This window comes from Nonomuraea mesophila (genome assembly GCF_004352805.1).
GTDB classification, from domain to species: domain Bacteria; phylum Actinomycetota; class Actinomycetes; order Streptosporangiales; family Streptosporangiaceae; genus Nonomuraea; species Nonomuraea longispora.
Window position 1 is genome coordinate 1 of the sequence record NZ_SMLD01000041.1, and the last position, 55,513, is coordinate 55,513.

General features: G+C 71.4%; 56 protein-coding genes (1 of these 56 cut by a window edge). 26 read left to right on the plus strand and 30 right to left on the minus strand.

What is annotated here, in order from left to right; all coding sequences use genetic code 11:
* Positions 1-310: 310 nt before the first annotated feature.
* On the minus strand, positions 311-1,054 hold the full coding sequence (locus E1295_RS17765; RefSeq protein WP_132631427.1) for an SDR family oxidoreductase: 744 nt from the start codon (positions 1,052-1,054) through the stop codon (positions 311-313).
* Positions 1,055-1,177: 123 nt separating this feature from the next.
* On the opposite strand from E1295_RS17765, the gene E1295_RS17770 reads away from it, so the two are divergent.
* Positions 1,178-2,101: an RNA polymerase sigma-70 factor gene (locus E1295_RS17770; RefSeq protein WP_132631428.1), complete on the plus strand. Its 924-nt coding sequence runs from the start codon at positions 1,178-1,180 to the stop codon at positions 2,099-2,101.
* Positions 2,102-2,124: 23 nt separating this feature from the next.
* Here the strand turns inward: E1295_RS17770 and E1295_RS17775 are convergent, their stop codons facing one another.
* The 4 genes from E1295_RS17775 to E1295_RS17790 form a co-directional block, all read right to left on the minus strand.
* A complete protein-coding gene (locus E1295_RS17775) occupies positions 2,125-4,911 on the minus strand; it encodes a heparinase II/III family protein (RefSeq protein ID WP_132631429.1) in 2,787 nt (928 codons plus the stop codon).
* A 58-nt stretch (positions 4,912-4,969) separates the two neighbouring features.
* A complete protein-coding gene (locus E1295_RS17780) occupies positions 4,970-5,779 on the minus strand; it encodes an SAM-dependent methyltransferase (protein WP_132631430.1) in 810 nt (269 codons plus the stop codon).
* A 91-nt stretch (positions 5,780-5,870) separates the two neighbouring features.
* On the minus strand, positions 5,871-6,725 hold the full coding sequence (locus tag E1295_RS17785) for an alpha/beta hydrolase (protein WP_132631431.1): 855 nt from the start codon (positions 6,723-6,725) through the stop codon (positions 5,871-5,873).
* Between the two features lie 97 nt (positions 6,726-6,822).
* The gene (locus E1295_RS17790) at positions 6,823-7,416 is read right to left on the minus strand and encodes a TetR/AcrR family transcriptional regulator (RefSeq protein ID WP_132631432.1); all 594 of its coding nucleotides are present in this window, start codon (positions 7,414-7,416) and stop codon (positions 6,823-6,825) included.
* Between the two features lie 77 nt (positions 7,417-7,493).
* Between E1295_RS17790 and E1295_RS17795 the strand changes: the two genes are divergently transcribed.
* From E1295_RS17795 to E1295_RS17805, 3 genes are all read left to right on the plus strand, one after another.
* Entirely contained in the window at positions 7,494-9,071 is a 1,578-nt protein-coding gene (locus E1295_RS17795) for an MFS transporter (RefSeq protein WP_132631433.1), read from the plus strand.
* A gap of 33 nt (positions 9,072-9,104) precedes the next feature.
* A complete protein-coding gene (locus E1295_RS17800; RefSeq protein WP_132631434.1) occupies positions 9,105-10,286 on the plus strand; it encodes an FAD-dependent monooxygenase in 1,182 nt (393 codons plus the stop codon).
* Between the two features lie 70 nt (positions 10,287-10,356).
* Positions 10,357-10,962: a flavodoxin family protein gene (locus E1295_RS17805; RefSeq protein WP_132631435.1), complete on the plus strand. Its 606-nt coding sequence runs from the start codon at positions 10,357-10,359 to the stop codon at positions 10,960-10,962.
* Positions 10,963-10,974: 12 nt separating this feature from the next.
* On the opposite strand, the gene E1295_RS17810 is transcribed toward E1295_RS17805, so the two are convergent.
* Positions 10,975-11,217, minus strand: a complete 243-nt coding sequence (locus tag E1295_RS17810) for a DUF2188 domain-containing protein (RefSeq protein ID WP_132631436.1) — start codon at positions 11,215-11,217, stop codon at positions 10,975-10,977.
* 45 nt (positions 11,218-11,262) lie between these two features.
* Positions 11,263-11,736, minus strand: coding sequence for a hemerythrin domain-containing protein (locus E1295_RS17815; RefSeq protein ID WP_132631437.1), 474 nt, complete (start codon positions 11,734-11,736; stop codon positions 11,263-11,265).
* Between the two features lie 178 nt (positions 11,737-11,914).
* On the opposite strand from E1295_RS17815, the gene E1295_RS17820 reads away from it, so the two are divergent.
* Entirely contained in the window at positions 11,915-12,661 is a 747-nt protein-coding gene (locus tag E1295_RS17820; RefSeq protein ID WP_132631438.1) for an alpha/beta fold hydrolase, read from the plus strand.
* Positions 12,658-14,100 carry a hypothetical protein gene (locus E1295_RS17825; RefSeq protein ID WP_220448769.1) on the plus strand — a complete coding sequence of 481 codons (1,443 nt, stop codon included), beginning with the start codon at positions 12,658-12,660 and terminating at the stop codon, positions 14,098-14,100. Before E1295_RS17820 ends, E1295_RS17825 begins: the two co-directional genes overlap by 4 nt.
* A 96-nt stretch (positions 14,101-14,196) precedes the next feature.
* On the opposite strand, the gene E1295_RS17830 is transcribed toward E1295_RS17825, so the two are convergent.
* Complete coding sequence (locus E1295_RS17830; RefSeq protein ID WP_132631439.1) at positions 14,197-14,808, minus strand: TetR/AcrR family transcriptional regulator; 612 nt, start codon at positions 14,806-14,808, stop codon at positions 14,197-14,199.
* A 126-nt stretch (positions 14,809-14,934) separates the two neighbouring features.
* Between E1295_RS17830 and E1295_RS17835 the strand changes: the two genes are divergently transcribed.
* A complete protein-coding gene (locus E1295_RS17835) occupies positions 14,935-15,798 on the plus strand; it encodes an SDR family oxidoreductase (protein WP_132631440.1) in 864 nt (287 codons plus the stop codon).
* Positions 15,799-15,858: 60 nt separating this feature from the next.
* Complete coding sequence (locus E1295_RS17840; protein ID WP_132631441.1) at positions 15,859-16,677, plus strand: alpha/beta fold hydrolase; 819 nt, start codon at positions 15,859-15,861, stop codon at positions 16,675-16,677.
* Positions 16,678-16,687: 10 nt separating this feature from the next.
* Here the strand turns inward: E1295_RS17840 and E1295_RS17845 are convergent, their stop codons facing one another.
* From E1295_RS17845 to E1295_RS17855, 3 genes are all read right to left on the minus strand, one after another.
* A complete protein-coding gene (locus E1295_RS17845; protein ID WP_132631442.1) occupies positions 16,688-17,914 on the minus strand; it encodes an MFS transporter in 1,227 nt (408 codons plus the stop codon).
* Positions 17,915-18,161: 247 nt separating this feature from the next.
* Positions 18,162-18,821 carry a response regulator gene (locus E1295_RS17850; RefSeq protein ID WP_132631443.1) on the minus strand — a complete coding sequence of 220 codons (660 nt, stop codon included), beginning with the start codon at positions 18,819-18,821 and terminating at the stop codon, positions 18,162-18,164.
* Positions 18,818-19,972, minus strand: a complete 1,155-nt coding sequence (locus tag E1295_RS17855; protein WP_132631444.1) for a sensor histidine kinase — start codon at positions 19,970-19,972, stop codon at positions 18,818-18,820. The genes E1295_RS17850 and E1295_RS17855 overlap by 4 nt, the downstream gene beginning before the upstream one ends.
* 379 nt (positions 19,973-20,351) lie before the next feature.
* Between E1295_RS17855 and E1295_RS17860 the strand changes: the two genes are divergently transcribed.
* Both E1295_RS17860 and E1295_RS17865 read left to right on the plus strand, forming a co-directional pair.
* Positions 20,352-21,272, plus strand: a complete 921-nt coding sequence (locus tag E1295_RS17860) for an alpha/beta fold hydrolase (protein ID WP_132631445.1) — start codon at positions 20,352-20,354, stop codon at positions 21,270-21,272.
* Between the two features lie 132 nt (positions 21,273-21,404).
* Positions 21,405-22,043: a hypothetical protein gene (locus E1295_RS17865; RefSeq protein ID WP_132631446.1), complete on the plus strand. Its 639-nt coding sequence runs from the start codon at positions 21,405-21,407 to the stop codon at positions 22,041-22,043.
* A 93-nt stretch (positions 22,044-22,136) separates the two neighbouring features.
* Here E1295_RS17865 and E1295_RS17870 read toward each other — a convergent pair whose 3' ends face one another.
* Both E1295_RS17870 and E1295_RS17875 read right to left on the minus strand, forming a co-directional pair.
* Positions 22,137-22,832 carry a response regulator transcription factor gene (locus E1295_RS17870; protein ID WP_132631447.1) on the minus strand — a complete coding sequence of 232 codons (696 nt, stop codon included), beginning with the start codon at positions 22,830-22,832 and terminating at the stop codon, positions 22,137-22,139.
* A gap of 22 nt (positions 22,833-22,854) precedes the next feature.
* Entirely contained in the window at positions 22,855-23,952 is a 1,098-nt protein-coding gene (locus E1295_RS17875) for a sensor histidine kinase (RefSeq protein ID WP_166427275.1), read from the minus strand.
* A gap of 286 nt (positions 23,953-24,238) precedes the next feature.
* Between E1295_RS17875 and E1295_RS17880 the strand changes: the two genes are divergently transcribed.
* Positions 24,239-25,759, plus strand: a complete 1,521-nt coding sequence (locus E1295_RS17880; protein WP_220448770.1) for an alpha/beta hydrolase — start codon at positions 24,239-24,241, stop codon at positions 25,757-25,759.
* A 48-nt stretch (positions 25,760-25,807) separates the two neighbouring features.
* Positions 25,808-26,413: a cysteine hydrolase family protein gene (locus E1295_RS17885; RefSeq protein WP_132631450.1), complete on the plus strand. Its 606-nt coding sequence runs from the start codon at positions 25,808-25,810 to the stop codon at positions 26,411-26,413.
* Positions 26,414-26,445: 32 nt separating this feature from the next.
* On the opposite strand, the gene E1295_RS17890 is transcribed toward E1295_RS17885, so the two are convergent.
* The 5 genes from E1295_RS17890 to E1295_RS17910 form a co-directional block, all read right to left on the minus strand.
* A complete protein-coding gene (locus E1295_RS17890) occupies positions 26,446-27,870 on the minus strand; it encodes a S41 family peptidase (protein ID WP_132631451.1) in 1,425 nt (474 codons plus the stop codon).
* A 130-nt stretch (positions 27,871-28,000) separates the two neighbouring features.
* Entirely contained in the window at positions 28,001-28,918 is a 918-nt protein-coding gene (locus tag E1295_RS17895; protein ID WP_132631452.1) for an SDR family NAD(P)-dependent oxidoreductase, read from the minus strand.
* 98 nt (positions 28,919-29,016) lie between these two features.
* A complete protein-coding gene (locus tag E1295_RS17900) occupies positions 29,017-30,189 on the minus strand; it encodes a PQQ-dependent sugar dehydrogenase (RefSeq protein WP_132631453.1) in 1,173 nt (390 codons plus the stop codon).
* A gap of 70 nt (positions 30,190-30,259) precedes the next feature.
* Positions 30,260-30,769 (minus strand): DUF1097 domain-containing protein, encoded by a 510-nt coding sequence (locus E1295_RS17905; RefSeq protein WP_132631454.1) that lies wholly within the window; start codon positions 30,767-30,769, stop codon positions 30,260-30,262.
* A gap of 36 nt (positions 30,770-30,805) precedes the next feature.
* Positions 30,806-31,540: an SDR family oxidoreductase gene (locus E1295_RS17910; RefSeq protein WP_132631455.1), complete on the minus strand. Its 735-nt coding sequence runs from the start codon at positions 31,538-31,540 to the stop codon at positions 30,806-30,808.
* A gap of 119 nt (positions 31,541-31,659) precedes the next feature.
* Between E1295_RS17910 and E1295_RS17915 the strand changes: the two genes are divergently transcribed.
* Positions 31,660-32,397, plus strand: a complete 738-nt coding sequence (locus E1295_RS17915; RefSeq protein WP_132631456.1) for a TetR/AcrR family transcriptional regulator — start codon at positions 31,660-31,662, stop codon at positions 32,395-32,397.
* Between the two features lie 48 nt (positions 32,398-32,445).
* Here the strand turns inward: E1295_RS17915 and E1295_RS17920 are convergent, their stop codons facing one another.
* On the minus strand, positions 32,446-32,853 hold the full coding sequence (locus tag E1295_RS17920) for a Clp protease N-terminal domain-containing protein (protein ID WP_166427276.1): 408 nt from the start codon (positions 32,851-32,853) through the stop codon (positions 32,446-32,448).
* A 361-nt stretch (positions 32,854-33,214) separates the two neighbouring features.
* Positions 33,215-34,624, minus strand: coding sequence for an MFS transporter (locus tag E1295_RS17925; protein ID WP_132631458.1), 1,410 nt, complete (start codon positions 34,622-34,624; stop codon positions 33,215-33,217).
* Between the two features lie 131 nt (positions 34,625-34,755).
* Here E1295_RS17925 and E1295_RS17930 point away from each other — a divergent pair, with 131 nt between their 5' ends.
* Positions 34,756-35,532 (plus strand): MerR family transcriptional regulator, encoded by a 777-nt coding sequence (locus E1295_RS17930; protein WP_132631459.1) that lies wholly within the window; start codon positions 34,756-34,758, stop codon positions 35,530-35,532.
* Positions 35,533-35,581: 49 nt separating this feature from the next.
* The gene (locus tag E1295_RS17935) at positions 35,582-36,043 is read left to right on the plus strand and encodes a GyrI-like domain-containing protein (protein ID WP_132631460.1); all 462 of its coding nucleotides are present in this window, start codon (positions 35,582-35,584) and stop codon (positions 36,041-36,043) included.
* Between the two features lie 28 nt (positions 36,044-36,071).
* On the opposite strand, the gene E1295_RS17940 is transcribed toward E1295_RS17935, so the two are convergent.
* The gene (locus E1295_RS17940; RefSeq protein ID WP_132631461.1) at positions 36,072-36,965 is read right to left on the minus strand and encodes an NADP-dependent oxidoreductase; all 894 of its coding nucleotides are present in this window, start codon (positions 36,963-36,965) and stop codon (positions 36,072-36,074) included.
* Between the two features lie 70 nt (positions 36,966-37,035).
* On the opposite strand from E1295_RS17940, the gene E1295_RS17945 reads away from it, so the two are divergent.
* Positions 37,036-37,671, plus strand: a complete 636-nt coding sequence (locus tag E1295_RS17945) for a TetR/AcrR family transcriptional regulator (RefSeq protein ID WP_132631462.1) — start codon at positions 37,036-37,038, stop codon at positions 37,669-37,671.
* A 40-nt stretch (positions 37,672-37,711) separates the two neighbouring features.
* On the opposite strand, the gene E1295_RS17950 is transcribed toward E1295_RS17945, so the two are convergent.
* Positions 37,712-38,425, minus strand: a complete 714-nt coding sequence (locus E1295_RS17950) for a DJ-1/PfpI family protein (RefSeq protein ID WP_132631463.1) — start codon at positions 38,423-38,425, stop codon at positions 37,712-37,714.
* A 379-nt stretch (positions 38,426-38,804) separates the two neighbouring features.
* Between E1295_RS17950 and E1295_RS17955 the strand changes: the two genes are divergently transcribed.
* Positions 38,805-40,028, plus strand: coding sequence for a cytochrome P450 family protein (locus E1295_RS17955; protein ID WP_132631464.1), 1,224 nt, complete (start codon positions 38,805-38,807; stop codon positions 40,026-40,028).
* Between the two features lie 61 nt (positions 40,029-40,089).
* Positions 40,090-40,935 (plus strand): alpha/beta fold hydrolase, encoded by an 846-nt coding sequence (locus tag E1295_RS17960; RefSeq protein WP_132631465.1) that lies wholly within the window; start codon positions 40,090-40,092, stop codon positions 40,933-40,935.
* A 54-nt stretch (positions 40,936-40,989) separates the two neighbouring features.
* Here the strand turns inward: E1295_RS17960 and E1295_RS17965 are convergent, their stop codons facing one another.
* The 7 genes from E1295_RS17965 to thyX form a co-directional block, all read right to left on the minus strand.
* Positions 40,990-41,505, minus strand: coding sequence for a hypothetical protein (locus E1295_RS17965; RefSeq protein WP_132631466.1), 516 nt, complete (start codon positions 41,503-41,505; stop codon positions 40,990-40,992).
* A gap of 4 nt (positions 41,506-41,509) precedes the next feature.
* Entirely contained in the window at positions 41,510-42,634 is a 1,125-nt protein-coding gene (locus E1295_RS17970; protein ID WP_220448771.1) for a hypothetical protein, read from the minus strand.
* 11 nt (positions 42,635-42,645) lie between these two features.
* Positions 42,646-43,062: a FixH family protein gene (locus tag E1295_RS17975; RefSeq protein ID WP_220448772.1), complete on the minus strand. Its 417-nt coding sequence runs from the start codon at positions 43,060-43,062 to the stop codon at positions 42,646-42,648.
* The gene (locus E1295_RS17980; RefSeq protein WP_220448773.1) at positions 43,059-44,411 is read right to left on the minus strand and encodes a hypothetical protein; all 1,353 of its coding nucleotides are present in this window, start codon (positions 44,409-44,411) and stop codon (positions 43,059-43,061) included. The genes E1295_RS17975 and E1295_RS17980 overlap by 4 nt, the downstream gene beginning before the upstream one ends.
* A gap of 93 nt (positions 44,412-44,504) precedes the next feature.
* Entirely contained in the window at positions 44,505-45,647 is a 1,143-nt protein-coding gene (locus E1295_RS17985) for a sensor histidine kinase (protein WP_220448774.1), read from the minus strand.
* A 26-nt stretch (positions 45,648-45,673) separates the two neighbouring features.
* A complete protein-coding gene (locus tag E1295_RS17990; protein WP_181958007.1) occupies positions 45,674-46,378 on the minus strand; it encodes a response regulator transcription factor in 705 nt (234 codons plus the stop codon).
* 153 nt (positions 46,379-46,531) lie between these two features.
* Complete coding sequence (gene thyX, locus E1295_RS17995) at positions 46,532-47,314, minus strand: FAD-dependent thymidylate synthase (protein WP_132631467.1); 783 nt, start codon at positions 47,312-47,314, stop codon at positions 46,532-46,534.
* Positions 47,315-47,420: 106 nt separating this feature from the next.
* Between thyX and E1295_RS18000 the strand changes: the two genes are divergently transcribed.
* The 7 genes from E1295_RS18000 (at position 47,421) to E1295_RS18030 (ending at position 54,059) form a co-directional block, all read left to right on the plus strand.
* Entirely contained in the window at positions 47,421-48,644 is a 1,224-nt protein-coding gene (locus tag E1295_RS18000; RefSeq protein ID WP_132631468.1) for a sensor histidine kinase, read from the plus strand.
* A complete protein-coding gene (locus tag E1295_RS18005) occupies positions 48,641-49,324 on the plus strand; it encodes a response regulator (RefSeq protein WP_132631469.1) in 684 nt (227 codons plus the stop codon). The genes E1295_RS18000 and E1295_RS18005 overlap by 4 nt, the downstream gene beginning before the upstream one ends.
* A gap of 176 nt (positions 49,325-49,500) precedes the next feature.
* Positions 49,501-50,196: a hypothetical protein gene (locus E1295_RS18010; protein WP_132631470.1), complete on the plus strand. Its 696-nt coding sequence runs from the start codon at positions 49,501-49,503 to the stop codon at positions 50,194-50,196.
* Positions 50,193-50,873 carry a DUF4166 domain-containing protein gene (locus E1295_RS18015; RefSeq protein ID WP_132631471.1) on the plus strand — a complete coding sequence of 227 codons (681 nt, stop codon included), beginning with the start codon at positions 50,193-50,195 and terminating at the stop codon, positions 50,871-50,873. Before E1295_RS18010 ends, E1295_RS18015 begins: the two co-directional genes overlap by 4 nt.
* Positions 50,870-51,481 (plus strand): TetR/AcrR family transcriptional regulator, encoded by a 612-nt coding sequence (locus E1295_RS18020; protein ID WP_132631472.1) that lies wholly within the window; start codon positions 50,870-50,872, stop codon positions 51,479-51,481. Before E1295_RS18015 ends, E1295_RS18020 begins: the two co-directional genes overlap by 4 nt.
* Before the next feature lie 292 nt (positions 51,482-51,773).
* Positions 51,774-52,442 (plus strand): TetR/AcrR family transcriptional regulator, encoded by a 669-nt coding sequence (locus E1295_RS18025; RefSeq protein WP_132631473.1) that lies wholly within the window; start codon positions 51,774-51,776, stop codon positions 52,440-52,442.
* A gap of 231 nt (positions 52,443-52,673) precedes the next feature.
* A complete protein-coding gene (locus E1295_RS18030; protein WP_132631474.1) occupies positions 52,674-54,059 on the plus strand; it encodes a tannase/feruloyl esterase family alpha/beta hydrolase in 1,386 nt (461 codons plus the stop codon).
* Here E1295_RS18030 and E1295_RS18035 read toward each other — a convergent pair.
* Positions 54,052-54,954, minus strand: coding sequence for a LysR family transcriptional regulator (locus E1295_RS18035; RefSeq protein ID WP_166427277.1), 903 nt, complete (start codon positions 54,952-54,954; stop codon positions 54,052-54,054). The two genes, E1295_RS18030 and E1295_RS18035, sit on opposite strands and share 8 nt — an antisense overlap.
* Positions 54,955-55,087: 133 nt before the next feature.
* On the opposite strand from E1295_RS18035, the gene E1295_RS18040 reads away from it, so the two are divergent.
* Positions 55,088-55,513: the 5' portion of a CaiB/BaiF CoA transferase family protein gene (locus E1295_RS18040; protein WP_132631476.1), read on the plus strand. 762 nt of this gene lie beyond the right edge of the window; only the first 426 of its 1,188 coding nucleotides appear in the window; it begins with the start codon at positions 55,088-55,090; its stop codon lies beyond the right edge, outside the window.

The window sequence follows — 55,513 nt, forward strand, 5'->3', positions numbered from 1 at the left end:
CGCACCGGGGGAAGGCGCACCTGACGAGTCACACGATCATTATCACAGTGCCACACATCTAATACGCGACGAACGGAGATTCCTGATGCGCAGACCGGGAAGGTCACTGCACGCTCGGGCCTTGGCGGCCCTCCCGCTCCCGGTTCCCCCATCGCCTAAAGGCGACGGTCCCCTCGGGAGAGCTTGATGGACGATGACCGCTTCGCCCGCGGTCTTCACCCGTCCCGCCCCACCCGTACGCGCGGGCCCTCGTGGCCTCGGGGCCCCGGATGGTGCCCCTCTGCAGGGATGGTGCCGGCGGACGCGCGGTTCACCAGGTGATGGGGCCGAGGCGGTCGCTGAAGGTGCCGGTGGGGCCGTCGGGGCCGATCGTGGCCAGCCTGACGTACGAGTCGGTGCCCTCGGTGACCGTCAGCTTGCCCGTGTGGTGGTTCATGTCGGTGGCGGCGAACGTGTGGTTGGCGACCTCCCCTGGCGTGACGGCGTTGAACTTGATCTCCGGGAGCGCCTGGGCGTACCTGACGGTGATCATGTTGAGCGCGGCCTTCGACGAGCTGTAGGCGAGTTCGTGAATCTTCGAGGAGGGCTGCTCGGGATCGGTCACGACCTCGAAGGAACCGACGGCGCTCGACACCATCACCACCCGCGGATGGTCGGACGCCCGTAGCAGGGGAAGGAACGCGTGCGTGACCCTGATCGGCCCGTACACGTTGGTGTCGTAGACCGAGTGGATCTCGTCGGCGGTCGCGTCCGCCGGCGCGACCGCCCTGCCCGACGCGCCGGCATTGTTGATCAGCACGTCCAGCCGGTCGGTGTGTTCCCGGACGAGCCGTACGGCGCCGGCCACCGAGGCGTCGGAGGTCACGTCCAGCGGGACCATGACCACGTTCGTCCCCTCGCGGGAGAGTTCGGCGGCGGCGGCCAGCCCTCGGCCCTCGTCGCGTGAGCCGAGAAAGATCCGCCATCCCCGCTGCCCGAGCCGCCGGGCCGCTTCCAGACCGAGTCCCTTGTTGCCTCCGGTGACCAGCACCGAGGTCGTGTCCGTGTTCGTCATGCTCTCTGGGACGAGGTGGCGCACCCGGTTGTGACATGGGCGGTGCGATGATGCGATGTCACAGAACGGCCGGCTCTCTCGTCACATGTACGGAGCCCGACGCCGAACACGAACTGGACTGGCATGACGCGAGAGCAGGAATTCGAGGAGCTGCGACCGCTGCTGTTCTCGATCTCTTACCGGATCCTGGGCAGCGTGACGGAGGCGGAGGACGCCGTCCAGGAGACGTGGCTGCGCTACGCGACCGCCTCGGCGCAGCCGCGATCCACCAGGGCCTACCTGTCGGCGACGGTCACCAGGCTCTCGATCGACGTGCTGCGCTCCGCCAGGGTCCGCCGGGAGGAGTACATCGGGCCGTGGTTCCCCGAACCGCTGCTCGCCGATCCGTACGAGGACCCGGAACGCTCCGCGGAGCTGGCCGACTCGGTGTCGATGGCGGCGCTGCTCCTGCTGGAGCGGCTCACCCCGCTCGAACGCGCGGTCTTCGTGCTCAGGGACGTGTTCCGGTTCGAGTTCGCGGAGGTCGCCTCGGCGGTGGGCCGCTCGGAGTCGGCCTGCCGGCAGCTCGTGTCGCGGGCCCGCCGTCACATGGAGGAGGGCCGGCCCCGCTTCGACGCCGACCGGCGCAAGCGTGAGGAGCTCGCCGGGCGGTTCTTCGACGCGCTCAAGGAAGGCGACGTCGACGGCCTGCGCGAGTTGCTCGCCGCCGACGTGCAGCTCGTCAACGACGGCGGGGGCAAGGTCGGCGGTCCGCGCCGCGTCACCGGCGTGGAGAAGGTCATCAGGGTGCTGGCCGCCAACGTGCCGCCGTTCATGGCCATGACCGGCGCGGTGGTGGAGCCGCGCGAGGTGAACGGCCAGCCGGGCGCGATCCTGCGCGACGGCGACGGCAATGTCCTCACCGCCTGGGGGCTGGACATCCTCGACGAACGGGTCCAGGCCATCCGCTCACTGGTCAACCCGGACAAGCTGCGGCACCTGGGCCCGGTCGCGGACGTCGGCGCGATCGTGCGCGAGGCGCAGCGGGACCGCCGGCGACCGGGCTGAGGTGACTCGCGGCACTCGGCCCGTCAGCGGGCCGCCGCCGCGTGGATGAGCGAGCCGTCCCGGTGGAAGGGCACCTGCGTGCCGTTGAGGACGACCCTGGTGGCGTCGGGCGCGGCGATCGCGATGGCGCGCGCCGGGTCGGTGCTCGCCTCCAGCTCGGCGCCGTCGATGCGTACGGTGCCGTCCGCGCCGATCGTCACGGCCAGGTCCTTCACCGGCTTCGGCGACGTGACGAGGGCCGCGCCGTCCCGCTTGACCGATGTGCCGTCCACCAGCATGATCGTCTGTCCGGTCGCGCCGGTCTCGGCGTAGAGCAGCTTGCCGTCGCACGTGTACGCCCCGAAGGAGCGGGACGCCCGGGTCGTCCACGACTTGTAGTAGACCGCTTCGCCCCGCTCGCCGAGCTTCAGGTCCAGCGCGGTCGCCTGGTGCGCCGGGGTGGAGCCGACGGGGATACGCTCCACCGCCACCGTGCGGTCCGCCGCCCCCGTGGACGGCAGCAGGAGGGTGTCGAAGGTGGTCCGGCCCGCGGTCGTCTTCACGTAGGACGCGTACTTGGCGTTCTCCACCCGGTACATGGCCGGGGCGTAGTACCCGTCGCGCAGCGAGGCGGACATCTTGCCCGGGTCGGCGGGCACGACGGTGATGTTGGCGCCGTCGCCGAAGGCCGTCGTCGCTGCCTTCTGCCCTGACCTGAGCGAGAGGTTCGCTTCCGGGACGAAGTGCCAGTTCTGCTCGTAGCGGTGCTGGGCGTCGTCCGAGGGCTTCAGCCGGTCGGAGACCAGCCACAGGCCCGAGGACAGCGACAGGACCGACCGTTCGTGCAGCGCGCCCTTGGAGGCTTGGGTGTGCGCGCCGATCAGGTCGAAGGCCGAGTTGGAGATCAGGTGGGTGATCGCTCCGGGGGCCGTCGACATCTGTGCCTGGTTGTCGATCTCGATGGTGTTGTGCGACTCCGTGCTCTGCCGCAGCCACGTCGCGCGCGGGTCGTCGGCGTAGGTGAACGTCCCCATGTCGGGCAGCAGCGGCCTGCCGTAGGCGTAGGCGGTGATCGCCAGTTCGTCCGTGTGGCTGTGGTTGCCGCGATCGGCGTTGAGCCGCAGATAGGAGTCCTCGGGGCTCCAGCCTGACCTGGACACCGCCACGCGGGTGTCGGGGTAGAGCGCCGAGGTGTGCGCGGGCTCCTGCCCGGAGGCGCCGGAGGTGCCGACATGGATGAGCTCCTCGTCGTCGAGCAGCTCTCCCAGCCTCCTGAGGGTCGAGCGGAAATCCCTCGGCTCGCCGTCGCCGTACACGGGGCCGTAGCCGTTGGGGTAGGTCTGGTCCATGAGGAACCGGCCCAGCCTGCCGAGACCGGCCCTGGTCTCCTCGCTGAAGTCGAGGCCGTGCTCGCGCATGAAGAGGGCGAGGTCCACGTACTGGGAGGCGTAGGAGCGGGCGTACCCGTCCGTCGCCTCCCAGTAGCCCCCGTCGTCGTGGGTGGATTCGTCGAGCAGCCTCTCCAGGGAGGTGACCGCGTCGGCCTTCCACTGCGGCATCCTGGAGAACTCGGGGAAGTACACGGCGGTGTGCAGCAGCGCGGCCTTCTGGGTCTGCCGCCAGTTGTGCGCGCCCTGTTCGCTGGTCTCGAGGTGCGCGGCGGACCTGCTCAGCGCCTTGAGGATCTCGGCGTTCGCCTCGGGTGTCAGCGACGGGCTCGTACGCAGGATCTCGTACGCCGCGATCCAGTTCTGCACGCGCCGCGCCACGGCCAGGCTGTTCGGGTACGCCCCCGCCCCGTCGCTCACATAGGTGTCGGCGTCCTTGACGAAGTCGGTCATCAGGCCGATGAGCGTGGCGGCGTGCTTCTCCTCGTCCGTCTGCCGGTAGGCCTCGGCCAGGGGACCGGCGAAGTAGAAGCGGGGCAGCTGGACCAGGAATTCCTTGTCGGCGCCCGCCGGCCGCTTCCAGTCGAACCCGCCCGGGTCGCCCTGCCAGGAGTAGGTGTACTGCACGGTGTTGGACCAGGTGCGGGCGGCCTCGGTGAAGGTTTCGCCGTTGCCGTACAGCATGACGTCCTTCTTCGCGTCGGCCGAGCCGGTCAGCGAGAGCTCCGCCTTCGTCACCTCGGGCAGCCCGGTGAGGTCGAACCGCAGGTACGCCTTGCGCGTCTCCGCGCTGAACGGGCCCTTGCCCTGGTCGCTGACCTGCATCAGGTACTTGTCGCCGTACGCGGTGTCAGGGTGGCCGGCCCAGATGTAGGTGTCGTGCGACGGGCGCAGGGTCTTCACCGAGCCGTCGGCCAGCGTCAGGCGGAGCGTGGGATTGCCCGAGCTCTTCTCCCTGGTGTTGAAGCGCGCGATGACCGGATCCTTGTACCGGCTCATCAGGAAGAACCCGGTCCTGCCCTCCTTGACGCTGCTGGTCACGTCGGCCTTGACCGTCGTCTCCTGCGGGCCGACCGTCAGCGTCGTGATGTAGACCTCGCCGGTGTCCAGCGTCCAGATGTGGTCGGGCGTCAGCTCCAGGACCCCCGGCCAGGCGGAGTGCGAGAAGCGGCCCGCCTTCATGGCGGGACGCCCGCGGAAGTGGTCGAGCAGCTTCTGCTTGGCCAGGGCGTAGTCGCCGTCCTTGACCGCGCGCTGCACCTCGTCCAGCCCTTCGCGGTCGTAGGCGATGCGCGGGGCCGTCACCCAGGCGCCGTTGCTCCACTTGCCGAAGAACTCGGCGTCCGACAGGGATGCGGCCGCGGCCTGGGGCCCCGGCACCAGCAGGGCGGCGGCCAGCGTCAGGGTGATGGACGTCCTGGTCCAGGATCGACGGAGAGGCACGCCCGCAACAGTAGGAACCCCCGGTATATCCCGGGTATGTCGGCGATCCGGGCGCTGCTCAGGCCTTGCGGACGACCCCGCACCACTGGTCGACCTCGACCGGCAGGCTGCCGTCCCACTCGGGTTCGGGACGCCAGCGCGAGCACGAGACCCAGCCCGGCTCCACCATGTCGTAGCCGGCGAAGAACTCGGCGATCCGCTCCGGCGTGCGCAGCTTCAGCTTCGGCTGGGCGTCGATGTTCCACACGCGCACCGCCTCGGCCGTGGTGTCGCCGTTGACCGCCGTGGTGGTGTTGGCCACCGCCACGTAGCTCCCCGACGGCACCGCGGCCATCAGCTCGTCGATGATGCGCTGGAGCTCGTCGTCGTCGTTGATGAAGTGCATGATGCCCAGCAGCATGATCGCCACCGGCTGGGTGAAGTCCAGCGTCTTGGCGGCTTCGCGCAGGATGAAGGAGGGGTCGCGCGCGTCGGCGTCGATGTAGGAGGTGGCGCCCTCCTCCGAGCTGGTCAGCAGGGCACGCGCGTGCACGAGCACCAGGGGGTCGTTGTCGACGTAGACGATCCGCGACTCCGGCGCGATCTGCTGCGCCACCTCGTGCGTGTTGTCCTGGGTGGGCAGCCCGGTGCCGATGTCGAGGAACTGCCGGATGCCGGCCTCGGCGGTCAGGAATCGTACGGCCCGGCCCAGGAACAGCCGGTCGGCCCGCGCGAGCTCGACCACCACCGGGAAGATCTTCTTGACCCGGTCGCCGACCTCCCGGTCGACGGGGAAGTGGTCCTTGCCGCCCAGCCAGTAGTTCCAGATCCGTGCCGTGTGAGGCACATGCGGCTTGAGTTTCTGCTCGCTCAGGCTCTCGTCAGCCATGACCCAATCCTCTAAGTGGCTCGAAAATGCCGGGTGTCCAGTCTAGGCGGACTTATCGATCTTTATCCCGCATGGGCGCCTGAAAGCGATCTCAAGAACGCCGCGCGGCGAGGTCGTGCAGGATGTCGACGACCTCCTGCGAGCGTGGCGCGAAGTGCGGGACGTTCACGGTGTGCACGTCGAACGTGTTGCCGGGGGTGAGCCGGTCGGCCTCGGCGATCCACCGGTCCTGCAGTTCCGGGGGTAGAAAGCGGTTCTGGGCGAAGCGGATGTAGGTGCGCGGCACCCGTCCCCACGTGCCCGGGTTACCGCGCGCGTCGGTGACGACGAAGCCCGCGGGCTCGTCGGGCTGGAGCTGGTTGCGCAGCGCGCGGACCTCGGCGTCGGACGCGGTGTGGGCGTTGAGCGCCTTGAAGGCCGCGTGCTGCCCGGGGTCGTCGCCGGCCCAGTTGATCCTGATCACGCCGAGCCGCTCGATCATCTCCCTGAGGTCGACCAGCTCGCCGAAGACCCGGTGCTCCTCGGTCTCGATCGCGCCCGGGGTGTAGGCGGACATGCTCGGCAGGTCCGTGCAGCAGAACGCGCTGACGTAGACGAGCCGGGCGAGCAGGTCCGGCACGCGGTTGGCGACCAGGCTGAGGACGACCCCGGCGGAGGCGTGGCCGGCCAGGATGACCGGACCGTGGGCATGCGCCCGCCGTACGACGTCCTCGACGTGCGCCACGTGGTCGTCCGCGGTGATCGCGGCCGTGGGCGAGGGTTCGGTGGCGAAGGCCTCGAGGTCCTGGGTGAGGTAGGAGACGGGGATGTGGGCGTCGCTCCCGTGGCCGGGCAGGTCGACCGCGAGCGCGCGGTGCCCGCGCAGCGTCAGCTCCTGGGCCGTCCAGGCCCAGTACTGCGCCGACGCGTAGTTGCCGTGCACGAACACGAAGGTCGGCTGTGGCATGTGCGCAAGGATCCTTTCGGACGGTGCTCGGAATCCGGCGCGAGCGATAGTACATATGTCTCACATGTACGTCTAGGACAAGCGTCTTAAAGCTGACTCAGTCGGAGACGGGCTCCCGCTGCCCGGCGGAGGCGATGGTGCGCACCGCGAGGGCGAGGTCCTCGCCGGAGGGCACGCCGGCCGGGTCGGTCATCCACTGCACGATCAGGCCGTTCATCAGCAGGTAGTAGAGGGTGGCGACGGCGCGCGCCGGCGCGTTGCCCACGTCGTGCTCGGCCTGCCGGTAGCGGTGGGTGAACTCCTCGATGGCGTCGGCCTGGGCCCTGGCGAACATCTCGCGCAGCTCCGGCACGTGCGCGAGCTGGCCGAGGTTCTCCAGGGCGGCGACGATGACCTGCCGGTGTTGCGGAAACGAGTCGATCATGTGGGTCCACGTCGCCTCGAACCGTTCTGCCGCGTCCTTGCCGGAGGCGGCGGCGCGCAGCGCGCGACCGAACTCCTCGCCCAGCCCTTCCGCGGTCGCGTCGTAGAGCGCCGCGTTGAGCAGCTGTTCCTTCGAGCCGAAGTGATAGCCGATGGCGGCCAGGCTGGTGCCCGCCGCGGTCGCGATGTCGCGAGCCGTGGTGCGCGCGTAGCCCTTCTCGAGCAGGCAGCGCTTGGCTCCGGCGAGCAAGTCTTCACGGTTACCCATGCCCGCGGATCCTATCAAACGGAGGTCTTAGACAATGTCTTGCACATATGTCTTAGACGTTTATATGGTGGCGAGGCATGAGACAGCTCAACACGACAGCAACAGGCAGAGAACGGGCCGGTCTGGCCGTCCTCCTCCTCGTGTGCACGCTGGCCGGCGTGGACCTGGGAGCCAACCTCCTAGCCGTGAACGAGCTCACCCGGCAGCTCGACATGAGCGCCACTCAGAAGTTGTGGGTTCAGGACGTCTACACGTTCGTCATGGCGGGCCTCCTGGTCGCGATGGGCGGGCTGGGCGACCGGATCGGCCGCCGCCGGCTGCTGATGCTGGGTGCCGCGGGCTTCGCGACGGCCTCACTCGTCGCGGCGTTCGCCACGTCCGCCGCACTGCTCATCGCCGCCCGCGCGGCACTCGGCGTGGCGGGGGCGACGCTGATGCCCTCCACGCTCGGGCTCATCCGCGGCATGTTCCACGTGCCCGGACAGCGCAGGGCCGCCATCGCCGCGACCGTGGCGGGCGTCACCGTCGGCTCCGCCGTGGGCCCGCTCATCGGCGGCGTGCTGCTGGCCGTCACGGCCCAGCCGACGTCGGTCTACCTGATCAGCGTTCCCGGCATGGTCGCCCTGCTCGTCCTCGGCCGGTTTCTGCTGCCCGAGGTGCGCAACCCCGAAGCGCCGCCGTTCGACCTCGTCAGCGCCGCACTCTCCGTGGGCGCGGTGTTCCCGGTGGTGTACGGCCTCAAGACCATGACCGGATCGGGCGTCGGCCCGCTGTCGATCGCCGCCGTGCTCGCCGGCGGAGCGTTCGCCTCCGCGTTCGTGGTCCGGCAACTGTCCCTCCAGAGGCCCCTCATCGACCTGTGGTTGCTGCGGCACCCCACCTTCAGCGCCGGCATCGTGCTCAACCTGCTCGTCATGTTCGTGCTGATGGGCTTCTCACCCCTGCTCATGGAGTACCTCCAGGCGGGGGCGGGCCTCGACCCGGCGGTGGCCGGGCTGGTCCAGCTCGCCTCCCCGGTGGTGATGGTGCTCGCCATCACCGGCGCCACGCTGCTCGCCAAGCGCGGCGTGCGTACGGGCACCCTGATGATCGGGGGCTTCGCCGTGGCCACCCTCGGCATGCTGGCACTCACCCAGGTCACGGCCGGCACCGGAGCGCTGCTCGTCATGGTGGGGGCGAGCCTGCTCGCCGCCGGCGCCGGAGTGGCGACCGCGCTGGTCGCCGACACGATGGTGGCCACCGCGCCCCAGGAGAAGGCGGCGGCTGCCGGCGCGCTGTCGGAGACGGGCAAGGAGCTCGGCTCCGCGCTCGGCATGGCCGTGCTGGGCTCCATCGGGGCCGCCGTCTACAGCGCGCGGGTGAGCGAGGCGGCTCCTGACGCCGTACCCGCGGCCGTGCTCGACGCCGCCCGCGAGACCATCGGCGCCGCGCTCGCCGCGGCCGCCGACCTCCCCGGCGGCGCGGGCGCCGCGCTGGCGCAGGTCGCGCGGCAGGCGTCCGCACAGGCCATCAACGTCGTCGGGGTGGCCGGCGCGGTGACCCTGATCGCCGGAGCGGTCGTCGCCGCCGTCTCCATGCGCCGCACCCCGAGGCACGCCGCACCCGCGACCACCGAACCGCGGACCGGCCGTCTTTCCCCCTCCAGCCGCCGCTGAACGATGGCCCCCCGACAGAAAGCGAGACGAACAATGCGTAACCAGACCATCCTCATCTCCGGCGGCGGCATCGCCGGCCCGGCGCTGGCCTTCTGGCTACGGCGCTTCGGATTCGCCCCGACCGTCGTGGAACGGGCGCGGGGGATCCGGGACGGAGGCCAGGCGGTCGACTTCCGCGGCGCCGCCCTCGAAGTGACCCGGCGCATGGGTCTCCACGACGCCATCCACCGGGCGCGCACCGCGATGGGCGCGGTCAGCTACGTCGACGGCCGGGGCAGGCACCGGGCCACGCTGCCCGCCGAGATCATGAGCGGCGAGGTGGAGATCCTCCGCGGCGACCTCGTGCACATCCTGCACGACGCCACCAGGAACGACACCGAGTACATCTTCGGCGACTCGATCGCCGCGATGGACACCGGCGACGACGGCGTCGCGGTGAGCTTCGCCTCGGGCGCGACCCGTACCTTCGACCTCGTCGTGGGCGCGGACGGGCTGCACTCGAACGTGCGCGCCCTGACCTTCGGCGACGAGTCGCGGTTCAGCCGCTATCTGGGCTACCACCTGTCGATCTTCACCGTGCCCAACTTCCTCAGCCTGGAGTACACCGGGCACTTCTACAACGTGCCGGGCAAGCTCGCGGGGATGTACAGCGCGCGGGACAACACCGAGGCCCGCGCCCTGTTCTACTTCGCCTCGCCGCCGCTCGCCTACGACCACCGCGACGACGGGCAGCAGAAGAAGATCCTTGAGCAGAGGTTCGCCGGGGAGGCGTGGGAGGTCACCCGGCTGCTGAAGGAGATGGAGAACGCCCCCGACTTCTACTTCGACTCCACCACGCAGATCCGGCTGCCCTCCTACTCGCGCGACCGCGTCGCCCTGCTCGGCGACGCGGGATACTGCGCGTCCACCCTGTCGGGCGGCGGCAGCGGCCTGGCCGTGGTCGGCGCGTACGTGCTGGCCGGCGAGCTGGCGCGGGCCCGCGGCGACCACGAGGCGGCCTTCGCCCGCTACGAGTCGCGGATGCGCGGCTACGTCGACGCCAACATGAAGCTGGCCGAGGGAGCGGGCACCTGGCTCGTCCCGCCGTCCGGCACCTGGATCCGGATGCGGAACCTCAACTACCGGCTGCTGCCGTACATGCCGTGGAAGGGCCTCATCACCAAGACGGCGAGCCAGGCCGCGAACGCCATCGAGCTGGAGGACTACGGCCCTTGACCCGTTTACTTCCCTGATCGCGGGTATGGGCAGGAGCCCGTAGGAGCCGATCAGCCGCGGAGGTCACCGCATGCGAGCCGTCGTCGTCAACTGCACACTCAAGCCGGCCCCCGAACCGTCGAACACGGGCGCGCTGGCCGACGTCGTCGCCGGTGAACTGCGGGAGCGCGGCGTCGGCATCGAGACGTACCGGGCGGTCGACGAGAACATCCTGCCCGGGGTGCAGACCGACATGGGAGAGGGCGACGGGTGGCCGAGGATCCACCGGAGCCTGCTCGACTCCGAGATCCTCATCGTCGCCACCCCCACCTGGGTGGGACACCCGTCGTCGGTGGCCCAGCGGGTGATCGAGCGGATGGACGCCATGTTGTCGGAGACGGGCGACGACGGGCGCCCGGTGGCCTACAACCGGGTCGCCGGAGTCGTCGTCACCGGGAACGAGGACGGCGCACACCACGTGATCAGCGAGATCACCGGCGCGCTGATCGACATCGGCTACACGATCCCCGGCCAGTCCTGGACCTACTGGCATCTCGGCCCTGGCCCCGGGCCCGACTACATGGACTCCGAGCAGGGCCGCGAGTGGTCGCACAAGACCGGCCGCGCCATGGCGTCCAACCTGTACGCCGTCGCCCAGGCGCTCGCCGCCGCGCCGGTGCCGCCCCCGCCGGGCTGACCCGCCTGCCGGTCAGCCCTTGGGCGGGACGGGGTCGTTGCCGGGGGAGATCGTGCGCTGGTCGCGTACCTGACCGTCGACGCCGTGGATGCGCAGCTCGCCGCCGCCGTCCCGCTGCAGGAGCTCGCCGGCCCGCCGTACCGCCTCCGACTGCGTGCTCGCGGTGAACAACGCGCGCCGGCCGCCCGGCCGGGTGACCGCCCAGCTGCCGTCGGGGCGTGGGACGACGTCTCTGGAGTTGGCCTGGCCTGCCATGGGATCTGCCTTTCCGAATCGGGGGAATGGGGGGTGCGCCTGCCGTTATGCCTTGGCGCTCCTGACCGCCAGCGGTTCGCCCGGAGCCTCGGACTTGGCGGCAGCCATGCGCTCGCCCAGCTCCTGCAGCTCCTTGCGGCCCATCGCCGCGCGGACCTGCGGGAACCAGTCCTTCTCCTCTTCCTCGACGTGGTGGCGGACGTTCTCGATCAGCACCGTCACCTTCGCCGTGAAGCGTTCGTCGGCGGGGTCGAGGTCCTTCAGCTCCGACAACATCCACACCACGACGTGGTGCTCCTCGATGCTCTCCAGCACGTGGTCGCCGGTCTCCGGCACCTTGGCGCGGGCCGCCGGGTAGAAGATCTCCTCTTCGATGTACGCGTGCGTGACCAGTTCCTTGGTGATCCTGTCCACGAGCCGCCGCTTCTCGACGTGGGCGCGTTCGCCGGCCTGCTCGAAACGCTTGAACAGCGCCTCGACCGTCTTGTGGTCCTCCTTGAGCAGCACGATGGCGTCCATGTCTCCTCTTCCGCTTTCCGCCGGGGCACAGGAGCTTGCCGCCTTCCCCGCCCACCGGCGATGAAACGGCGGGCGCCGCTCTCCCGGTGGGCGGCCGTGGTGCCGGAAAGCGCGGGCGGCGTTGTTCAGGTGATCGGCCGGCGGGTAGGGGGAGCGGCCTCGGGAGAGGAGGCCAGGGGTGTCGCTACAGCGGCAGGACCACGTGGTGGGCGATCTGAGGGTCGCCGGCCACCGCAGACGCGGGCCGGGGCAGGCGGTCGTCTGCGTGCACGGCGCCGGCGTGTCCAGCAGGGAACTGCTGCCGCTCGTCGAGGTGCTCGGCGAACGGTACGACGCCTGGGCGATCGACCTGCCCGGGTTCGGGGCGAGCGGCAAACCGGACCGGCCGCTGGTGCTGCCGGCGCAGGCCGACGTGGTGGCCGCCTGGGTGGAGCGGACGGGCCTGGAACGCCCGTGCCTGCTCGGGGTCTCGTACGGCTGCCAGGTGGTCGTGGACGTGGCCGTGCGCCATCCCGAGGCGGCCGCCGCCCTCGTGCTGGCCGGGCCGACCGTGGACCCGCGCGGACGCTCGCCGTGGCGGCTGGCCGGCCAGTGGCTGCGCAACGCGCCGGGGGAGAGCCCGCGCATGATGCCACTGAACGTCGCCGACTACCGCGACGCCGGGCCGCGCGCCGTGCTCGCGGCCTTCGGCGAGTCGATCCGCGACCGGGTCGAGGACAAGCTTCCGCTCGTCACCGTGCCCGCCCTGGTGATCAGGGGCGGCAAGGACCGGATGGTGCCGCAGGCGTGGGCCGAGGAGGTGACCAGGTTGCTGCCGTACGGGCGCCTTGAGGTCATGGACGGGTTGCCGCACATGACGGTGTACCGCGACCCCCGGCGTGTCGCCGACGCGGTCGCCGGGTTCCTGGCGGAGGTGGCGGCGTGAAGCCGGGAAGGGTGGTCGCGTCGTTCGACTCGGCGACCGGCATGTTGCGGGCGCTCTCACGGTTCCTGCACGGCCGTGACGTGCCGCTCATCGGCCAGGGCCCGGCCGCCGCGGAGCCGTGGGCGGTGGCGCTGTCCGGCGCGGCCAACAGGCTGCCACGCGCTCTGAAGGAGCGGGCGTACGCCGCGAGCGGGTGGGCGGAGGCCGTACCCCTGCGCCGGGTGGGCGGCATCCGCTCCGGAGAGCTTGCGCGGTGGGTCACCGGGCACTATCCGCGCCGGCGCAGCGACGTAGCGTTCGTCGGCTCGGCGAACGGCGCCCTGATGCACCTGTGCGCGGCCCTGGGCGCGCCCTGGTTGCCGCAGACGCTGCTGATCCCGGTACGTCGCCACGGAGTGCACCCGGACGAACCGCGCGCCGACCTGCGCCGCACCCAGGAGGCCGGGCGGGCCCTGCTCGCCGCGAACCCCGACCTCGTCCTGCACCAGATGCACGACGCCAACCAGGACCGCCTGATGATCGCGGGCATGTCGTACTTCCGGGTCAAGTGGCGCCGCCTGCCCGCGGCCTACCGCCACCACCTGGAGCAGACCCTGGCGCCCGGCGCGACGCTCGTGGTCGCCGACTGCGCGTTGCGCTGGCCGGTGACCCGGGTCGGCCCCAGGCACGTCTACCAGCACGGGGCGCCCGGCGGCGCGACCCCGGAGGAATACCGGCACGGCGGTCCCCGCGTGGCCGCCTACCTGCGCCGTTACGGCTCGCCGCACCGCAGGTGGGACTACCCGGAGGCGGACGGCGAGAGCCCGGAGGCTGAGTGGGGGTTCGAGCCGGAGCTGCTGGCCGATCTGCGGGAGCTGGCGGCGCGTAACGGCTGGCGCCTGGCCCGCATGAGCTTCGCCGAGCCCGAGCGGCTCAGCCCGGTGGTGGCCGACCTGTACCGGGAGTGGTACCGGCGGCGCGGACTGCCCGCCGACCGGCTGCTGGCCGAGTGTTTCCTGCTGCTCGAACCGTGGTGGACGCTGCGCAGCGGGTCGGTGCCGTACTGGATGGTCTTCAACTCGGAGCCGTCGCGCGCGAGCCTGGACGCCTACCTCGACGCGGCCGGCCCGTTCGAGGAGATCAGGTTGCTGCTGTTCTCCCACGGCGTGGAGTCCGTCGGGCTGGCCACGATCGGGCAGTGGCGGGAGACGCTGGCCCGCGCGACCAAGCTCGGCGTGTTCACCGGTGTGGACACGCGCGCCTACCCACGCGACTTCGCCGGCCTCGCCCGCGCCCACCGGGAGCTCGCCCGGATCAGGGCCACGGTCCCCATGCCGCTGCCGATGCGCTGGGAGGCGGCGGAGAAGATCCTCACCGATCGCGACGAGCTCCGCTGGGACGTCGAGGAACCCACGGGCGCACCGGGCCGTTCGGAGCGTCCGGAGCCGGAGCGTCCGTAGTCAGAGCATGGCCGGCCGTGCGGCCGGCCGTGCGGCCGGCCGTGTGGCTGTCCGTGTGGCTGACCGCGCGGACGGGGTCTCTGGCCGGCGTACGACTCAGCGGCGTGGGCGCAGCCCGTTGAGCGCGGTCTCGACGACGCTGTCGGCGTAGCCGGGGGTGAGCGCTCCGGTGCGTTGGAGCCAGCGGTTGAGCAGCGGCCCCCAGATCAGGTCGACGGCCACGTCGAGGTCGAGGTCGCCGGCCAGTTGACCGGCCCGCTGGGCGCTGCGCAGGCGATCCTTCTTCAGCTCCCTCATGGGGCCGTCCAGGCGTTCGGCGTAGAGGGCGGCGAGTGCGGGATCGTGCGTGATCTCCGTGTTGAGGGCGCGCATCGGCTCGTCGTAGCGCGGGTCGTTGAGCTCTTCGACGGTGGCCCGCAGCACCGCCTTCAGGTCAGCCTCCAGGTCGCCGGTGTCGGGCAGGGCGCTGTCTCCGCTGTCCGGTTGTTCGCTGAGCATGAGGAAGGCGTCGAAGAGCACCGCTCCCTTGGAGGGCCACCAGCGGTAGATGGTCTGCTTGCCGACACCGGCCCGCGCCGCGATGCCCTCGATGCTCAGCTTGGCGTATCCCACCTCCTGCACCAGCGCGAAGGCCGCGGAGAGGATGGCCCGCCGGGAGGCCTCGTTCCTGCGGGGTGCGGGGGAGGACGGCTTGCGCTGTGTCGTCATGCCGTCAACCTAACAAAATCTGAGACGAGACGGTCCGTCTTGACTCGATGCGGATGGACCTGTACGGTCACGTTGCAAGACGAGACGGACCGTCTCGCGAATACAGATTCGATCGGAGCTCCGCCCATGCAAACCACCTCCTCCACCCGCACCTGGTTCATCACGGGAGCCGGCCGCGGCCTGGGCCGGGCGTTCACCCTCGCCGCGCTGGAGCGCGGCGACCGCGTGGCCGCCGCCGCCCGGACCGTCGACCGGCAGGACTTCGACGACCGGTACGGTGACCGGCTCCTCGTCCTGCCCCTGGACGTGACCGACCGCGACGCGGTGTTCGCCGCCGTCGGCACCGCGGCCGAGCAGTTCGGCCGGCTCGACATCGTGGTGAACAACGCCGGCACCATGTCCTCCGGCATGATCGAGGAGTTCACCGAGGCCCAGGCGCGCGCCCAGCTGGAGGTCAACTTCTTCGGGGCGATGTGGGTCTGCCAGGCCGTCCTGCCGCACCTGCGCGCTCAGGGCTCCGGTCACATCGTGCAGATCTCCAGCATCGGCGCCCTGGGCGGCTTCCCCAGCACGGGGATGTACAGCGCGAGCAAGTTCGCGCTGGAGGGCATGAGCGAGGCGCTGGCGATGGAGGCCGCACCGTTCGGCGTCAAGGTCAGCATCGTCCAGCCCGGCGGCTACTGGACCGACCTCTACACCAGCATGACGACGACCACCCCCGCGCCGCAGTACGGCCCGTTGCGCGCCGAGCTGGAGAAACAGTGGGCCGAGGGTTCGATCGACAGCGAACCGCGGCTGGCCGCGGAGGCGCTGCTGAAGCTGGTCGACAGCGCGGACCCGCCGCTGCGGCTGCTGCTCGGCAGCATGGTCTACGACCTGGCCTTCGACATCTCCCGGCGGCGGATGGAGACCTGGGCCGCATGGGAGCAGGTCAGCCGCGCCGCCGAACAGGCCGTACCCGCCCCAGGAAGCGCCGGTTCCCCAGGCTGAGCTGCGGCGCTTCGGTGCCGGTTGCGGGCGGGGCCGGGGCGATTACTAGGGTGGATGCACATGGAGCTGACTGAGCGTTTCGACTGGCAGGGACGGCAGATCGCCTGGGGGCGGGCGGGGTCCGGCCCCGCCGTGGTGTTCTGCCACGGCACCCCGTTCTCGTCGCGGGTGTGGCGGCCCTTCGCCGAGGCGCTGAGCCGTGACTTCACCGTCCACCTGTGGGACATGCCGGGCTACGGCCGGTCGTCGAAAGAGGCGGACCATCCGGTCGACTTCGGTGTGCAGGCCGAGGCCTTCGCGGCCCTGCTCGCGCACTGGGGCCTCGACCGGCCCCACGTGATCGCGCACGACTTCGGTGGAGCCGTCTCGCTCCGCGCCCATCTGCACGGCGGCGTTCCCTACAGCTCGCTCATGCTCGTCGACGTGGTGGCCATCCCGCCCGCCGGCTCGCCGTTCTTCACGTACGTCGGGGAGAACCCCGACCTGCTCGGCCGGTTGCCGGCCTACATCCACGAGGCGATCCTGCGCGCCTACATCCAGGGCGCCAGCCACCGCGGCCTGCGCGACGCCGATCTCGAGGATCTGGTACGGCCCTGGACCGGGGACGACGGCCAGCCGGCCTTCTACCGTCAGATCGCCGGCTACGACGAACGTTTCCTCGAGGAGAACGAGCGCGAGCTGAGCCGCATCGACATCCCCGTACGCATCCTGTGGGGCGCCCAGGACACCTGGCTCTCCAGCGACATCGGCCACCGGCTGCGGAAACTGATCCCGGGCGCCGACCTGGAGCTGATCGACGGCGCCGGTCACCTGATGCAGTACGACGCGCCCATCGCGCTGATGGACCAGATCCGCACCTGGCTGCCTCCGCGTTCCTGACCTGCGGGGGTCACAGGACGTCTTCGACATCGCGGGCGCCCCGGAGAGCGATGGAGACCGGCAGCGGCGACAGGGCGATGACGGCGAGGGCCAGCCAGAGGGTCGGCCTCGGCCCGATCGTCTCCCCGAGCACTCCTCCCAGCAGCGCACCCAAGGGGAACAGACTCATCATGAGGAAGCGCATGGTGGCATTGACCCTGCCGAGCATCCGCTCGGGGCACATGCGCTGCCGCAGGCTGACGTTGGTGATGGCGTACACGATCTGTCCCAGCTCTCCGGCGGCCGTGCCGAGCACGAGGAGCGTCACCGCCCAGCCGGGCTGCGCCAGCGGGCCGAGCATCGCGACCGGGCCGGTCACGGCGAGGGACAGCCAGATGATCCGGGCCGAGCCGGCGCGCCGGGCGAGATGAGGGGTGAGGGCGGCTCCGGCCAGGGCGGCGACCGACCCGGCGGCGACGACGAGCCCGATCGCGGTGGGCGACAGGCCGAGTGTGCGGACCATGAACACGAAGGTCACCGCGGAGGCGATCGCGAAGGAGAAGTTGCCGGCGGCGCTGGTGATCGCCATGGCGCGCAGGAGCTTGGTCCTGGCGACGAATGCCAGGCCCTCCCTGATCTCGCCGGTGAGCCGGGTCGGCTCAGGAGCGGGCGGCTGCTCCCGCACCCTGATGACCAGCAGCGACAGGGCGGAGACAGCGAACGTGGCGGCCTGGACGAGGACGACGTTCGCGGCGCCGAGCAGCGTGACGGCCCAGCCCCCGATGCCCGGCCCGGCGACCTGACCGCAGGCGCGTACGGTCTCCATGGCCGAGTTGCCGGCGAGCAGGTCGGCTCGGCCGACGACGGACGGGAGGTAGCTCTGGTAGCCGACGTCGAAGAAAACCCTGGCGACGCCGGCCAGCAGCGACACCACCAGCAGGTGGGCGATGGTCAGGCACCCGAGGAGGGCGGCGAGGGGGATGGTGGCCAGGAGCGCCGCGCGGGCCAGGTCGGCCGCGACCAGAACGGGGCGGCGGCGCCATCGGTCGATCCACGCGCCGGCAGGCAGGCCGATCAGCGCGAAGGCGACCGTTCCCGAGGCCGTCACCAGGCCGAGCTGGAGAGGTGAGGCGTCGAGGGTCACGACCGCGAGCAGGGGGATCGCCACGCCGCTGACCTGCGTACCGAGCTGGGCGGTGGTCTGCCCGAAGAGGAGAAGCCGGAAGTCGCGCCGCCGGAACGGCGAGTTGCTGAGCACGGGGGAGCCTCCAGAAGCCGGTGGGTGAAACCCCCACCCGCAGTTCCAAAGGCGTCGCTAGGGGTGGGGGACATTACCGGCCCACATCCCGTACGTCAACCAGGACCGTACCTCACGGCACCTGACCGGGCCGCGTGCGCGGACAGGGCACCCGGATCGTCGCGAGGTCCGGACTCCTGTCGACCGGGGCCTGGAGGACCGGCCGAACCTGCCGGGGCGTTCCCATCGTGAATCTGGTCGGGGTTCCTCAGGTCACGAGCCCCCTGCGGTAGGCGTAGACCACCGCCTGGACGCGGTCGCGCAGGTCGAGCTTGGTGAGGATGCGCGACACGTACGTCTTGACGGTCTCCTGGCTGATCACCAATGACGCGGCGATCTCGCTGTTGGACAGGCCGTCGGCGATGAGGCGCAGGACCTCCATCTCGCGCGGGGTGAGCGCGGGCTCCTCCGGAGTGCTGTCGGCGGGGCGGATCCGGGCCGCGTACCTGCCGACGAGCTGCCGGGTGACCTCGGGGGCCAGCAGCGCGGCTCCGGAGGCGACGGTGCGGATGCCGTGCAGCAACTGCTGGGGCGGGGCGTCCTTGAGCAGGAAGCCGCTCGCCCCGGCGCGCAGCGCTTCGTACACGTACTCGTCGAGGTTGAACGTCGTCACCACGAGCACCTTGACGGGCTGCGAGACGCCGGCGCCGGCCAGCCGGCGGGTCGCCTCGATGCCGTCGAGCACCGGCATGCGCACGTCCATCACGACGATGTCGGGGTTCACCTGGCTGGTGAGCTCAATGGCGGCGCGGCCGTCCCCGCATTCGCCCACCACCTCGAGGTCGGGCTGCGCGTCGATGATGGTGGAGAACCCGGTGCGGATGAGCGGCTGGTCGTCGCAGACCAGGACCCGGACGGACGCGGTCACGACGGGCTTCCGGCGGGGACGCGGGCCCGTACGAAAAAGCCGCCTTCGGGGCGCGGGCCCGCGTCGAACTCGCCGCCCAGGGCTTCGACGCGGTCGCGGAGCCCGGTCAGGCCACGCCCGCTCCCGCCGGGGGAACGGGTCCGCGATCCGGAACCGTCGGTGCTGATCTCCACGCTGATCTCCTTCTGGGCATGGCGTACGCGCACGTCGGTGCGGCTGCCGTGGGCGTATTTGAGGGCGTTGGTCAGGGCTTCCTGTACGACCCGGTAGGCCACGAACTCGGCGCTGCCCGCCGACTCCGGCGGTGTGCCCTCTTCGTCGAACTCGACCGGCTGCCCGGCCTGGCGGGTCTGCTCGATGAGGCCGTGCAGGTCGCCGGCCGAGGGGGTCCGGCCGTCGGTGTCGTGGTCGGGGTTGAGCAGGTCGAGCAGGTGCCGCAGGTCGGTGATGGCCCGCCGGCCGGTGTCGGTGACGGCGCTCAGGGTCGCGTCGAGGCGTTCGGGCGCGGCGGTCAGGTAGCGCGCGGCCTCGGCCTGGACGACCATCGCCGTCACGTGGTGGGTCACGACGTCGTGGAGTTCGCGGGCGATGCGGGTGCGTTCGGCGGCGCGGGTGGCGGCGGCGACGTGGCGGCGCCGTTCGGCCTCGGCGGCGCGGGCGGAACGCAGCCAGGACCCGATGCACCAGGCGAGGACCAGCACCACGTAGAGCAGCACGATGTCCGCGAGCGGCTCGCCCGAGCCGAGCTGGTCGAGCGCGACGATGAGCGGCACGAAGGCGACGGACAGCAGGATCGCGGTGGCGCGGCGGTGGCGCTCGAGATGGGCGCCCACGCTCACGAGCGCGATCGGCAGGGCGGTGCCCGCCATCGCGTGGACGCCGAGAAGCTGGTCGAGGGAGAAACCGAGCGATACCAGGACGATGCAGACGCCCGGCCAGCGGCGTCGCACGGCGAGCGGGAGGCACTCCAGCGCGACCACCAGGACGGCCGGCAGGTCATAGTCACGGGTGGGCAGGACCCCGATCTGGGTCCCGTGGCCCTGGAACTCCGGCAGGAGCGAGCCGACGAGCAGCAGCAGCGCTAACGGGGCGTCCCGGAGCGTGACGTCGCACCGCCGCCACAGGTCCGCGATGCGCCGGAGATGGATCATCGGGGAAGCCTAGCGCTCGCGCCGGCCCTGTCGCTGCCTCGGATCGGGTCCGGGCAGCCGTCGAACGCGGCCACGAGCCGCTCCAACACGCGCATGACGACTCCTTCTACGAGCTTCCGCGAGCGGAGCGCCGCGGCTACCGCACACGTTAGGGATCGCGCGGCCGGGAATCGTCCCCGCGCGGTGGACACTCAGGGGTAGCTCGCCCGGGGGACAGACGGCGGGCCGCGCGGGACGCCGCCGGGGTTGTCCCCCGTGAGAGCTACCGGCGAATGTCCACCGTGCGGGGACGCAGCGGGACCCCTCCGATCCGTAGCGTTACCGACGTGACCGCGGCACTCGGAGCCGCTCCCGCTACTCGCTCCCCCTGGAGGACGTCATGTTCGGTACCAAGGCATCCGTTGTGGCCGCACTGTGCACCACCGTGCTCGGCGCGGGAGTCGTCACCTGCGGAGGCGCGATGGCGCAGGACTGGGACCCCTTCACCGCCGTGGAGCGGCAGATCAAGGCCGACCTGTTCTCCGGGACCAAGAAGATCAAGGTCGGCGGCAAGAAGGTGAACGTGTCCTGCTCGGGTGAGGCTGAGGACGGCAAGCCGGTCATCGTGCTCATGCACGGCGGCGGCGACGACCTGAGCAAGATGGCCGCCCTGCAGAAGACGCTCAGCGCGAAGAACCGGGTCTGCTCCTACGACCGGCTCGGCGCCGGCGCCAGCGACAAGCCCACCGGCCAGCAGGACTTCGCGAGCACCGGCAAGATCCTCACCGGGGTGCTCGGCCAGATCGCCGGCGACCACCCGGTCGTGCTGGCCGGCCACTCGCTCGGCGGCATCATCGCCGCCCGCTACGCCCCCGACCACCAGGACCGCGTCAAGGGCCTGGTCCTTCTGGACGCCACCCCCTCCACCATGGGCGCCGACATCGCCCGGGTGATCCCCAAGTCGGCCAAGGGCCCGGCGGCCCAGATGCGCGGCCAGCAGCTCGCCGTCTTCGCCGGCCAGAACCCCGAGCAGCTCGTCGTCGCCGACGGCGAGGTCCGTTCCGCAGGCGACATCCCGGTCGAGGTCATCCAGCACGGTCAGCCGTACCTCGCCGCCATCCCCACCTACGGCAAGCAGCTGGAGAAGGCGTGGAGCGCCGGCCAGCGCAAGTGGCTCGCGATCTCCAGCAGGAGCAGGCTGAGCACCGCCGCCAAGAGCGGCCACTACATCTACACCGACCAGCCCGACGTCGCCGTCAAGGCCATCGAGCGCGTCGCCAAGCAGGCCGCGCGCAAGGGACAGGGACAGGCGCACTCCTGATCCGTGTTTCACGACGGTGTGCACGACCGGACGCCGGGGGCGGGGCTCGACTGAGCTCCGTCCTTGACAGTAAACCTTTACTGTTTGATGATCTGTGGATCTTGTCGTGTTGTCGCACACCGAAGGAGTGCCATGTCCCGCATCGTCTCCCACCGTCTCGGCCTGGCGTTAACCGGCGCGGCGCTGTCTGCCGCCCTGGGGCTCACCGGCGGCCCGGCAGCCGCCCTTGCCGCACCCACGGACGGGCCGGCAGCCGCCGCCACCGTCAACGACGGCCCGCCGCTCAGAACGGCCTACCTGTCGTTCGACGAACTGCCCGACGTGGGCGTGCCATGGGTCAAGCGCACGGACCACTCCACCGACGACGGCACGCCCGACTGGCGCCACTCCCGCGAAACCAGCGCGACCGAGCAGACCGCCGACGGCTGGACGTTCGCCGAGACCAGCAGGATCTCCAAGCACCTGAGCATGGAAGACGCCCACTACTACGCCGACCACGCCGCCCTGCTGGAGATAGCCCGCGAGACCGGCGGGATCGGCGGCAGCGACCCGATGGAGTTCGAGAAGATCAGCACGGTCGGCGGTGTGGACGTCTACCACATCAAGTACTACGTGTGGGGCCACTACACCCACGACGCGGTCGAGTTCATCGCGCGGAACGGGCTCTACACCTTCAGATTCTCGCTCCAGCTGCCCAAGGGTCACACGGCCCTGCCTGACCTCGCTCCCACCATCGCCGGAGTGCAGAGCAACCTCAACGAGCTGCCGTAGCAGAAGTCCGGCAGCATGCCGCCCGAGCCATCCTCGCTACGCTTGGGCGGCGACACTGCGGCGGGTGCCGGCCAAGGTCGTCCCGCAGCGCGTCTACCGCTCGTCCACCGTCTCTTCATCCGCCGGGCCGAGCCGGGCCGCACGGAGGTAGGTGAGGACGGCCAGCACGCGCCGGTTGCCGTCCTCGGCCTGCAGGCCCAGCTTGGCGAAGATGTTGCCGATGTGCTTGACGACCGCGCCCTCGGTGACGTGCAGGCTCGCGGCGATGTGGTGGTTGCTCTCCCCGGTCGCCATGCGGCCCAGAACCTCGCGTTCGCGCTCGCTGAGCATGTCGAGGGCTTGGGGCCGCTCCGACGACATGAGGTGCCCGACGACCTTGGGGTCGATGACGATGCCGCCGCCCGCGATGACGTCGAGGGAGTGCATGAAGTCGGTGACCCGGCCGACGCGGTCCTTGAGGAGGTAGCCGGCGCCGCCGCCGCGCGGTCCCTTCGCCGGCTCCGCGAGCAGCTTGGCCGCGTAGGCGTCACCGAGATACTGCGACAACACCAGGATGCCGGTCTGCGGGTGCTCGGCGCGGATCGCCAGCGCGGCCCGCAGACCGTCGTCGAGGTTGCGCGGTGGCATCCGCACATCCGTGATCACCATGTCGGGACGGCAGTGGGAAACGGCTTCCAGCAGGTCGTCGGCGTCCTCGGCCGCATGGACGACCTGGTGGCCGAAGCGTTGCAGCAGGGCGATCAGGCCTTCCCTCATCAATGCCGCGTCTTCGGCGATCACCACACGCATGATGCCATTGTGCGGCATACGATCACCACGGGCGCGGGATGTCGGCGATGATCCTGGTCGGTCCGCCCGGCGGGCTGTCGACGATCAACTCGCCCGACAGCAGGGCGACGCGCTCGTACATGCCGACCATCCCGGTGCCGCGAGCCGAATTCGCGCCGCCGAGCCCGTCGTCGTACACCGTCAACGTGATCCTTTCGAGCGTCTCCGCCACCTCGATGTGGATGCTGTCCGGCGTCGCGTGCTTGATCGCGTTGGTGACCGCCTCGCTGGCGATGTAGTACAGCGACGACTCCACCGGCAGCGAGAAGCGCCCCACGAGGTCGGCGTCGACCGTGGCCGGGACGGGTAGGCGGCGTGCCAGCTCGCGCAGGGCGGCACCGAGCCCGTCGTCGATCAGCGTGCGCGGCCGCAGCCCGTGCACGATGTCGCGCAGCGTGTCCAGCGCCAGCTCGTTCTCCTGCCTGACCGCCTCGAGCGACTCCATCGCGGAGTCCTGCGCCGGCCCGGCCGGGACGGTCTCGCGCAGCTGCAGCTCCAGCATGCCCAGACGCATGGCCGAGGTGGCGAGGTGCTGCTGGGTGCCATCATGCAGGTCACGTTCGATGCGCTGCCGCTCGGCCTCGAACCGTTCGAGTTCGGCGATGTTGGCCCTGGCCAGCGAGGTGACCTGCCTCTGCAGCTCCTCCGTCTGGGGTGAGAGCAGCGCCGTGGCCACCCGCCCCTGTACGTGGGCCAGCAGCGTCACCACGTACGGCGCCGCGACGGCCGTCCCCGCCCCCAGCAGCAGAAGCAGCAAGGGATCCGAGTCGCCGGTCAGCGCCGTTTCCACGCCTGCCAGCGCCAACACCGCCCCGGCCCCCGCGGAGAAGATCAGGGTAGTGACCGTGATCAGGCCGGCGAAGGAGATGATGCCGAACAGCATGTGCGTCAGTGCGAACGCGACCTCCCGCCACAACATCGGCTCGTGCAGCGCGGGAAGCCCGGCTCCCGCCGGCCGGCCGGGGATCGGCCGGAACCCGGCCAGCCGCACCAGGCGGCGTTCGGCGGTGGCGAGCCCGTGCACCCAGTAGGGGATGGCGACGACCGATGCCAGGGCGAACGCGGTGACGAACCAGAGCATGGCGCCGATCGTCAAGTAAGCCGCGGACTTCCAGGGCCAGCGCGTGAAGGGGAATCGGATGGGGGAGCGCCGCATCACGGATAACGCATCTGAGGAGTACATGGCTGAGACGCTACGCACCGCGGCGTCTCGGGGCAGTGAGCCTGCCCGGACACTTCCGGGTGGGCTTTCGCCTACCTCGGCTCTCGGTTCAGCCGGAGTGACCGCGGACGGGGGTGTGCGGTGCGATCAACGTATGACTTTCACCTCCGCTGTCACGGCCGAGCGGCCTTTCACGCGAAGATCCGTGCTGATCGCCTTATTGCTCCCTCTCCTCCTCGTCCTGCTCGCCGCACCACCAGCGGCGGCGACCCCGGCGGTCACCCCACCGGCCGCGATCGAGTGGACGCCCTGCGCCGAGGACCCCGCCGCCGAGTGCGGCACGCTGACCCTGCCCGTGGACTGGGACGCCCCGCGAGGGGAGACATTCGAGCTGGCACTCGTCCGGCGCAAGGCCACCGACCCCGCCGCCAGGATCGGCTCCCTCGTCGTCAACCCCGGCGGCCCGGGCAGTTCCGGCGTGAACGCCGTGCTCAACGACGTGTACGCCTTCTCGCCGGAGATCACCAGCCGCTTCGACGTCGTGGGGTTCGACCCGCGCGGCGTCGGACGCAGCCATCCGATCCTGTGCGCGGTGGCCCTCGCCGAGCAGGCGCCCGAGGTGATCATGCGCAGCCAGGCCGACTTCGAGCGGAGGCTGGCCCACAACGAGCAGGTCAGGAAGGACTGCCGGGCGCGCACCGGGCCGCTGTTCGACCACGTCGACACCGGCAGCGTCGTCCGTGACCTCGACGCGTTGCGCGCCGCCCTCGGTGACGACAAGCTCAGCTACTACGGCCTGTCGTACGGCACTCTCATCGGCCAGCAGTACGCCGAACGGTTCCCCCACCGGGTGCGCGCCCTGGCCCTCGACAGCGTCGTGGACCACAGCCTCGGCATCTCCGCGCTCATCAAGGGCGTGGCATGGTCCGCCCAGGACTCCTTCGACGAGTTCGTCACCTGGTGCGCGGGGGACACCTCCTGCGCGCTGCGCGGCGAGGACATCCGCGCCCTGTGGGCCGACCTGCTGGCCCGGGCCGACCGCGGCGAACTGGAGGTGCCCGGTCGCCCGGACATCTCGCTCACGCGGATGGTCCTCATCAACGAGGTGTACGGCGCGTTCTGGAGGCCCAACTGGGCCGAGCTGGCGGAGTTCCTGGCGGCGATCGACAGCGGCGCCGAGACCGCGCCGACGACGCTCACGTCCTCAGCACGACCGAAGGAGGAGACCTACAACGACCCCGTCCAGATCATGTGCCAGGACTTCCACGTGCCCATCCGCGACTACCGCGAGTACGCAGGACACCTGCGCGCCTCTGCCGCCGTCGCGCCGGACATGAAGATCAGCCCGAGGTGGTTGCCGGCGGCCCTCAACTGCCTGGGCCAGCCCACCCCGATTCCCAACCCGCAGCGCCGCCCGCACGTCGAAGGCACCCCGCCGCTGCTGCTCGTCAACGCACTGCACGACCCCGCCACCGGATACCCGTGGGCGGTGAACGTCGCGCGGCAGATCGGCCCGGAGGCCAGACTCCTCACCTACGAGGGCTGGGGCCACCACGTCTACGGCCGCGGCGAGTGCGTCACCTCGGCGTTCGACCGCTACCTGGTGTCGCTGACCGTGCCTGCCAAGGGGGCGCGGTGTGCCGCCGTACCGCCGGACCGGACGCTCGGCGCGCCGCCGGACGGCCTGCTGTCCGCCCTGCGAGCTGACGGGTCACCGCGGACCTGAGTGGTCAAAACCGCCCGATCCGGGCCGGCGCCGAGGCAGAATGTGATCATGTCATTCTCGCCCGGCGCCACCGCTCTCCTGGCCCTGCACTGGCAGGTCAACGTGATCAAATCCGAAGGGTTCTTCGGCGGACTGCTCGCCGAACCCGTCGAGCGCAGCGGCGTGGTCGGGCGCGCCACGACCTTGCACGACGCGGTCATGGCGCGCGGCGTGCCGGTCGTCTTCACCCGCTTCACGGTGCCCGACGGCGGCGGCACCCTCGTCCGCAACACCGCGTTCATGCGGTCGGTCGGCGACGCCCAGACCGCGTTCCGGCCCGACGCGGCCGGAACGCGGATCATCCCCGAGATGGCCGCGCAGGCCGGACGCGGCACCGTCGTGGACAACCAGCGGCTGTCCGGGCTGGCGGGCAACGGCCTGCCCGAGTGGCTGGCCGCACGCGGCATCACCACGCTGCTGGTCACCGGCGTCGCCACCAACCTCACCGTCGAGCAGACCGCCCGGCACGGCACCGACCTCGGCTTCACCGTGCACCCCATCTCCGACTGCGTCACCGCGGCCGGCGACGACGCCCACCACGCCTCCCTGGGCAACCTGGCCCTGACCACCGCGGGCTGCCTGACCGCCGAAGAGGCCCTCGCCCAGCTCACCTGACACTCGACGCCGGCGCCTGCCGCGCGGTGGCCTCATTTCAGCAGGGTGAGTGCCTTGGCGAGCGCCGGGTCGCGGCCCGCGGACAGATCGCGAGGGGTCATCGGGGCCTGGTGGTCGGCGGGGACGCCGACGGTGTTGACCAGTTCCCCATGGGGTCCGCGGTGGTGCAGCGACGGCATCGCCAGCACACTGCCGTCGTTCAGCGGATACGTCATCGCCGAGCCGGCCACGAAGCCCGCGGTGCGGGTGCCGACCAGCGGGGCGATGCCCAGCCCTTTGACGGCGGCGCTGAAGTCGTCGCCGGCGGAGACGGAGGCGCGGTCGACCAGCACGACGAGGGGCAGGCCCAGCAGGGGAACGCTGTCGTCGGTGCGCGTGGCGGTGCACTTGTCGTGCACGTCGCACTGGTAGCTGGTGATCTTGCCATGGGCGAAGGCGCCGAGCAGCCGGGCGACCTCGTCCCCTCCTCCGCCGATGTTGCCTCGCAGGTCCAGGACCAGCCCGCGCAGCTCCTTGTCCGCGCGCAGCCGCTCCACCTCCGCCAGCGTGTCGTCGGCCGAGCCCCGGTAGAACCCGGGGAGGCCGACGTAGGCGACGTCGCCGTCCACCAGCTTGCCCGACGCCTTCAGCGGTGGCGGGTCGAGGGGCCCGAACTCGACCGACACCGTACGCTCGCTACCGCTCTCCGGATCTCGCAGCCTCAGCCGCACCGGCTCGCCGTCAGTGGCGGACAGCCGGTTGATGACGCCCTCGGAAAGGGTGCCGCCGAGGAAGGGCGGCGCGCCGTCGACCGAGACGATCACGTCGCCGGGACGCACGCCACTCTTGGCAGCGGGGCCGTTCTCGATCACCTCGGTCACGAACAGCGGCTCGGTGGCGGCCGGGTCGAGGTTCGTCCTGCGCGCTCCCGACACCGCGATGCCGAGTCCGTGCGGCCCGTCCTCGCCCGGCTCGGGGCGCACCCACCTGGCGTGGTTGTCGTCGAGGCTGGCGACCATGCCGTTCACCACCGCCGCGGCGAGCGCCTGCTGCACGTCGCCGTCCGCCTCCACCCGCTTGTAGACATCGATGAAGGACTGCCAGTCGCGGTCACGGTCGCCGCTCATGGGTGGCGTGGTGACGTCCGCCTGGTCCATGCCGCGCCGGTGGAGCTCCTGGGTGAAGGCGGCGAAGGCGGCGGCGAGCAGGTCCCGATGGTCCATCGCCGGGCCCGCGTAGGAGTTGACGAGGATGCACCGGTAGACCTGCTCCAGCGTCTCGGGCGTGGTGGGCCTGAGTTCCGGCGACTCCGGCGGTTGCCCGGCGGTGCAGGCCTCAGCCTGGGAGGCGGCGGCTTGCACAGCGGGTGCCTGGGCCGGCCGGCCTGCCATCGGCGCGGCCCAGCCCGAGAGCAGCAGAACGCTCGCCACACCGGCCGATGCCACGGCTGCGCGCCGCGTCTTCTGTGTGTACGTCATAGCCGGTAGCGTGACGGTGGGTCAGTTTCCATGGGGTTTCCGTTGTTGACGGCGGGCGCTGCCGGGCCAGGAACCGCGCGGCATGGACGAACTCAGCGGTCCCTGGACCGTGCAGCGCCGACGAGGGCCGTCACTCGTCCTCGGCGTCCTCGGTCCGCCGCTGCGGCCGGGGCGTCAGCAACTCGCCGAACCCCATCCGGTGTACGAAGTTCTCGCGGGTGCCGCGGGCCACCTCGTTGACCGCCTCGACGCCGGACCTGGTGTAGTCGACGACGCTGCGGAACGGCTTGGCGCCGTGCGGGAGCGCGAGGATCCGGGTGATCTCCTCGGCGACCCCGACGGGGCTCGGGTCGACCCCCGGGACGAACAGCGCGGAGGTCACCTCCTCGTTGCGCGCCACCATCGGGTCCAGCTCGGCGTAGGCCGCCGCGACCGCCGCGTCGCCGGCGCGGGTGGCGTTGGGGAAGTGCTGGGTGCCCTTGGTGATCGCGCCGGGCATGACGATGCAGGTCTCGATGCCGAACGCGTTCGCCTCGTACGACGTCGCCACCGCCAGGGTGTCGAACGCCGCCTTCGACGCCGCGTACGGACCGAGGAAGGGCGGCGTGGTGACCATGATGGTGCTGCCGACGTACAGCAGGGTGCCGCCGCCGCGGCCGCGCAGGTGGGGCAGGGCCGCCCGGTTCACCCGGTGGGCGCCGATGACGTTGATGTCGAAGAGGCGGGTGACGTCCTCGGCGGTGAACGCCTCGGTGTAGCCGACGTACAGGTGGCCCGCGTTCTGCATCACGACGTCGAAGTCGCCGCCGTCCCGCAGGACGGACGCGACGGCCGCGTCGGCCGACTCCTGCGAGGTGACGTCGAGTTCGATGATGCGCAGGGCTCCGTCGTACTGCGCGGTGACGTCGAGCAGTTCCCGGCGGCGCGCGTCGTTGCGTCCGTACGGGTCCAGCATGCTGGCCCACACGGTGTGCCCGGCCCGGGTGAGCGCCTGGGCGGTGAGGTTGCCGATGCCGGTGGCGGCTCCGGTGATGAGGACGGTGGACATGGTGGGTCTCCGTTCTTGGGATGGGTGGACCGGTTCGGCTCTCCGGGGTGGAGGGCCGGGAGCCGGGGTGGACCGGTTCGGCTCTCCGGGGTGAAGGGTCAGGATCCGGGGCGGACCAGTTCGACGCGCAGGATGCGGTCGTCGCCCGGCCGGGGGTCGGTGCCGCCCCACGTCGCCTCGTCGGTGTTGGAGGTCGTGATCCACAAGGCGCCGTCGGGCGCCGGTTCGACCGTGCGGATCCGTCCGTGGCTCTGGACGAAGTAGGCGACGGGGTCGCCGTCCGCTCGGGGCCCGTCCACGGGCAGGCGCCAGAGCCGCTGCCCGCCGAGCGCGCCCATCCACACGGCTCCGCCCGCGACGGCGATGCCGGACGGCGAGGCGTCGTCGGGGTGAAGGGTGAAGATCGGGCGTTCGCCGTGGGAGCCGTCCCGGCCTTCCGACTCGGGCCAGCCGTAGTCGCGTCCGGGGCGCAGCACGTTCAGCTCGTCCCAGGTGCGGTGGCCGAGTTCGGAGGCGTACGCGGTGCCGTCGGGGCCGAACGCGATGCCCTGCACGTTGCGGTGGCCGCTGGAGTAGATGACGGTGCCCGAGGGGTTGTCCGGCGGTACGGACCCGTCGGGCCGCACACGCAGGATCTTGCCGTTCAGTGAGTCGTCGTCGGCCGCGTTCTCGGGGGAGAAGGCGTCGCCGGTGCCGATCCACAGGTTGCCGTCGGGGCCGAAGCGCAGCCGCCCGCCGTGGTGGCGGTCGGCGGTCTCGATGCCTTCGAGGATCACCCGTTCCTGGCGCAGGGAGCGCAGGTCGGGGGCGAGGCGCAGCGTGACGACGCGGTTGGTGGGCGAGGCGGAGACGTAGGCGTACACGGTGCGGTCCTCGTCGAAGGCCGGCGAGAGGGCCAGCCCGAGGAGGCCGCCCTCGGAGCTGACCTCGACGCCGGGGACCGTACCGATCGGCACGGGGTCCTGGCCCTGCCGGACGTGCAGGATCCGGCCCGAGGCCCGTTCGGACACCAGGGCGGAGCCGTCCGGGAGGAACGCCAGCCCCCACGGCATGGCCAGGCCACGGGCGATCTCGGTGACCTCTCCGGGAACCAGCCCGCGCGTGACCGAAGCCGTGGTGCTCTGTGGTGCGCTGCTCTCCTGCGGGGCGCCGGACTCCGGTGCGGTGCTTGCCTGCGAGGCGCCGGTTTCCGGTGCGGCGCAGCCGGGCAGTACGGCTAGGGCGCAGAGCAGGGCGGTGACGGTGGCGCCGGTACGTGGGATGCGGAGCATGACTGATATGTCCTTCATGTCGGTCAGGCGCACCGGACCGGGGACGGCGCTCCGCCCCCGGCCCGGGCGGCTACGTGGCGAACCGGTGCTGCAACTTCTGGCAGGTGAAGCCCGCGACGGCCCCCAGAGCGGTGCCGGCGATCAGCGTGAGCAGCCCCGGGAGCGTGTGCTCGGGCTCCGCGGCGAAGAAGGTGACCAGCCCCACGAACCAGGCGAGCATGTTGTTGACGACGGGCGTCGTACGCAGGCCGACGGCGACGGAGGCCAGCACGAGCACTCCGAGCGGCAGCGCCGCCGCGCCGAGGAAGGGTGCGGTCAGCCCGACGATCGTGTGACCCACGACGGCGAGCGCCATGCCGAGCCACAGGCAGATGACGGCGTGGATGCCGAGGCGGACCGAGGTCGGCCGGGTGAACCACGCCACCCAGCCCGCGAACATGACCCAGGCCTCCAGGCCCAGGGCCGTGCTGGTGTAGGCGGCCGTCGCCGCCACCACGGCCGCGATGGCGGTGTAGGCGACGAAACGGCCGGTCTGGGGCCGGTCCACGGCGTGCAGGGCAGTGGTGGTGTGCGTCTCCATGATCGTCCCTTTCTGGTGTGGCTGGGTTGGGAAGGGTCAGGCCGCGCCGCCGTTGGCGAACACGACCTGGCCGTTGATCCAGCGGCCGGGCCCGGCGAGGAAGGCGACGACCTCCGCGATGTCCTCCGGAGTGCCGAGCCTGTTCAGCGGGCTCAGGCCGGCGATCCGGTCGATGACCTGCTGTGACTTGCCTTCGAAGAACAGCTCCGTGGCCGTGGGGCCCGGCGCCACCGCGTTGACCGTGACGTCGCGCTCGCCCATCTCCTTGGCCAGGATCGGGACGAGGGCCTCCACCGCTCCCTTGGTCGCTGCGTACGCGCCGTAGGTGGACAGGTGCAGGCGGGTGACGCTGGTGGAGAAGGCGATGATGGCGCCGCCGGGGCGGATCCGGCGGGCGGCCTCCTTGGCCGTGACGAACGTGCCCCGTACGTTGGTGCGCACCAGCCGGTCGAGCTGGGTCAGGTCCAGCTCCCGGACCGGCTGCAGCGCCATGACGCCCGCCGCGTTGACGAGGACGTCGACGGGGCCGAGGCGCCGCTCGACGGTGTCGAAGGCGTCGGCGACCTGCTGCTCGTCGGCCACGTCCGCCTGCAGTGCGATGCCGAGGGCACCGGCCGCCTCGATCTCGCCGACGGCGGCGTCCGCCTCCTTGGCGTTGGAGGCGTAGACGACCGCGACGTTCTGGCCCGCCGCGGCGAGCCTGGCCGCGACGGCGCGGCCGATCCCCCGGGAACCGCCGGTGACGATGGCGGTACGTGTTGCGCTACCCATGAGCTCTCTCCCCTGCTCAACTGCTAACAGCTTCACGTTAACACTGTCGCGAAGCCGATAACAAGATGTTGTTAGCAGTTGGTTTATCGGTAGAGGTGGTTGCCTGTTAGCATCGATACATGGCTAGCTCGAACAAACGGGACGCGATCCTCGACGCCGCGGCTGACCTGCTCGCGCGCGAAGGCAGGGACGCCGTCTCGACCAGGGCCGTCTGCAAGGCCGCAGGCGTGCAGGCGCCCATCCTCTACCGGCTGTTCGGCGACAAGCAGGGGCTCCTCGACGCCGTCGCCAGCCGCGGACTCGCCGCCTACATCGCCGAGAAGCGCCGCATCACCCCCAGCGGCGACCCCGTCGAGGACCTGCGGCGCGGCTGGGACCTGCACGTCGGCTTCGGCCTCGCCGAACCCGCCCTCTACGCCCTGATCTACGGCAGCCCACGACCGGGCGCCGAGCCCGAAGGCGCCAAGCAGGCCGCCGACATCCTCGCCGGCCTCGTCCACCGTGTCGCCCTGGCCGGCCGGCTGCGCGTCCCCGAGGAACGGGCGGCGCACGTGGTCCACGCGGCCGGACGCGGCACCACGCTGTCCCTGATCGCCATGCCGGAGGCCGAGCGCGACATGGAAGCCGCCAGGATCGTGCGCGAAGCCGTCATCCGATCGATCACCGAGCCCGCCCCCTCCGATGGCCCCGCACAGACCGGCAGCGACATCGTGGCCGGCGCCATCACCCTCAAGGCCTCCCTCAAGACCCTGAAGGTCCTCACCCCCTCCGAAAGCCGGCTGCTGGGCGACTGGCTCGACCGCATCATCGAAGGCCAGGCCACTCAGTCCACCTCAGAGACCCCCCACCAGGCGTGATCGCCGGGCTTCGCGAGCCCCACGGCCCGCCTCCGCCGAGCGGCGCCCCTAGAGACCGTGGCCGTGGAGAACCTCGACGACCTGCTCGCGGGCCCGCGACAGGCCGACGCCCAGAGCCTCGGCGCCGTCACCATGGAGGAGGCCGAGCAGGAGGTGCTCGGTGCCGACGTACCGGTGACCCAGCGAGGCCGCCTCACGACGGGCCAGCTCCGTGAGACGGTCGATGTCCTCGCCGCTCGCAGTGGCGCGCTCGCCCCTCAGGTCGACGCCGAGCGTGCGGAGCGTGATGACCGCCACGCCCTCGTCCAGCCGGGCCAGCCCCGCCAGCAGGTGATCGCCGGTGACCCGGTCGTGCCCCTCCGCCCTCGCCTCCTGCGCGGCCAGGTCGAGCACTCGCCGCGCACGGGTCGTCAGCAGACGCTCCAGCGGTTTCCGCAGCGCTGTCGTCTTGCGCATCCTCAACATGACGCCTCCGTCCGAGCGGGCACCGACTCCAGCATGCCGCAGCCCGCGTTGTGCCGGGCCGCCGTTGCGCGCTGTTCGTCCGGTCAGGGGTGAAAAAGTCTTTCGGGAAACCCCTCGGGTCGGGCGCCGCACTGCGTGCCTTCGGCCCGCTGATCCCGCCGTAGACGGTGTTTGTCTGGTCAGGGGTGGAAAGGCTTTTGGGAAACCCCTCGGGTCGGGCGCCGCACTGCGTGCCTTCGGCCCGCTGATCCCGCCGTAGACGGTGTGTCCTCGACGTACGTTCGGGTTTTGCGCTTTCGGGTTGTATCCGCGGGCCTGTGTTGTGGGCCTTTTGTGAGAAGAAAAGGCGGCGTCAGGGCGTGGGTGCGGGGGTGGTGCGTCGTAAAGCGAGGCTGATGACTATGGCGATCGCCATCGCGGCCGTTCCCGTCCAGGCGGCGGTGGTGTAGCCGGTCTCGTCCGGGAAGGTGGCGCCGGCGCCGGTGTGGGCGGCGAGTACCAGGCCGGCGAGGGCGCTGCCGATGGAGAAGCCGACGCTGCGCACCACCTGGTTGACGCTCATCGCGCTGGAGGTCTCCTCCGGCGGGACGGTGGCCAGGATCGTGGCCGCCATCGCGGCGGAGAAGACGCCGACGCCCAGCCCGAGCAGGCCCATCACCGCGAACGCCGGCCACAGGTGGCCGCGGGCCAGCGCGAACACCGCGAGCGCCGCCACGACCGCCCCGCCCCCGCCGGCCAGGACCGTCATGGTCGGCAAGCGCCCGCGCAACCGGGGCACCAGTTTGCCGCCCACGAAACCGAGCACCGAGAACGGCACGAGCACCAGACCGGCGACGAAGACGTCCAGGCCGAAGCCGTACCCGGCCGGTTCGGGCGTCTGCACATAGCGGGTGACCAGCGACAGCAGAAGGTACATGCCGACCCCGCCGAGGAGCATGACCACATTGGCGCCGGCCACTGCGGGGTGCCGTAGCAGGGAGAGGTCCACCAGCGGGGCGGCGCACCGGCGCTCGCGGCGCACCCAGGTGGTGAGCAGGACGGCCGCGGCGACCGCCAGCGCGGCGGCGACCACCGGGTACCCCGTCCACAGTGTGGTCTGGCTGATCGCCAGGGATAGGGCGACGAGACCGGTGCTGAGGAGCGCGGCCGCGGGCACGTCGACGGCCGCCGACCGGCCCGGGGGCGGTTGCGGCACCGCCCGCCAGGCAGCGGCAAGGGCGGTCGCCGTGATCAGCAGGCCGAGCCCGTACGCCGCCCGTATCCCGGCGACGGAGGTGAGGAACCCCGCCAAGGGGTAGCCGACACCGATGCCGACGGTGGACGCCACCGACAGCAGCGCGATCGCCGCACCCGAGCGCTGCCCCGGCAGGTGATCGCGGGCCACGCCCATCATCAGCGCGGGCAGGCCCAGCCCGGCGCCCTGGGCGACCCGCCCGGCAAGCAGCCAGCCGAACGACGGCGGCACCACGGTCAGCAGGCTGCCGGTCACCACCACGGCGAGCGTGACGATGATGACCCGGCGCCTGAGCGGCCCCGCGCCGAGCCGCCCGAGTACGGGGGTGGCCACCGCACCCACCAGGAGCGGGGCGGTGAGCGTCCACTGCGCGGCGGCCAGCGAGACACCGAACTCGCCCGCCACCTCGGTGATCAGCGGCGCGCCCAGGCTGCCCACCACCGCCACGACCAGGGCGATGAACAGCAACGCGGGCACCAGCAGCCGGCCCCCGGCCCTCGGCCCGGAGCCCTGCGCGGTACTGGTCATCGGCTCGCCCCGCTGGTGGTGTCGTTGACGCGCCGACGACCTTACTCCCCGCCGCCGCCGGCACGGCGGCCGAGTGTCGCTCACCACGCCCGGGTGGACCCTCCCCCAGAGGGAGACACCATGCTGGAGGCATGGACGAGGGACTGCTGCCGATCGGGCAGTTCGCCAGGCTCAGCCGGTTGAGCGTCAAACAGCTGCGGCACTACGACCAGCTCGGCCTGCTGGTGCCCGCGTACGTCGACGAGCACACCGGCTATCGCTACTTCCGGCCCGAGCAGGCGCGCGACGCGCTGTCGATTGGGCTGTTGCGCTCGCTCGACGTCCCGCTCGCCGTCATCGCGCAGGTGTTGTCCGGCACGCCAGGCGTCCTGGAAGACGTGCACGAGCGGCTGGAAGCCGAGCTGGCCAGCCGCCGATCGACGCTCGCCGCCCTGGAACGCGTCATGGCGGAGGGCCTGCCGTCCCCTCCGGTCACGGTGGTCACGGAACCGGCGCGGCGGGTGGCGGTGGTCACGACGGCGGCGGCGGATCCGTCGGAGATCGGCGCGGTCACCTCGGCGGCCATCGCCGGTCTACTGCGCGCCGGGCCGCCGGACACCGCACCAGAGCTCATCGGTCTGTTCCCGCTCGACTTCGGCGAGCCCGTGACCGTCACCGTCGCTCTGGTCAGCGAGGAGCGGGTGGCGGGGGCCGAGCTGGACGTGCTGCCAGGCGGGCGGTTCGCCCGCGCCACGCACGTCGGCCCGTACGACCAGATCGGGCTGACCGCGTACGCGCTGCTGTCCTGGTGCGCGGAGCGGCACTGCCCCGTCCGCGGCCCGATCCGCGAGGTGTACGTGTCGGACCCGGCGACCACCTCGCCCGACCGGCTGATCACCCACCTGATGATCCCCTTGGAGGAGCCGTGACACCGAAAGTGGTCCACTACGGACCTTCACCTGCCTGAACGTCACCGGCATGGGAGAGCCCGGCGGCGCCGAGCACGTCTCCGCCATCGGCGCCCTGTACGCCGTGGCCTCCGCCATGGGCGGTCCGGCGGGGCCGCTGGAGGGACGCTGGTGGGTGGAGGACGCTACCCGGTCGCCGCTGGAGGTGCCGCGCGGTCAGTGGCGGTGGCACCTGCTGCTGCCGCTGCCCGGTGTGCCCGAGCCGGGGACGGCCGAGGCGGCGCGCGAGCGGGCCCGCGCGTCCGGAGCGGCCGTCGACCGCGTGCAGGTCGTCACCTTCACCGAGGGCGAGTGCGTGGAACTGCTCCACGAGGGGCCCTACAGCGAGGAGAAGGCGTCTCTCGACGTGATGGAGGCGTTCATGGCCGAGCACGGTCTGGTGCCCAACGGCCCGCACCACGAGGTCTACCTGACCGAGTTCACCGATCCACGGCCCAGGACGGTGCTCAGGCAGCCGGTGGCGCCCGGCTGATCCCGCCGTGGGCGGTGGGGCGGATCGCTCACACGATGACGACCCGGCGGCCGCGCGTGTGGCCGGCGTGGCTGTCGATGTGCGCCTGCGCGGCCTCGTGGAGCGTGTACGACTTCGCGATGGGGATGTGGAGCCTTCCCCGCGAGATGAGGCGAACGGCCTCGGCGAGCGCGTCGTCCATGTCGCCGGCCACGCCGGCGAACCGCACCCCGTGCTCCGGTGCGCCGAGATCGGCGATGGAGACCACCTTTCCCGGGTCCCCGGTCAGCTCGACAAGCTCGCGGATCACGCCGGTACCGGCCAGGTCGAGGGCTGCGTCGACGGGGCCGAGCCGCCGCACCCGCTCGACCCAGCCTTCGCCGTACGTCGTGGCGAGGGCGCCCAGGCCCCGCAGATAGTCCTGGTTCGCGGCCCCAGCCGTGCCGATCACCTTGATGCCGCGTTCGCGGGCGATCTGCAGCACCGCCGACCCGACACCTCCGGACGCACCGCTGACCAGCAGGGTCTGCCCTGCCCGCACCCCAACCTGGCCGATGATGCGCAGCGCGGTCTCCACCACGGCGGGGTAACCGGCCGCCTCCTCGAACGACAGGCCCTCGGGCATGCGGGCCCAGGCCGACAGCACGGCGAACTCGGCGTAAGTGCTCGACCCTTCGCCGAACACGTGGTCGCCGGCCTTGACCTCTTCGACGCCCTCGCCGACCTCGTCCACCACTCCTGAGGCGTCGATCCCGACGCCGGAGGGCAGCTCGACCGGGTGGGCCTTCAGCACCTGGCCTTGACGAACCCTCCAGTCAGCGGGGTTCACACCCGCTGCCCGCACGGCGATGCGCACCTGGCCGGGGCCCGCGTGGGGCTCCTCGGCGTCCACGACTTCCAGGACCTCCGGACCGCCGAACTCGGCGAAGCTCACTTTCTTCATGCAGAGGACCGTAGCACTAACGGTTAGTGTTTCAAAACGGTTCTGGTTTTGTGCCTGGTAGTGTCATGGCATGACCGTGCCGCCCGGACGCCGTGAGCGTAAGAAGGCCGCGACTCGCAACAAGATCGCCGACACCGCCCTGCGGCTGTTCCTGGAGCGCGGTTACGACGCGGTGGGCATCCGTGACGTGGCCGCCGAGGCCGACGTGGCCGTCACCACGGTCTTCTCCCACTTCGCCTCGAAAGAGGCCCTGGTGTTCGAGCAGGACGAGAACTTCGAGCAACGCCTCACGCAGGCGGTCACCGGCCGGGCGCCTCATGAGCCGCTCATCCCGGCCCTGCGCCACGAGGTCCACGCCCTGGTGCGGCATTGCACGGCCGACGGAGCCGCCCCGATCTGGCGCATGATCGACGAAACCCCCGCCCTGCGGCAGCACGAGGAGTCGATGAGGCTGCGCCACGCGGAGTCGCTGGCGACGGCCATCGCCGGCGATCTCGGCCTGCCGCAGACCACGACCGCCTGCCGGACGATCGCCAGGTTCGTGATCGACGCCAGTCTGCTGGCCCGTGAGGTGGCCGATCCGCAGGCCGCGGTGGACGAGATCTTCGAGATGATCGAGGCCGCCTGGGAGGTCGCCCGCCCCGATGGACGTCCGCGGCCGGCGAACCCTCCATGGCCGGGTGCCGCACTCGCCGTCGGCGGGTAGACGGTGGCCGAGGGCCGCGCAGCCCTGGCCCGCCGCATTGTCAGGAGCGTCGCCAGACCACGCCGCGCTGTTCGTACTCCATCGCGGCTTCGACCTGGATGCTGATGTCGGCGCCCAGTTCGCGGGTGACCAGCCAGAGCCCCAGATCGAGACCGGAGGTGATCCCGCCGGAGGTGATGAGGTCGCCGTCGTCGACGACGCGGGCGTTGACGACCTTCCCTCCTTGCGCGGCGAGTGCGGCCTTGGAGGCGCTGTGGGTCGTGCACGGGCGGCCCCGGGTCAGCCCCGCGGCCGAGAGCAGCATGACTCCGCTGCAGACGCCGGTCATGATCACCCCTGCCTTGTACGCCCGTACGACGTTCGCGAGGACCTGCTTGTCCTTGATCAGGGTGTTGATGCCGGGACGGTTGTCCAGGCCCCCGCCACCGGGCACGACGAGCACGTCGGCGGCCGTCGGGTTCCAGGTCGTCGCGACGTCGACCTTGAGGCCGAGGGCGCAAACCACCTGGCCGGGCGCGCCCGGCTTCACCAGGGTGACCCGCATCGGCCCGCCGCCGGACTGCACGAGACCCAGCACTTCGAGCGGGCCCGCGAAGTCCTGCACCTCCACTCCTTCGAACATCAGGATCTGGACCCGCAGCGGCCCTTTGCGCTTCGGTCCGGGCGCGGCCCACGCCGCGGACGTCGCCAGCGATCCGAGCGCGGCGGCGCCCGTCGCGGCGGCCGATGTTCTGAGAAAACTTCTGCGTTCCATTAGCCAGCCTCTCGAAATCGCGTTTCCGGCTTATGCTCCGCAATGGAACTCAAGGATCGTGTGTCATCCACGGGTCTCGCCGTGAAGCTTGCGTGAAGCGTCTCTTCCCGCGAAAGAACATGTTGCCCCGGTGCCTTTCCCGTTTCATGAGAACTTCACGTTCTCCGTCGGACGCGCCACATGATTCCCGCGTTGTATGGCGAGGGCAGGAGTGTTCTGCGTCACACGCCCGGCAGAAAGCCGCTATTCGCGGGGTTTACTCGAAACAGCGTCCGGCCGAATGAACGGCACGTTCGTCAGAATGTCGTTCCAACAGGCTGGGCGTGGCCGGCTTCCTGGCGTGGCCGTGCGGCCCGCTTCCGAAATTCCGGAGGAAAGCATGGACAACGATCCCTTCGTCATCGATCCCAGCGGTAGCGACGTCCTCGGCGAGGCCGAACGCATTCGCGCGCTCGGTCCGGTCGCCCGCGTCGAAATGCCTGGCGGTGTGCGGGCCTGGGCGGTGAGCGACCAGGCTCTGCTCAGGCGGCTGCTCGTCGATCCACGCGTGTCCAAGGACGCCGGCCGGCACTGGCCTGCCTGGATCAAGGGCGAGATCCCCGCGGACTGGCCCCTGTTCCCGTGGGTGGCCGTGCGCAACATGCTCACGGCGTACGGGGCCGACCATCGCCGGTTGCGCGGGCTGATCGCCGGCGCCTTCACTGCGCGCCGCGTCACCGCGCTGCGCCCACGCATCGAGGCGATCACCGGTGACCTGCTGGACGACCTGGCCGGCCTGCCTGCGGGCGCTCCCATCGACTTACGCGACCGCTACACCTACCAGCTGCCGATCAAGGTGATCTGCGAGCTGTTCGGCATCGCTGACGAGGCCACCCGCGTGGAGGTGTCCCGCTGCGTGGACCTGCTGTTCAACGTGGGCAAGGCGCCCGAGGAGAGCGCCGCCGCCTTTCCCCGCCTGCAGGGGCTCCTCAGGGACCTGGTGGCGGAGAAACGCGAACAGCCCGGTGACGACCTCTCCTCCGCCCTGATCGCCGCGCGCGACGACACCTCGCCGCTGTCGGAGGAGGAGCTGGTGGACACGCTGGCGTTGTTCGTGAGCGCGGGCCACGAGACCACCGTCAACCTGCTCGGCAACACGATCGTCGCGCTGCTCACCGACCCGGGCCAGCTCGCCCGCGTCCGCGGCGGGGGCGCCACCTGGGACGACGCGATCGAGGAGACGCTGCGCCACCAGGCGCCCGTGCCGAACATGCCGCTGCGCTTCGCCGTCGAGGACATCGACGTCGGCGACGGCGTCACGCTGCGCGCGGGCGAAGCCATCCTCGCCTGCTACGGCGCCGCCGGGCGCGACCCGCTCGTGCACGGGCCGGACGCCGGCCGGTTCGACGTCACCCGCACGGTCAAGGACCATCTGGCCTTCGGCTACGGCGTGCATCACTGCGTCGGCGCGCCGCTGGCCAGGCTGGAGGCCGGGATAGCGCTGCCCGCGCTGTTCGAGCGTTTCCCCGATCTCGCCCTGGCCGCCGAGCCCGGTGAGCTGCTGCCGCTGGAGTCGTTCGTCTCGAACGGGTACCGCGCCCTGCCCGTCAGGCTCGCGCCCTGAATCCCGTGCGAGCGTCCCGCCGGCACAGAGAACGTCGTATCCGTCAATCAGGGAGCCTTCTATGCCCTCGGCCACCCCGCTGCTGTTCGTTCATGGTTTCTGGCACGGATCCTGGTGCTGGAGCGAAGTCGTCCCCCACGTGGTGGCCGCCGGCCGCCTGGCCGTCGCGGTGGACATGGCGGGGCACGGGCTGTATGCCCGCCGGCCCCGCTGGTTCACCGAACAGCCCTACGACCCCGAGGCCGTCGGTACGGAGGTCTCGCCCGTCGCGAACGTGACCCTCGACGACGCGGCCGCGTTACTGACCTCGCAGATCAAGCAGATCGGCGGCGGTGAGCCGGTCACGGTGGTGGCCCACAGCGCGGCCGGTCCCGTACTGACGCGAGTGGCCCAGCAGCAGCCCGAACTGGTCGCGCACGCGGTGTACGTGGCCGCGTACATGCCGGCGTCCGGCGTGCCGGCGGCGGCGTACTCGGAGATGCCGGAGGCCGCCGACGGGCTGGTCGTGCCGCTGGTGCAGGGCGACCCCGCCCGGATCGGGGCGATCCGGCTGGACTTCGCCACGGGCGACCCGGTCTACCGCCGGCAGCTCTACGAGGCGTTCTACGGTGACGTCGATCGTGCCCTCGCCGACGCCGCCACCGGCCTGCTGACGCCGGACGGTCCGGCCGGCGTCATGGTCGGCACGACCCCCCTGACCCGCGACGGCTGGGGTTCGGTGCGCCGGACGTACGTCACCTGCACCAAGGACAGGGCGATCACCCCGGCCGTGCAGGCGACGTTCGTCGCCGAGGCCGACGCGGCCTTCCCTGACAACCCGACGTCCGTGGTCACGCTCGACGCCTCCCACTCGCCGTTCTTCTCCATGCCCGACGTGCTGGCCGGCGTCGTCACCTCTCTCGGCTGACACCTGGGCGAGCGCGGTGCACGCGGACAGACGCTCCGCGTGCACCGCGCGTTGTCAGGACGCCCGCGGGCGGACGCGCCGCCAGCCGACGACGATCAGGGCGACCAGGCCGATCAGCGGTCCTGAGCTGATGGTCCAGCTGATCGCCAGTGGCGGACCGGGCTGCTCCAGCAGGTTGAGCTTGAGCTCGCCCGTTCCCCGCCCCTCCGGGCCGTCGATGGCGAACCGGAATGACCAGGTGCCCTGCAGGTCCAGCGACTCGACGTCCAGGCCCCACACGTCGCGCCGGCGAGGGTGGCGGACGAGGGGCATGTCCTCGCCGGCGCCGTCGGGGCCGGTCACGGTGAGCGTGCCGCCCTTGCCCTTGATGCCGCCCTCGGGCATGAACGTGAAGTCGAGCGACTGCATGGCTTTCAGCGGCCACACGCTGAATCCGACGGTGACCCGGTAGGGCCCGGCCTGCACCTGTTCGGTGTGTACGGCCTTCACCGGCTCTTCAGCCTGTGCCGTTGCTGTCAAGGTGAGCAGGAGCCCGAAGACGCCGAGCAACACGAGAGAGATCTTCCGCATGGCGTTACCGCCCTTCCACGGCAGGAGTGAGGGACCGCAGGATCTCGGCGAAGCGGACACCGAGGAAACCGGCGGCCACGCCGAGCGCCGTGCCGACGGCAGCCGTCGCCACCAGCACGGGGAGCTCGCCGAGTGTGTCGCCGCCCAGGAGCAGCGCGGACTGCCCGGCCACCGCGACGGTGACGACGAGCCCTCCTATGCCACCCGTGACCATGGCGGAGCCCACGGCCCGCCCGTCGTCGGCGCGGGCCATCACCGGCCCCATCACGGCCGCGACCGGCAGGAGTATCATCGGGATCAGGGCGGGCCCCACCGGCACGTCGCTCGGGACGTCGCGGAACGGCTGGGCGATCGCGTCCGCGTACACCCGGGTGGCCCACGGGCAGAACCACCAGAAGGCCGCCTGGAGCGCGACCAGGATCAAGGAGATGCCGATCGCGCCGGCCGCCCGTCCGGTCAGGCGGGCGCCCACGACGAGAACCAGTACCGACAGGAAGGCCATCCCGGCCGTACGCAGATCGACCACGGACACGCCGAAGGCGGTCAGCCCCTCGACCACGATCGAGCCGAACCCGAGGAGCAGGGCGAGCCCGATGACCGCGGTGATCCCACCCCATCTCCGGTCGAGGGCGGCGGCGGACACCATCACCGCTCCGGCCATGGTCAACGTGATGGCCAGCAGGAATCCGATGTGCGGAGGGGATTCGATCACCGCGTCGAAGCCGTACAGGCCATGCCACCACTCGTCGAGCAGGCCGTAGACCAGGAACAGTGCGGCGCCGACGCCCGAGACCAGGTAGCCGATCGGAGCGGCGAACGTACGGCCGAACACGCCGACCGCGGCGCCGCCGACGGCAGGGTCGACCGGGCGTCCACGCCGCTCGGCCATGGTGGTCGCCAGCACCACGGCCAGGCTGGCGATGCCGGCGATCGCGCTGCCGGAATACAGTACGAGATGCGGCGCGGTGAAGAAGGTGTCGGGCCCGACGTCGTAATGCCATTGGATGTCCCAGACCATCCCGGTCAGCGACAACATCGCACCGCCGAGGACGAAGGCCGCCGCGGGCAGCCCTTTCGAGCCGGCTTCCGGCCTGCGGGTCGTCGGAGCACTGGTCATGCCGATGTCCATGTGTGGTCCTTTCACGAGACCAGGAGGGTGAAGGCGGCGTGCTGGACGTCGTTCGCGCCGCGCAGCGTGACGTTGATCTGCCAGTAGCCGGTCATCGCCAGCACGGTGTCCTTCGCGCGGTAGCGGCCGGGACCGGTCCGTACGGCCGTGACAGGCGGGTACGCGTGGCCCATCTGGGGCATCACGGGCTGGAGGGTCACGTCGTCCAGGTCGGCGGGTGCACCGTCCCTGGTCGTGACGTCGAGGTCGAACGTGTTGGGGCCCTCGCGCGGACCGTCGGTGGACAACCGCACGGTGTACGCGGCGGTGGAGGCCGTCATCGTGGTGCCACCGGCGCCGGTCAGCCAGGGCGGGACGACCAGCAGGGCTGCCGCGATCAACGCCACGACCACCGCCGGCAGGACGAACTTGACCTTCGTGCTCATCATGAGGGCCTTCCTGACTCGGGAACCTCCACGGTCATGGACGTGGTCCGCACCGCGTAGCCGCGCTCGGCCTGCACCCACACGAGATAGCGGCCGGGCAGCGGAAAGGTGTAGGTGAACGGCACGTCGGGGCCGAACGCGGCGACGCTCTCGTCCGGCTGGTTCCGCCGGTCCGGCACCATCGCGTGAACGTGGGCCCAGATCGGCGCGTCCGCGATCTCGGAGGTAACGGGCCCGGCGACGATCATGTGGCCGGCCATGCCCAGCCAGGGCTGCAGGTCCCGCGTGCCGAACCGCGCGTTGAAGGTGCTGGGCGATCCCGCGGGGGCGATGCGGCGGTCCACACGGACGTTCTCCGTGGCCGGCGCCGCGCCGCCCGCCGCGTCGAGGGCGATCGTGGTGCGGAGCTGCTGCCTGCCGCCACCGCGCCGGGCGACCTCGGCTATGACCGCGTAGCGGCCCTTCTCCGGCGCGGCGAACGTCACCCGGTAGTCACCGGGCGCCACACGGACCGGGTGAAGATGCCGGAGCCCGCCCGCGGGAGACACGACGACCAGGTGGATCAGCGCGCTGTCGTGCACCAGCAGGTCGTCGACGGGGTGCCCGGTCGAGCCGTCGGTCAGCGCCAGCCGCAGCTCTCCGTCGCGCGTGTCCGCGACCAGGTTCACCGGCGGGCGCGAGCCGTTCACCGAGCCGTCCACCGGGGCCAGCCGCGCGGCGCCGTACGGATCGGTGATGTTGCCGGCGGTCGGGTCCAGCACGGAGCCCGGCGGCGGGAGCGGCGGCGCGCTCCACGACAGGGTCACCGCCGTCACCGCCACGGCCAGCGCCGCCACCGCGCCGGAGGCGGGCACCAGCGCGACCATGCCCGGCCGGCGGACCGCGACCACGAGCGTCACGATCATCAGGACACCCGCGCCGACGAATCCCGCGTTCGTCGCCTTCTCCAGCGGCGACAGCACCTGTGCGGGCACGACGAACGGGATCGTCGCGATCCGCGTGCCGTCGTCGATCGCCAGCTCCCACAGGCCGGCGCCCGACACCTGGAGCGGGCCGGCGCGGTGGAAGCCCGGCTGAGCGCCGAGCCGTACGGAGGTCGCGCCGCTCTGCCGGCCGTCCTTGCTGAGCCGCAGCGCCAGTGAGCCGGGCGGGCTGCCCGCGTGCGTGACCACGTCCACGTGCACCGGGCCCGGCACCGGCTCCACCCGGCGGATCACCACGGTCAGCTCGCGGTCGCCGAGGGACTGCGCGACATGAATGTCACCGCCGTCGAGCGCCCCGTCGGCGAACGCGGGGGCCGCCACGGCCCACACGACGACGAGGGAGCACAGCAGCGCCGCCACCGCTCTCACGACGGCTCCGCGCCGGCATGGTGTTCATGAATACCGTCCATGTCCGGAATGCAACCGGAACGCGGTGTGGCCCCTACGACGCGGACCGTGAAGCTACCGTGAAGCCGGCGGGTCCTGCCGCAGCGGAAGCCGGACGGTGAAGGCCGCCCCATGGCCCAGGCCGCGTGAGGTGGCCGTGAGGTCGCCGCCGTGGGCGCGCGCGATCCCGCGGGCGATCGTCAGGCCGATGCCGCTGCCGCCCGCGGGGGCCGGGCGGCCGGGATGCTCCACCCGCTCGAAACGGTTGAAGATGCGCGTGAGGTCGTGCTCGTCGATGCCGATGCCGTCGTCCTCGACGGCGATCTCGACGTAGGGCGCGGGCGCCTGGCCGGTGCGCACGGTGACCGACACCCGGCCGCCGGCACCGCAGGCACGCAGGGCGTTGCCCATCAGGTTGACCAGGATCTGGGTGACGCGGCCAGGGTCGAGCACGGCCGTGACCGGGGGCCGGGGGACGACGGCGAGCGCCACCTGGCCGTCGTCGAACTGCGGGCGCAGCCGTTCGGCGGTCCGCTCGGCCAGGGCCACCACGTCGGTGGGCGTGACCTGGAGGGCGAACGCCCCTTCCTCGGTCCTGGACAGGTTGGACAGGTCGTCCGCGAGACGCCGCAACCGGGCCAGGTCGTCGGTGAGAGAGGCGAACATGGCGTCGTCGCGGGTGAAGATGCCGTCGGCCATGCCCTCGATCTGGCCGCTGAGGATGGTGATGGGCGTACGCATCTCGTGGGCGATCTCCGAGACCAGGCGGGCGCGGCGCCGTTCGACGTCGGCCAGCCCCGCGGCCAGCCGGTTGACGTCCTCGACCAGCGCGGCGAGCCCCGGCTCGCGAGGGACGTCGAGGACGCCGTCGTAGTCACCGCCGGCCAGGCGGTGGGTCGCGGCCCTGACCTGGCGCAGCGGCCGGAGCAGGAACCGGGAGAAGACGAAGGACAGCAGCAGCGCCGCCGTCATGCCGGCGGCCAGCGCCGGCCAGAGCAGTTCGAGATCCACCTCCCCGTCCCGCCGCGCGGCCAGCGCGGCCAGCAGCCTGTCGAGGTCGCTGCCCCCGGCGTCGGAGGTTTGACCGGCGGGGCCGTCGACGATGCTGGCGACGACGTTCATCGCCGTGAGCGCCACGACCAGGACCGCCAGGTGGGACAGCACCAGGCGGACGGTCAGCGACAGCGGCGGCAGCCGGCGGACGACGCGGTGCAGCAAGCGGGCCGTCCTCTCCCTCGCGGGAGTCATCCGGCGGGACGGGCGAGGAAGCGGTAGCCGATGGCGCGCACCGTGCCCACGAACCGGGGAGTGCTCGCGTCGTCGCCGAGCGCCCGCCGCAACGTGCGGACGTGAACGTCGACCACGCGTTCGTCGCCGAAGAAGTCGTTGCCCCACACGTGCTCGATGAGCCCGCGGCGGGTGAACACCCGGCCCGGCGCCTGGGCCAGCGCCACCAGCAGGTCGAAGTCGAGCGCGGACAACTCCGGCGTGCGGTCGGCCCCGACGGTGACCGTACGGGTGTCCGGGTCGATGACCAGGCCGTCGAAGCGCAGGGACCGGTCCTCGGCGGCCTGACCGGGAATCTCGGCGCGGCGCAGGATGGCCCGCGCCCGCAGCGCGAGCTCGCGGGCGCTGAACGGCTTGGTGACGTAGTCGTCGCTGCCCGCGGTGAAGCCGATGATCCGGTCGACCTCCTCCGTCCTGGCGGTGAGCAGGATCACCGGCACCTGGCTGGTCGCCCGGATCCGGCGCAGCACCTCGAACCCGTCGAGTCCGGGCAACATCACGTCGAGCACGACCAGGTCGGGCTGTTCACGGGCGACCGCGGCGAGGCCCAGCGGCCCGTCCGGAGCCTCCAGGACCTCGAAGCCGTCCGCCTCCAGATAGCCGCGGAGCGTCATCCGGATCTTGGGCTCGTCGTCAACGACCAGAATGCGTTGTGTAATCATGCTCGTCCCTGCCATCGGTCACCGGAAGGGCCTGTGCCTCAGGGGGAGCCGCACGCACCACACCGGCCATATCCGACAGTCCACCAGAGCATCGTGTGGTGCGTACACGCCGGACCGTGAAGCTTTCGTGAAGCCGGGGGAGCGCCCGCATGGTCACACCTTGCGCCAGCCCGGCACCCAGGCTCCGTCCTCCACCACGTAGTCGCCGAACAGGGCGGGCGCCTCCTCGCGTACGAGCTCGCCGATGCGCTGGAACAGCAGGCGGATCTCCTCCTCCGCCCCGGCGGCGGTGCGGGCCTCGAGCGTGTGCCGCAGCGTGCGCACGTTGGCCGTCCACACCAGGCCGGTCGCCACACCCTCCGGGGCGAAGCGCCGCATGAAGGACGTGCGGTGCTTCTTCTCCGAGAACGGCACGCCCTCCTCGTCGAGCCCGAAGTGCTCGGCCATCCACCGCTGGAACTGCTCCATCTGCTCCAGCATGGTCGTGGCCCGCTTCATCAGCTCGTCGTCCTCCCGCGCCCACTCGGGGAACCAGAAGGGCAGCTCGTCCAGACGGACGAAGCGCAGCGACTCCTGGGAGATCGCCACGCCGGGACGGTGCCTGACGAGCTCGTGGGTGAGAACGCGGCTCACGTTGTGCAGCACGAAGCTGAAGCTGATGTGCTCGAGGACGGAGCCGTGCGCGCTGGCCAGGATGTTACGCAGGTATTCGTCCTGCTCCTTCCTGATCCGGACCACGTTGGGATTGAGCCCGGGTTCGAAGGAGCGGTAGCAGAGCCGGCCGGCGAACTCGGCGAGGTTCTGGGCGTCGAGGTCGCCGCGGTCGAGCCGCTCCAGCCAGCTCTCGCCGCCGACCTCCGCGAGATAGCGGGCCAGCTCGTCGTAGTCGAGCGACGGACGGGCGACGATGAAGACCTGGGGTTCGACAGTGCGCATGGCCCCAAGTCAACCAGCTCCCGGCCTGGGGACAGCACCTGCCCCGGCCGCAGGTCCCCCATCCTTTCCGAGCACCGGACCTGGACGCAGTGGTTAGTCTTGCCGGATGTTCGCGAACGTCCCGGGCGTCGTCCGGTCCTGGCCGGGCTCCTGGCGTGCTCGTTCCACGCTCGCCAAGGACGGCGCCCTCGCGGCGCTGCTCACCTCGCTGGCGTTCGTGCCGACGTTGTCCGTCATCTCGGCGCAGCTCGGCGACCTGCCCGCGCGCCCGGCGGACGTGCCGGCCATGGCGCTGGTCCTCGCCCAGTCCGCGCCGCTGGCCGTGCGCCGCCGCTGGCCCGCGGCCTGTCTGGTGGTCGTCGGCGCCGCCTTCGCCGTGCACCAGGCCCTGTCCTACCCGCCGACGTTCGCCAGCATCGGGCTGTATCTGGCGGTGTACGCGGCCGGAGCCCACCAGAGGCGGTTCCGTCACGGACTCGCCGCGGCGGCCGGCGCCGGCTACGTCGTGCTCGCGGTCGTCCTGGACCATCTCGGATCGCCCAATCGAGCCCAGGACTTCCTCGCCTTCTTCCTGATCCTGGTGGTGGTCTGGATGGCCGGCGCGGGGATGCGCCGCCGGCAGGCGGAGGAGGCCGAGCGCCGGCGGCTCGCCGCGGACATGGCCAAGGCGTCCGAACGGGCCCGCATCGCCCGCGAACTGCACGACGTGGTCACTCATCATGTGACCGCCATGGTGGTCCAGGCCGACGCGGCAGGGCTCGTGGTCGCCGCGGCGCCCGACCGGGCCGAGGCCGGGCTCGCCTCCATCGGAGACACCGGGCGGCGGGCTCTCACGGAGCTGCGGCACCTGCTCGGCGTGCTGGAGGCGACCGGCGAGCCGGACGCCGCCGACGGCCGTACGCCGGCGCTGGGCGGGATCGGCGAGCTGGTCGAGCAGGCCCGCGCGTCCGGCCAGCCCGTCGAGCTGGCCGAGCACGGCGAGGCGCGGCCCCGGCCCGCGGACGTCGAGCTGGCCGCCTACCGGGTGGTTCAGGAGGCGCTCACCAACGCGATGAAACACGCGGCGGGACGGCCCACCCGGGTCACGGTGCACCACGACCCCGAACGCATCACCATCGAGGTGACCAGCGACGGGCCCGCCGGCGACGGGCCTGCCGGCGCGGCGCCCGCCGTGCCCTCGGGCGGGCGCGGCCTTGAGGGGCTGCGCCGCAGGCTGCGCGCGCTCGATGGCGACCTGGTCGCCGCGGGCGCGCCCGGTGGCGGCTTCAGCGTCCGCGCCTCCATCCCCGCTTCGGTCCCCGCCTCCACCCCCGTGAGGAGCCGGGCATGACCGACACGCCGATCAGGGTGCTCATCTGCGAGGACCAGGAGCTCGTACGGACCGGCTACGTCACCATCTTCTCCGCCCAGCCCGACATGGAGGTGGTCGGGGAGGCCGCCGACGGCCGCGCGGCGGTGGAGGCGGCGCGGCGGCTGCGCCCGGACATCGTCGTGATGGACATCCGGATGCCCGGCCTCGACGGCATCGAGGCCACCAGGCAACTGGCCGGGCCCGGCGTCGCCAACCCGGTGAAAGTGCTGGTCGTCACCACCTTCAACGTCGACGAGTACGTCTACGAAGCGCTCAGGGCCGGGGCGGCCGGCTTCCTGCTCAAGGACACCAGGCCGGCGGAGCTGGTCAACGGCGTGCGGACGATCGTCGGCGGCGAGTCCCTGCTGGCCCCCGCCGTCACCCGCACCCTCATCGGCCACTACGCCGGCCGCCTGCGCCCCGCCGACACCGCCAACCCGGCCCGGCAGGAGGTCGTACGCGCGCTGACGCCCCGTGAGCTGGAGGTGCTCGTGCAGATCGCCGCCGGCCTCTCGAACGCGGAGATCGCCGCCGAACTGTCCATCACCGTCGAGACCGTGAAGACGTACGTGTCGCGGATCCTGACCAAACTCGACCTGCGCGACCGCGTGCAGGCGGTCGTCCTCGCCTACCGGGTCGGGCTCGTCTCCGCCGGCTGAGCCACGACCCGGTTCGCGCCGCGCTGTCAGCCGCAGTTGCCCCAATCGTCGCGGCTGCCCGTGGCGAGCGGGCCGCCGTGGCCGCCGCTGCTGATCTGGCCGAGGAACTTGTTGAGCGGCTGCCCAAACGTACACTTGAGCGATCGCTCAAACAGGATGCCGCGAGAGGACGGCACATGCAGCTGTACATCGAGGCACGCATACGAGCCGAGCTGGACCTGCTCTGGCACCGCACCCAGGATCCGGCGCACCACCGGCGCTGGGACCTGCGCTTCACTCACATCGACCACCTGGCCCGCGCGGAGGGGGAGCCGCAGCGGTTCAGGTACGGAGTCCGCCTCCTGCCGGGCCTCCTCGTCTCGGGCACGGGCATCGCGGCGGGCGAGAAGCGGCGCCCAGACGGCACCCGCACCTCGGCTCTCCGCTTCGCCTCCGCGAGCCCGCTCTCCCTGATCGCGGAAGGCCGCGGCTACTGGCGCTACCTCCCGACCGGGGACGGCGTCCGGTTCCTCACCGGCTACGACTACGAGCCGCGCTGGGGGCGCCTCGGCCGGATCGCCGACCGCCTCGTCCTGCGGCCGCTCATGGGGTGGGCCACCGCCTGGTCGTTCGACCGGCTGCGGTTGTGGTGCGAGCGCGGCATCACGCCCGAAAGGTCCCTGCGGTACGCGCTCGCCGACGTGGCGGCACGCGCGCTGGCCATCGGGGTGGCCGCGCTGGTGGCGCCCGTGGCCGCCGTACCGGTGGCGATCGCCGCGCTCTGGCTGCCGCCGTCGCGTGACACTCCGGCGGCCCGGCGCTGTCTGCGCCGCCCGCCCGGACGCGCGGACGCCACCCCGCCCGTCCTCCTGAACTCCCTGAGGTGGTCATGACCTCGATCTTCCAGCGGGCCCTCGGCGCCGACTTCGACCGGCTCCACCCGCGCATCCAGCGGCGCTTCTCCGTCGGCCTCGGCAGCGGCGAGGCCTGCGTCGGCCGCGGCGTGATGGATCGCGTCTGGCACGGAGGCACCTGGCTGCGGCCGTTCCTGGCGTTGGGCGGCACACGGCACATCCTGGTGCCGCGCAGCGGCCGCGACATCCCCTTCACCATCGAGAACGCCCCCTACCGCGACTCCTTCGGCCGCGAGACCGTCACCTTCGTCAGGACGTTCGCCTTCCCCGGCCGTCCCCAGCGGTTCGACGCGACGATGATCTTCAGCCGGGAACGCGGCTGCATCGTCGACTACCTCGGCACGCACCAGCACCTCGCCACCGACCTGCACGTGCACGCCGACCCGGAGGGAGCCCTGGTCATCCGCTCCGGCGAACAGCGTTTCCGCGAAGGACCCGTGAACACCCGTGTGCCCGCCCTCATCAGGGGCGACGCCGTGGTCCGCGAGTCGTACGACGACGAGGCGCGGTGCTTCCGCGTCCGGGTCACCGTCTCCAACCGCTACTTCGGCCCGCTCTTCGGCTACGAGGGCACCTTCCAGGCCGAGCACGTCGACGTGGCAGCCCACGGGGTGCGCACCGACCTGCGGCCCGTCCGCGAGGAGGCGCGGGCATGAGTAACGACACGCGGACGAAACTGCTCGAAGGCGCGCTCACGACGCTCGTCGAGCAGGGCATCGCCGGAACCTCCGCGCGCGCCGTCGCCGCCGCCGCGGGGGTCAACCAGGCGCTGGTCTTCTACCACTTCGGCAGCGTCGACGAACTGCTCGCCGCCGCCTGCCGCCACGGCGCAGAACAACGGGTCGCCGTCTACCGCGACCGCCTGCGCGAGATAGGCACCCTGGACGAACTCCTCGCGCTGGGCCGGGAACTGCACACCACCGAACGGGCCGGCGGGCACGTCGCCGTACTGGCCCAGCTGCTGGCCGGGGTGCAGACGCAGCCCCGGCTGGCGCCCGCCACCGCCGCCGGGCTCGCGCTGTGGACGGAGGAGATCGAGCAGGTGCTCGGCCGCGTGCTGGCCGGCAGCCCGCTGTCCGGGCTCGTCGACGTCGCCGGACTGGCCAAGGCGCTCTCCGCCGCCTTCATCGGGCTGGAACTGTTCGAAGGCGTCGACCCGGCCGGCGCCGAACACGCCTTCTCCGCACTCGACGGGATCGCCGGCCTCATCACGGCGCTGGACGAACTCACCCGGCTCGCCCCGCCCGCCGACAAATCCCCCTGATTCGGCGGTTTGTGGGCTTTCCGCTCGTTGTCTGTGACCGGTCTGGAAGGTGCAAGCTTTCCGTGTATTCAGGGGGCTTTGTCGCGGGTCTGGAACGTGCAAGCTTTCCGTGCGTTCACAGGGACAAGCTTTTTGGGAAACCCCTCGGGCTGGGCGCCGCACTGCGTGCCTCCGGCCCGCTGGACTCGCCGTACGTGAGGTGGCTAAGCGCATAGTCACTCGTAGAATGCTCGTGCCAGGCCCCGGGACGCGGGCGGCATTTCTGAGGCGAATCTGAGGCGAAGGGGCGCGGATGGCCAGACGGCAGGCCCGGTTCACCGCACAGGACCTGGTGGACGATCCCCGGCTGCGGGACCACTCGCCCGAGTTGTGGCGGGCTGACCTGGGGGAGGTGCAGCGCCGGCTGCTGTCGTCGGCGGTGCGCTGCTTCGCCGCGAACGGGTTCCACGCCACGACCACGCGCGACATCGCCGACGGGGTCGGCCTCAGCCCGGCCGCGCTCTACGTGCACTTCCCCTCGAAGGAACTCGTCCTGTTCGAGATCGTCCGGATCGGACACGAGCGGGTCCTGGCACACGTACGCGACCCGTCCATCCTGGCGGTGGAGGGAGCGGCGGAGCGGTTGCGCGCCATCGTGGCGGCGTACACCGTGTGGCACGCCCGCCACCACGTGGCCGCGCGGGTCTGCCAGCTGGAGCTGAACGCCCTCAAGGCCGAGCACTACGGCGAGATCGTGGAACTGCGACACGAGACCAACGGCTACTTCCGCGACGCCGTCGCGCGCGGGGTGGCCGACGGGACGTTCGCGCAGGTGGACGTCAAGCGGGTGACGCGCGCGATGCTCTCGCTGAGCATCGACCTCGTCCGCTGGTACCGGCTCGACGGGCCCGACTCGCCCGAGCAGCTCGGTGAGTTCTACGCCGACCTCGCGCTGCAGTTGGTCGCCAGGCCCAAGGAGTAGGTCCGCGGCGGAATTCACCGGTTGACAAGTCACCGTCCGCACCTGACTATGCGCTTAGTAACTTTCGTGATCGATCGACCCGAACATCCGCATAGCACCATGAGCCAGACCGGTCGGCTCGCTGGACCGGAAGCGGTGGGGGCCGCGACCACAGAACGCCGGAGCAAGGGGCACCGGCGCGCATGGCGTCCGGCCCGACCGCCGAGTTCCGTTCCCCCCAGGGAGTCGCACATGTCCCTTCTCCGCAGATCCACTCTCTTCTCGGCCCTGATGGCCTCGCTCGTGGCGATCCCTCTGGTGCCGGTGGCGTCGCCCGCGCAGGCGGAGGCGCACTGCCCCCGCATGGGCAAGATCCACGTTCCGGGCGCGCAGCACCAGGTCGCCGCCTGCCTGGACGACCTCACCACCGCCGGTACGGTCGCGTCGGGCCACACCGACGCCGCCGACTGGCAGGGGCTGCACTCCGCGGGCACCCGCAACCCCAGCGGGGTGCCGGGCATCCAGATCGACGGCTATTTCCGTGACGACTCCACGAGCAACCCCACCCACGGCTGGAACCACGACTCCCAGTTCGTGATCCGCCTCCCGCAACGCTGGAACGGCGGCCTGGTCGTCGCGGGGGCGCCGGGCAACCGCCGCCAGTACGCCAACGACTTCACGATCGCCGACTTCGTGCTGGCCAAGGGCTACGCCTACGCCTCGACCGACAAGGGCAACGGCGGCACGGAGTTCTACAAGGACGGCAGGCGGCCAGGCGACGCCTACGTCGAGTGGTACCACCGGATGACCCAGATCACCGTCGCCGCCAAGGCCACCGTCGCCCGCCACTACCGCAAGCCGCTGCGCAGGACGTACGCGGCGGGCATCTCCAACGGCGGCCAGCTGGTGCGCTGGGCGCTGGAGAACCACCCCGAGCTGTACGACGGCGGCGTCGACGCGGAAGGCACGTACTGGCCGCCGGACAATGGCCCGAACGCGCTGGTCTACCTGCCGGTGGCGCTGCGCAACTACCCGAAGTACGCCGAGAACGGCGACCCCGAGGCGCACGCCGCGATGCTGCGGGCCGGCTTCGCCCCCGGCTCGGAGTTCCTGTGGGAGTTCAACTACCGCAACATCTGGGACGGCACGCAGCGGCGCGCCCGCGAGGAGATCGACCCGGAGTACGACGGCGACCTGGAGGCGGGCATCCCGTTCTGCGAGAGCGGCACGCCCAACTGCGACGCCGACTACGACTACTACGCGCGCCCGAAGAGCGTGCACAAGGTGGTGCGGCGGGCCTCGATGAGCGGCCGCATCGGCAAGCCGCTGATCACCGTGCACGGGACGCTGGACACCCTGCTGCCGATCGCGGTCCACAGCGACCCGTACGCCGAGCTGGTGCGCAAGCAGGGCAGGTCCGCCCTGCACCGCTACTACAGGATGGAAGGCGCCTCCCACCTCGACATCGAGTACGACATGTTCCCCGACCGGATGCGGCCGCTGCTTCCCTGCATGCGGACGGCGTTCGAAGCCCTCGAACGCTGGACGGCTCCAGGCCACGGCCACAAGCCCCCGCGCAGCGCCACCATTCCCCGCCAGACCGACGGCGACGTGGCCAACACCTGCTCCCTCAGGTGACCGGTGAGGCCCGGCCGCCGGCCAGTTCGCCGGCCCTGGCCCGGATCAGCCGCTGGACGATGAGGGCCGACGGTGAGGGCCTGCTGTCCTGACGCTGCGTCAGGCACAGTTGCACGGGCGGCGCGTCGGACAACGGAAGCCAGACCACGTCGGTGATGTCGGCCGAGGTGTCGAACCCGGCGAGAATGCCGAGACCGACACCTTGGCCGACCATCACCTTGACGGTCCGCGCCGACATGGCCTGCACCACGACGTCGGGGGCCGCCACGTGCCGGTGCAGCGTCTCCCACAGCACGGTGCCCGCCCGCATGGTGACGATGGGCCAGGTCTCCAGGTCACGCCAGTGGATCTGGTCGCGCCCCGCCAGCGGATGATCGGTGCGCGCGTACGCCCCGAGAGGAGCGGAGATGAGCGGTATGCGCCGCAGCCCCGGCGCGGGCGGGGTCAGCGGCGTGGTGATCACCCCGAAGTCCAGCGCGCCGTCCAGCACGGCGGTCTCGATGGCGGACGAGGCCCCCTCACGTACGGTGAAGCGCAGCCCCGGATGGTCGCGGCGCAGCCGGCCCACGACCGGAGCGATGATGGTCTCCACGGTCACCGTGACGCCGCCGATCTGGACCCTGCCGCGATAGGAGCCGCTCGACTGCATCGCCGACTCGCGCACCGCATCCTCGGCCTCGACCAGCCGGCGCAGCGGCTCGATCAGGGCCTGGCCGGCCGGGGTCGGGCGCACGCCGTGCCGGCTGCGGGTGAGCAGCACGACGTCTAGCTCCTCCTCCAGCAGCGCGATCTGCTGCCCGAGCGTGGGCTGGCTGACGCCGCACCGGCCGGCCGCCGCGCGCAACGATCCCGTCTCGACGGCGGCAAGGAAATACCGCGCCCTTTCCACCCGCACCGCGCCACCATAAAGGAGAAACCTTCCACCTGTGAACGCCAATCAGGTCTTCCCCGCACGCCGACGGCACGGCATGGTGACGTCCATCACAGCCATCCCGTGCACGACGTCCCCCAGGTGAAAGGAATAACCAGTGGCGAACGGTCCGCTCAGCGGAGTACGTGTCCTGGACGTGTCGACGATCCTGGCCGGCCCCCTGGCGTCCTCGCTGCTCGGCGAGTTCGGCGCTGAGGTGATCAAGGTCGAGCACCCCGCCACCGGCGACCCGGCACGCCACTACCCGCCGCTGGAGGACGGAGAGTCGGCCGCCTGGGCGATGCTCGGCCGCGGCAAGCGCAGCGTCACGATCGACCTGCACCACGCCGAGGCGGCGCACCTGGTCGGCCGGCTCGCCGCGGCCGTCGACATCGTGGTGACCAACTTCCGCCCGGCGACGTTGCGCCGGTTCGGCATCGACTTCGACGACCTGCGGGCCTACCGGCCGGACCTGGTGATGGTGCAGGTGAGCGCGTTCGGGCGGACCGGCCCGTACGCCGACCGCCCCGGCTTCGCCCGTGTC

Coding starts and splice junctions, on each gene's coding strand:
- E1295_RS17765 (WP_132631427.1), bottom strand. CDS start 1,054: ATGACGAACACGGACACGACCTCGGTGCTGGTCACCGGAGGCAACAAG.
- E1295_RS17770 (WP_132631428.1), top strand. CDS start 1,178: ATGACGCGAGAGCAGGAATTCGAGGAGCTGCGACCGCTGCTGTTCTCG.
- E1295_RS17780 (WP_132631430.1), bottom strand. CDS start 5,779: ATGGCTGACGAGAGCCTGAGCGAGCAGAAACTCAAGCCGCATGTGCCT.
- E1295_RS17785 (WP_132631431.1), bottom strand. CDS start 6,725: ATGCCACAGCCGACCTTCGTGTTCGTGCACGGCAACTACGCGTCGGCG.
- E1295_RS17790 (WP_132631432.1), bottom strand. CDS start 7,416: ATGGGTAACCGTGAAGACTTGCTCGCCGGAGCCAAGCGCTGCCTGCTC.
- E1295_RS17795 (WP_132631433.1), top strand. CDS start 7,494: ATGAGACAGCTCAACACGACAGCAACAGGCAGAGAACGGGCCGGTCTG.
- E1295_RS17800 (WP_132631434.1), top strand. CDS start 9,105: ATGCGTAACCAGACCATCCTCATCTCCGGCGGCGGCATCGCCGGCCCG.
- E1295_RS17805 (WP_132631435.1), top strand. CDS start 10,357: ATGCGAGCCGTCGTCGTCAACTGCACACTCAAGCCGGCCCCCGAACCG.
- E1295_RS17810 (WP_132631436.1), bottom strand. CDS start 11,217: ATGGCAGGCCAGGCCAACTCCAGAGACGTCGTCCCACGCCCCGACGGC.
- E1295_RS17815 (WP_132631437.1), bottom strand. CDS start 11,736: ATGGACGCCATCGTGCTGCTCAAGGAGGACCACAAGACGGTCGAGGCG.
- E1295_RS17830 (WP_132631439.1), bottom strand. CDS start 14,808: ATGACGACACAGCGCAAGCCGTCCTCCCCCGCACCCCGCAGGAACGAG.
- E1295_RS17835 (WP_132631440.1), top strand. CDS start 14,935: ATGCAAACCACCTCCTCCACCCGCACCTGGTTCATCACGGGAGCCGGC.
- E1295_RS17840 (WP_132631441.1), top strand. CDS start 15,859: ATGGAGCTGACTGAGCGTTTCGACTGGCAGGGACGGCAGATCGCCTGG.
- E1295_RS17855 (WP_132631444.1), bottom strand. CDS start 19,972: ATGATCCATCTCCGGCGCATCGCGGACCTGTGGCGGCGGTGCGACGTC.
- E1295_RS17860 (WP_132631445.1), top strand. CDS start 20,352: ATGTTCGGTACCAAGGCATCCGTTGTGGCCGCACTGTGCACCACCGTG.
- E1295_RS17865 (WP_132631446.1), top strand. CDS start 21,405: ATGTCCCGCATCGTCTCCCACCGTCTCGGCCTGGCGTTAACCGGCGCG.
- E1295_RS17870 (WP_132631447.1), bottom strand. CDS start 22,832: ATGCGTGTGGTGATCGCCGAAGACGCGGCATTGATGAGGGAAGGCCTG.
- E1295_RS17875 (WP_166427275.1), bottom strand. CDS start 23,952: ATGCTCTGGTTCGTCACCGCGTTCGCCCTGGCATCGGTCGTCGCCATC.
- E1295_RS17885 (WP_132631450.1), top strand. CDS start 25,808: ATGTCATTCTCGCCCGGCGCCACCGCTCTCCTGGCCCTGCACTGGCAG.
- E1295_RS17890 (WP_132631451.1), bottom strand. CDS start 27,870: ATGACGTACACACAGAAGACGCGGCGCGCAGCCGTGGCATCGGCCGGT.
- E1295_RS17895 (WP_132631452.1), bottom strand. CDS start 28,918: ATGTCCACCGTCCTCATCACCGGAGCCGCCACCGGCATCGGCAACCTC.
- E1295_RS17900 (WP_132631453.1), bottom strand. CDS start 30,189: ATGCTCCGCATCCCACGTACCGGCGCCACCGTCACCGCCCTGCTCTGC.
- E1295_RS17905 (WP_132631454.1), bottom strand. CDS start 30,769: ATGGAGACGCACACCACCACTGCCCTGCACGCCGTGGACCGGCCCCAG.
- E1295_RS17910 (WP_132631455.1), bottom strand. CDS start 31,540: ATGGGTAGCGCAACACGTACCGCCATCGTCACCGGCGGTTCCCGGGGG.
- E1295_RS17915 (WP_132631456.1), top strand. CDS start 31,660: ATGGCTAGCTCGAACAAACGGGACGCGATCCTCGACGCCGCGGCTGAC.
- E1295_RS17920 (WP_166427276.1), bottom strand. CDS start 32,853: ATGCGCAAGACGACAGCGCTGCGGAAACCGCTGGAGCGTCTGCTGACG.
- E1295_RS17925 (WP_132631458.1), bottom strand. CDS start 34,624: ATGACCAGTACCGCGCAGGGCTCCGGGCCGAGGGCCGGGGGCCGGCTG.
- E1295_RS17930 (WP_132631459.1), top strand. CDS start 34,756: ATGGACGAGGGACTGCTGCCGATCGGGCAGTTCGCCAGGCTCAGCCGG.
- E1295_RS17935 (WP_132631460.1), top strand. CDS start 35,582: ATGGGAGAGCCCGGCGGCGCCGAGCACGTCTCCGCCATCGGCGCCCTG.
- E1295_RS17940 (WP_132631461.1), bottom strand. CDS start 36,965: ATGAAGAAAGTGAGCTTCGCCGAGTTCGGCGGTCCGGAGGTCCTGGAA.
- E1295_RS17945 (WP_132631462.1), top strand. CDS start 37,036: ATGACCGTGCCGCCCGGACGCCGTGAGCGTAAGAAGGCCGCGACTCGC.
- E1295_RS17950 (WP_132631463.1), bottom strand. CDS start 38,425: ATGGAACGCAGAAGTTTTCTCAGAACATCGGCCGCCGCGACGGGCGCC.
- E1295_RS17955 (WP_132631464.1), top strand. CDS start 38,805: ATGGACAACGATCCCTTCGTCATCGATCCCAGCGGTAGCGACGTCCTC.
- E1295_RS17960 (WP_132631465.1), top strand. CDS start 40,090: ATGCCCTCGGCCACCCCGCTGCTGTTCGTTCATGGTTTCTGGCACGGA.
- E1295_RS17965 (WP_132631466.1), bottom strand. CDS start 41,505: ATGCGGAAGATCTCTCTCGTGTTGCTCGGCGTCTTCGGGCTCCTGCTC.
- E1295_RS17970 (WP_220448771.1), bottom strand. CDS start 42,634: ATGGACATCGGCATGACCAGTGCTCCGACGACCCGCAGGCCGGAAGCC.
- E1295_RS17975 (WP_220448772.1), bottom strand. CDS start 43,062: ATGATGAGCACGAAGGTCAAGTTCGTCCTGCCGGCGGTGGTCGTGGCG.
- E1295_RS17990 (WP_181958007.1), bottom strand. CDS start 46,378: ATGATTACACAACGCATTCTGGTCGTTGACGACGAGCCCAAGATCCGG.
- thyX (WP_132631467.1), bottom strand. CDS start 47,314: ATGCGCACTGTCGAACCCCAGGTCTTCATCGTCGCCCGTCCGTCGCTC.
- E1295_RS18000 (WP_132631468.1), top strand. CDS start 47,421: ATGTTCGCGAACGTCCCGGGCGTCGTCCGGTCCTGGCCGGGCTCCTGG.
- E1295_RS18005 (WP_132631469.1), top strand. CDS start 48,641: ATGACCGACACGCCGATCAGGGTGCTCATCTGCGAGGACCAGGAGCTC.
- E1295_RS18010 (WP_132631470.1), top strand. CDS start 49,501: ATGCAGCTGTACATCGAGGCACGCATACGAGCCGAGCTGGACCTGCTC.
- E1295_RS18015 (WP_132631471.1), top strand. CDS start 50,193: ATGACCTCGATCTTCCAGCGGGCCCTCGGCGCCGACTTCGACCGGCTC.
- E1295_RS18020 (WP_132631472.1), top strand. CDS start 50,870: ATGAGTAACGACACGCGGACGAAACTGCTCGAAGGCGCGCTCACGACG.
- E1295_RS18025 (WP_132631473.1), top strand. CDS start 51,774: ATGGCCAGACGGCAGGCCCGGTTCACCGCACAGGACCTGGTGGACGAT.
- E1295_RS18030 (WP_132631474.1), top strand. CDS start 52,674: ATGTCCCTTCTCCGCAGATCCACTCTCTTCTCGGCCCTGATGGCCTCG.